The organism is Brachybacterium sp. AOP43-C2-M15, from assembly GCF_052446295.1.
GTDB lineage: Bacteria > Actinomycetota > Actinomycetes > Actinomycetales > Dermabacteraceae > Brachybacterium.
The window spans coordinates 55515-111256 of record NZ_JBQSWB010000005.1 but is presented as its reverse complement, the minus strand read 5'-3'; the positions used below and the strand labels follow the sequence as shown (position 1 = coordinate 111256).

The window sequence follows — 55742 nt, the reverse complement described above, 5'->3', positions numbered from 1 at the left end:
ACGCCGGGGCCCGGGCCGCGACGGACGTGACGGGATTCGGACTGCTGGGCCATCTGTTCAAGATGGGCCGCGCCTCCGGGGTGGGCATGGTCGTCGATCGGGCGGCGGTGCCGCTCGTGGACGGTGCCGCCGAGGCGCTGCGCGACGGGTACGTCTCCGGCGGGACCCGTCGGAACCTCGACTGGGTGCGTCCCGCGGTCGAGGCGGCTCCCGGGATCACCGAGGACGACCTGCTGCTGCTCGCCGATGCGCAGACCTCCGGCGGTCTGCTCGTGGTCGGCGAGGTGCCCGGCCACCCGGTGATCGGCGAGACCGTCACGGGCGAGGGGATCCGGGTGCGCTGACCTGCGGTGACCCGTTCTCGCCCGGCGCGCGTCCGGCGGTCGCCCGGCTCCCGTCGGTCGGGGACCGGGAGCCGCGCGGGAGGGCTCTCAGCCGGAGGTGGTGATCGAGTCGCCGGTGATCCCGGCGGCGCGACGTGCCGCGAGGCGCGCGCGCTGCGGCTCGATCACGCGGCGCGGGTCCTTCACGGACTCGAGACCCGCGTAGAGCACCCCGAACCGGGTCAGGGCCGAGGAGGTCACGAGGGCCGCGCCGCTCGCCGCCGCGATCCACCGGTTCCTCCCGCCCAGCACTGTGCCCACGCCGCCGGCGATCGCCAGGCGCTCCGCCCACGTCAGCAGCGTGCCCGCCCGTCCGGTCCGCAGCGGCTCGGCCTCGAGCGGATGCATCGACTCCTTCATGCGGTGCATGGAGACCACGTCGCCGACCACGCCCGCCGCCGCGAGCAGCCGCGCGGGCCGAGCCTCGGCCACCGGGACGGTGAGCATCGCGGCCCCGCCCGAGGCGAGGCTCGCCGAGGAGACGAAGAGGTAGGAGAGGTGCCCGCGCCCGGCCTCCCAGGTGGGCACCACGGTGTTGCCGAGCAGGGCTCCCGTGTACGAGGCGAGCAGCGGGGCCAGCACCACCTGGCCCAGCGCCGACGGTCCCTCGGCGGCGCCCAGCGCTCGGCGCAGCGGTCCCAGGGGGAGCCGCTCCCCCGTCATCCTGTCCACCTCGATCGCACCGAGCACGCCCGAGAAGCTCGCGAAGCCGCTCACCACCCAGGTCCCCAGGCTCATCGGAGAGGTGACCTTCACCGTGCGCATCATGTTCAGGAATCGCTCGGGCCGGCCGAGGTCCTCGATGAGGGCGAGGGTGCCCGCACCCACGGTGCCCAGCGCCATCAGGCGCGCACTGCGTCGCAGAGCGGGACGACCGCTGTGCTGGGCGCCGAAGGCCAGCAGGGCCGACCCCCCGGCGACGCCGCCCAGGAAGAGGTAGGCGGCGATCGGCTCCTTCCACGGCGGGGCCTTCACGACGGGACGGCCGTAGTACGAGTCGAACTCGTCGCTGCGCTCGATCTCGACGTCCTCGACGACGGCCCCCTCGCGGGAGCCGTCGCCCATCCCGATCTCGCCGAGCCCTCGACGGCGACGACGGCGCGCACCGGCCCGGCGCCTGCGCGGACGCTCCGGCGGTCGGTCCGCGTCGTACTCCGTGATGCTCATCGACGAGATCCCAGGAAGGAGAGGGCGACGGCGGCGACCATCCCGGCCGCCGCGAGTCCTGCCCGGGCATAGGTCCCCGGCAGCGACTTCGTGGGCACCTGCGGATCCGGCGGCAGGCCGTACACCTCCGGCTCGTCCAGCAGAAGGAACACCGACCCCGTGCCGCCCACGCCGTCCTCGGGATTCGCCCCGTAGAGGCGCGCCTCGGTCATGCCGCGATCATGGAGGTCGGCGACGCGCTGCCGCGCGTCGGCCGTGAGGTCCGAGTGGTCGCCGAAGCGGATCGACTGCGTGGGGCAGGTCGCCGAGCAGGCGGGCTCCTCCCCGTCGACGAGCCGGTCGTAGCACAGGGTGCACTTGCTCGCCGTGCCCATGCGATCGATCGTCTCGTCCCGGTTCGCGTACGGGGAGACGGTGCCGTCGTCGCGGCGCTGGATGACCCCGAAGGGGCAGGCGCTCACGCACGTGCCGCAGCCGTTGCACACGTCCTCCTGGACCACGACGGAGCCGTGCTCGGAGCGGAAGATCGCCCCGGTCGGGCACACGTCCAGGCACCCCGCGTTGGTGCAGTGCTTGCACACGTCGGAGGACATGAGCCACCGGAACTCGGGGGTGTCCGGCGGGGTGCGGTCCGCGCCGGCGAGGTCCCCGGCGGGCAGCGCGCCGCGCGGCCCCGAGGACTTCGGGCCGATCCCGGGCATGCCGAGGCTGACCAGCTTCCGCCCCGACTCCCGGGCCTCCTCGATCCGCTCCCGGCCCTGCTCGACGAAGGCGACGTGGCGCCAGGTGTTCGCGCTGAGCTCGCCGGTGTTGTCGTAGCTCGAGCCGAGGATCTCCAGATCGCCGTCGATCGGGTTGCGGTTCCACTCCTTGCACGCCACCTCACAGGCCTTGCAGCCGATGCAGATCGAGGTGTCGGTGAAGAAGCCCTTGCGCTCGTGGTCATGGCCCCAGCCGGAGTCGGCGGCGGGTCCTTCCGGTCCGGCGAGCAGGCTCATCGGTTGTCCATCTCCTTCATCGAGCGTTCACCGCTGGGCACCGCGGAGGCCTCCTCCGGGCCCCGCACGCCCCCCGCGGTGCTGGTGTCGGCGGGTCCGAAGCCCGGGGCGCCCTCGGCGCCGTCGACCGCGGGGTGCTCGGACGGGATCAGTCCCGCACGTCGACGGTACGCCTCCACCAGCTCTCCGCGCTCCGCACCGCGGGGGCGGCGCCCCGGGACGATCGTGCACGAGTTGTTCTTGCTGTTCTGGATCTGCGTGTTGGCGTCCAGGTTCATGCCGATGAGGTCGTTGGCGCCGTCGCCCTGGACGATCGCCTCCGTGCCACGGCCCCAGTGGAAGGGCAGGCCGATCTGGTGGATGGTCCGCTCACCGACCCGCAGCGGGGTCATGCGCTCGGTGACGAGCACCTTCGCCTCGATCGCGCCGCGCGCCGAGACGATGGTGGCCCAGCCGTAGGGCTCGAGGCCGACCTCGTCGGCGAGCTCGGGCGAGACCTCGCAGTACATCTCCGGCTGCAGCTCCGAGAGGTAGGGCAGGAAGCGGCTCATGCCGCCCGCGGTGTGATGCTCGGTGATCCGGTACGTCGTGAACACGTACGGGTACACCTCGCCGCCGCTGCCCATCGCCCCGGGGGAGCTGAGGTTGTCCTCGGCCCGGAAGGTGACCCGGGTGGGGTTGGACTGCTGCTCGTACAGCGGGTTGCGGATGGTCGACTCCGGCGACTCGTAGTGGGTCGGCAGCGGACCGTCCACCATCCCCGACGGGGCGAACAGCCATCCGCGGCCGTCGGCCTGCATGGTGAACGCGTCGGTGCCGGCCAGGGCGGCGGCCCCGCCCCGCGTGGGATCGCCCGGGTCGTCGGGCCGCTTCGTCGGCGGGAAGTCGGGGACGTCGTCACCGGTCCAGCGACCGGCCTCCTCGTCCCACCACACGAGCTTCTTGCGCTCGCTCCAGGGCCTGCCCGCGGCATCGGCCGAGGCGCGGTTGTAGAGGATGCGTCGATTGGCGGGCCAGGCCCATCCCCAGTCCGCGGCGATCTCGTCCTGCTCCCGGCCGGGCGTGCGCCGTCGCGCCTGGTTGATCCCGTCGGCGTAGACGCCGCTGTAGATCCAGCAGCCCCCCGAGGTGGAGCCGTCCGCCCTCATCTCGCCGAAGGATGCCAAGGGCTGACCGGCCCTCTCGCCGGTGAGATGGCGGCCGTTGATCTCGGCCAGCACCGCCTCGGCGTCGGGCTCGCCGTGCTCGTTGACGGGATAGTCCCAGGTGAGCTCCAGGATCGCGCGGTCGCGCGGATCGGTGGAGTCCTTGAGCTTCTCGCGGATCCGCAGGCCGAGGTCGTACGTGAACTCGAGGTCGCTCTTCGCGTCCCCGGGCGGCTCCACGGCCTGGTCCCGCCACTGGACCATCCGCTGGGTCTGGGTGAACGAGCCCGCCTTCTCGGTGTGGTTCGCCGCCGGCAGGAAGAACATCTCGGTGCCGATCTGCTCCGGGGTCAGCTCCCCGGACTCGATCTCCGGTCCGTCCCTCCAGAAGGTCGCCGATTCGATCATGTAGAAGTCCCGCACCACCATCCACTTCAGGTGGGTCAGGCCGAGGCGCTGCATGCGGCCGTTCGCGGAGCCGACGGCGGGGTTCTGGCCGAACAGGAAGTAGCCGTCGACCCCGCCCTCGAGCATGCGCATCACGGTCTGGTAGGTGCCGTGGGCACCGGTCAGCCGGGGCAGGTGGTGGAAGCCCCAGTCGTTCTCCTCCGTGGCGTGCTCGCCCCACCACGCCTTGAGCAGGTTGATGGTGTAGACGTCGGCGTCCGCCCAGAAGCCCTTCTGCTCCTTCTTGCCGATCGCGCGGGTGAACTCGGCGAAGTCGTCCTGGCCCACCTTCGGCATCGGGAGGTAGCCGGGGAGGATGTGGTAGAGCGTGGGGATGTCCGTGGAGCCCTGGATGGTCGCGTGGCCGCGCAGCGCCATGATCCCGCCGCCGGGGCGCCCCATGTTGCCCATCAGCAGCTGCAGGACGCCCGAGGTGCGGATCATCTGCGCACCGCCCTGGTGCTGGGTCCATCCCAGCGCGTAGGCGAACATCGTGGTCCGCTCGCGGCCCGAGTTCTCCGCCACGGCACGGGCCAGGTACTCGAAGTCCGTCGGGTCGATGCCGCAGGTGTCCTGCACCATCTCGGGCGTGTACCGGGAGTAGTGGCGCTTCAGGATCTGGAAGACGCAGCGCGGATGCTGCAGGGTCTCGTCCCGCTCGGGCAGGCCGCGTGCGACCGAGGCCGGGTCCCCGGCGTACGACCAGGTGCTGTTGTCGTAGGTGGCGGTCTCGGGGTCGTAGCCGGAGAACATCCCCTCGAGGTCCTCGGGGTCCGCGAACTCCTCGGAGACGATCGTCGAGGCGTTGGTGAAGGTGCGCACGTACTCGGAGAAGTACAGCTCGTTCTCCAGCACGTACCGGATCACACCGCCGAGCAGCACGATGTCCGTGCCGGTGCGGATCGGGATGTGCCGATCAGCGTTGGCGGAGGTGCGGGTGAAGCGCGGATCGACATGGATCACCCGGGCGCCGCGCTTCCGGGCCTCGACCACCCACTGGAAGGCCACAGGATGGGCCTCCGCCATGTTCGAGCCCTCGATGACGATGAGATCCGCGTTGGCGAAGTCCTGCACGGACTGGGTGGCGCCGCCACGGCCGAACGAGGCTCCCAGACCGGGAACCGTGGCGGAGTGTCATATGCGGGCCTGGTTCTCGATCTGGATCGCGCCCGCGGCGGTGAAGAACTTCTTGATCAGATAGTTCTCCTCGTTGTCGATGGTCGCGCCGCCGAGGCTCGCGATGCCCATCGTCCGCCTCAGCGGACGCCCCTTCTCGTCCGCGTCCTCCCAGTGCCGACGCCGCGCCTCGATGAAGCGGTCGGCGATCATGTCCATCGCGACGTCGAGGTCGAGGTCCTCCCACTCGGTCCCGTACGGGCGGCGGTAGCGCACCGTCGTCTGCCGCAGGTAGGAGTTCGCGAGCTGCTCGCTGGCCGCGCCCTTGGGGCACAGGCGACCGCGGGAGACCGGGGAGGCCGGGTTGCCCTCGATCTGGATGACCCGTCCGTCCTTGTGGAACACGCGCTGGGAGCAGCCGACCGCGCAGTAGGGGCACACGCTGTCCACCACTCCGTCGGCCGCCTCGGTGCGCGAGGCGGTGGCGCGGGTCCTCGCCGAGGTGACCGACGTGCCGCGTCCCGTGGGATCGTCCCCGCGCAGCTGCCGGATCACCGGCCAGTCGAGGAAGGTGCGTCGTGGCATGGCCCCATGCTACCAGCGGCGATCTCCGCGGGACGGCTCCCCGTGCTTCTCCTCCTCCGGTGTGATCCCCTCTCCCACCAGCATCGTCATCGCTGTCGGTGGAGCATGGGCGCGGTCGTCCCCGCCGCCCCCGGCGCCGTGCCGGCACCTGCGAGGGGACCGACCGACGGGCAGCCGGCCCGCTCAGATCCGGACGACGTCCGGGCGCGGCAGCGGCTCCGGCAGCGGCCAGGGGTCCGGCGTCGGCAGGGGCATCGGCAGCGGCTGCGGCAACGGCCACGGGTCCGGCAACGGGGTGGTGTCGATCGGCGGCGGCACAGGGATCGTCGGCGGGGTCAGCGGCGGGATCAGCGGCGGCCATTCGATCCGCGGACGGCGCGGGAACGGATCCCAGTCGCCCGGAGCACAGATGATCGGCGGTTCGCCGGAACCGACACCGATGTCACCGGGCTTCAGGAGCGGGCCCGGGAAGAACGGCCCGCCCGGGAGGCAGTCACCGATGATCCCCTGCCCGGTGGACATCGGCGCGCCCTGTGGGACCGGGAAGCAGTCGGTCCGCCAGGTCGGCAGTCCGATGAGGAGGTCGTCCGGATCGATCCTCGGCAGCGGGACGTCCGGCAGTCCGATCCTCGGCAGCCGCGGGAGCGGGAGAGTGGGCAGTCCCGGGATCGAGATGCCGCCGCCTTCCCCTCCGGAGGCGCCGTCCTGCTCCTCCGCGTGGCGGTCCAGCTCGACCCCGCCGGCGCGCAGATCCTGCGCGACCTGCTCGAGGCGCGGTCCGACGTCCCCGCTCCACCGCTGTCGGAACGCCTCGGCGTCCGGCCCCACCCACTCGACGCCGTCGATCAGTGCCGTGCACGTCGCCAGCAGGGACTCCACCGTCCCCGCCGCCGCGGTGCAGGCCGACGCCTGCCGGCGCACCCCCTCGGTCTCGGCTCCCCAGAACCCGCTCATCGTCATCTCCCCCGGTGTCGTCATGGACTGTCTGCGACGACGCTACGGGAGCTCGACGAGGGGCGTCGATGGGGAGCACTGCCCATGCGACAGGGTCGGAGCACGGGGGCCGTGACGGCGACCTCACCCGCTCGCTCCCGGGCTCAGTGCTGCCCGGGGACCTCGTCGCGGATCCGCTCGTGATGGCGGATCACCTCGTTGACGATGAACCGCAGGAAGGCCTCGGCGAAGGTCGGGTCCAGGCCCGCCTGGTCGGCCAGGTCCCGCAGGTGGGCGATCTGCTCCTGCTCCCGGGCCGGATCCGCGGGCGGCAGCCCGTGCGCGGCCTTGAGCACGCCGACGCGCTGGGTGTGGGCGAACCGCTCGGCCAGCAGGTGGACGAGGGCGGCGTCGATGTTGTCGATGCTGCGCCGCTCCTCGAGCAGCAGCTCTCGCGCTCGCTCGGTGTCGGGAGCGCCCTCGCCCGCTCCCGGGACCGCGCTCATGCGGAGCGCTCCTCGCGCGAGGCATCCGCGTCCCGGTCCGCGTCCTTGCCCGTGAGCATCAGCGGGGCCCGGCCCTCGGTGACGACACCCTCGGTGATGACGACCTTGACCACGTCGTCCCGGGACGGGACCTCGAACATCACCGGCTGGAGGGACTCCTCGAGGATGGCCCGCAGTCCGCGGGCGCCGGTCTCCCGCTCGATCGCCTTGTCCGCGATCGCCTCCAGGGCGCTGCGCTCGAAGTCGAGCTCAACGCCGTCCAGCGAGAACATCTTCTGGAACTGCCGCACCAGAGCGTTGCGGGGCTCGGTGAGGATGGTGATCAGGGCGTCCCGATCCAGGTTCGACACGCTCGTGATGACCGGGAGGCGCCCGATGAACTCGGGGATCAGGCCGAACTTGAGCAGGTCCTCGGGCAGCAGCTTGCCGTAGAGGGCCTCCTGCTGGAGCGGGGAGTGGAGAGCGGAGCCGAAGCCGATGCCGCGCTTGCCGATCCGGGAGCCGATGATGTCCTCGATGCCGGCGAAGGCGCCCGCGACGATGAACAGCACGTTGGTGGTGTCGATCTGGATGAACTCCTGGTGGGGGTGCTTGCGCCCTCCCTGCGGCGGGACCGCCGCGACGGTGCCCTCGAGGATCTTCAGCAGCGCCTGCTGCACGCCCTCCCCGGACACGTCACGGGTGATCGAGGGGTTCTCCGACTTGCGCCCGATCTTGTCGACCTCGTCGATGTAGATGATGCCGCGCTCGGCCTTCTTGACGTCGTAGTCAGCGGCCTGCAGCAGTTTGAGCAGGATGTTCTCGACGTCCTCGCCGACGTATCCGGCCTCGGTCAGGGCCGTCGCGTCCGCCATCGCGAAGGGGACGTCGAGCATGCGGGCGAGGGTCTGGGCGAGGTAGGTCTTGCCGCAGCCGGTGGGACCCACAAGCATCACGTTGGACTTGGCGACCTCGATCTCGTCCTGCTCGCCGTCGGCCTCCTCGGCGAGGCTCGCCGCGGCGCTCCTGGCCGGCGACGCGGACGTCGCGGCATCCTGCGCTCGCACCCGCTTGTAATGGTTGTAGACCGCGACGGACAGGGCGCGCTTGGCGGGCTCCTGGCCGACCACGTACTCCTCGAGGAAGTCGAAGATCTCCCGCGGCGCGGGCAGCGGCGTGTCCTTCTCCGGGGCGGGCTGCGCGGCCTGGATCTCCTCGGCGATGATCTCGTTGCACAGCTCGATGCACTCCTCGCAGATGTACACCCCCGGCCCGGAGATCAGCCGTTCGACCTGCTTCTGCGACTTCCCGCAGAAGGAGCATTTGAACACGTCGGACCCATCGCTCGTGCGCGCCATGTCCGTGTCCTTTCGTCAGGCCGTCAGCAGTGCGTTCCACAGCTCCCGCGGGCTCTCGGCCCGGGAGCCGCGGACCATCACCACGGTACCGTGCGCGACGCCCCCGACACGGGAGGCACCGCTGCCGGGATGCCGACTCCCGCGCGGGCGCCGGCCGTCGACGACGCTGGTGAGCGCACGGTCCCGCTGCGGGGCCCGAGCGCGCCGCCCCGATCCGGCGACGGCCGGGTCGGGGCGGCCCTGCGTCACTGGGAGACCTGCGGGCGGAGCTCCTTGCGCGACTCGAGCACCTGGTCGACCAGGCCGTACTCGAGGGCGCCCTGGGCGGTGAGGATCTTGTCGCGCTCGATGTCGGTGCTGATCTGCTCCTTGGTGCGACCCGAGTGGTGCGCCAGGGTCTCCTCCAGCCATTCGCGCATGCGCATGATCTCGTTGGCCTGGATCTCGAGGTCGGAGGCCTGCCCGCCACCGCCCTCGCCGCCCATGGCCGGCTGGTGGATGAGGATGCGGGCGTTGGGCAGGGCCAGGCGCTTGCCCGGGGAGCCGGCGGCCAGCAGCACTGCGGCGGCGGAGGCCGCCTGGCCCAGGCACACGGTCGTGACCTCGGGCTTGATGTACTGCATCGTGTCGTAGATGGCGGTCAGCGCGGTGAACGAGCCGCCGGGGCTGTTGATGTACAGGGTGATGTCACGGTCCGGGTCCTGGGACTCCAGGACCAGCAGCTGCGCCATCACGTCATCGGCGGAGGCATCGTCGACCTGGACGCCCAGGAAGATGATGCGGTCCTCGAAGAGCTTGGTGTACGGGTCCTGACGCTTGAAGCCGTAGGCGGTGCGCTCCTCGTACTGCGGCAGGACGTAGCGCGAGGTCGGCATGGGGTGCAGCGGGGCGCGTCCGCTCTCGAAGCCGGCCTGGGCCGAGGGCATCGCGCCGATGGTGCGGGGATCGAAGGTCACGGGTTCTCCTCGTTGAAGCGGTGTCTGTGGGGTGCCTGGGGGCGCGGTCAGTCGTCGGTGCCGCCGCCGCCCGTGACGTCACCCGAGCCGGTGACGATCTTGTCGATGAACCCGTACTCGAGGGCCTCCGACGCGGTGAACCAGTGGTCACGGTCCGAGTCGTCCGTGATCTGCTCGATGCTCTTGCCGGTCTGCTCCGCGATCAGCTCGGCGAGCTGACGCTTCATGGACAGGATCAGATCGGCCTGGATCCGGATGTCGGTGGCGGTGCCGCCGAGTCCCCCCAGGGGCTGATGCATGAGCACCCGGGTGTGCGGGGTCGCGTAGCGCTTGCCCTTGGCCCCGGAGGAGAGCAGGAACTGCCCCATCGAGGCGGCCATGCCCATGCCCACGGTGACGACGTCCGGCTTGACGAACTGCATCGTGTCGTAGATGGCCATGCCCGCCGTGATCGAACCGCCGGGGCTGTTGATGTAGAGGTAGATGTCCTTGTCCGGGTCCTCGGCGGCCAGCAGCAGGATCTTGGCGCAGATCGCATTGGCGTTCTCGTCGCGGACCTCGGACCCCAGCCAGACGATGCGCTCGCGCAGCAGGCGCTGGTAGACGTTGTCGTCCAGGCCCATCAGGGAGTCGCCGGCCGCGTTGCGGGGCGGGGAGGTCTGGGTGCTCTGCGAGGTCACGGTGTCTCCTTCGTGGCGGAATTCTCGATGAGTCGACTCTAGGCGCTGGGCGGGGCCCGCGCTGACCCTGTTCGCCGCAGGCGCATCGCGGTCGGCCGTCGTGGGCCCGACGACGGGGACGCCGGCGGCGGCACCGGGGCGGCTCCCGGGGAGCGGATGTGCTCCAGGCCTCCCCGGATCGTCAAGCCGTGGCGTGATCGGGTCACGAGACCCTACGGGTGCGTAAAAACCGCGCCAAGACATCGGTCCGGCTCTGCCAAGCCCCCTGACCTCGTCGCCTTCCGCTCCTACGGTGATCCCATCGCCTCGACAACGGTGGTCCCCACAGCTTGCAGCACAGCCCCGGCACCCCGGCCGGGAACCGGAAGGAACGAACCGCACATCATGGCTCTGAACAACACGCACCGCACTCCCGGCCGCGCCCAGCTCCCGACCCGCGACGCGCAGCGCGCCGCCCGCGGCCTCGGTGGAGCAGCCGTCCTCGGCACCGTCGTCCTCGGCACCGCGTTCGCCGGCGGCGCCGCGGCGCAGGCGGCCCCTGCGGCTCCCGCCGCGCCGGCCCAGAGCGCCCCGGTGGCGCAGGCGGCTCCGGCCGCCCCGTCGGTCGCCCCCTCCGCCAAGCTCAACTCCACCGACAAGCTCCGTTGGGGCTCCCGCGGCGGTGCCGTGAAGGACCTGCAGTCCGCGCTCAACGACAGCGGCGCGAACCTGGCCGTCGACGGCGTCTTCGGCAAGCGCACCCATGCCGCGGTGAAGGACTACCAGTCCTCCAACGGCCTCCAGGTCGACGGCGTGGTCGGCCCGCAGACCCGCGGCGCGCTCAACGGCGGCGGCGTCTCCACCGGCGGCGCCTCGGCCCCGAGCTCCGGCTCGAGCTCCTCCACCAGCTCGATCGTCGACGCCGCCCGCTCGGCCGTCGGCACCCCGTACTCCTACGGCGGCTCCTCGCTCAGCGGCATGGACTGCTCCGGCCTGGTGAGCTTCGCCTACAAGAACTCCGGCATCTCGGTGCCGCGCACCTCGAGCCAGATCGCCAACTCGGGACGCTCGATCTCCCAGTCGCAGGCCCAGGCCGGCGACATCGCCGTGTGGCCCGGCCACGTCGCGATCTACGCCGGCAACGGCAAGATCATCGACGCCTCCGGCTCCCAGCAGCGCGTCGTCGAGCGCTCCATCTGGGGCAACCCGAGCTTCGTCACCTTCCGCTGATCGGCAGTCGCCGACGCGACCACGGCCCGGCTCCCCTCTCGTGGGGGAGCCGGGCCGCTGTCATCCCCGGGCCGGTGCAGGACGCCGGGGTCGCAGGATCCTGCCGGCGCCCAGCTCCGCTCCGGGGATCGGGCCCACGACCTCCCAGTCGATGCGCCGCCCTCCCGGAACGTCGTAGGCCCGTGTCCCGTCCCCCAGCAGGACGGGGGCGGAGAACACCTGGAGCTCGTCGATCAGATCGTGCTCGAGCGCCTGGCGGGCGATGTCGGCGCTGATGATCTGGACATCCCTCGGCCCAGCGATCTCCCGCGCGCGGCGCACCGCCTCTGTCACGTCGACGTCCAGGGCTGTGACCGCGGAGTCGTCGGCGAGCTCCTCGGGCCGGTGGGTCAGCACGATCTCCACGCCGCTCCACGCTCCCCCGTAGGCCTCGGCGGTCAGCTCGCCCCGCTGCGCCGCCTGGGCGAGCGCGGCGTCGTAGCCGCGCCTCCCCGAGATGATCACGCCCACCGGCTCGGCGAGGCGCGCGACGATCTCCGGATCCATCGGAGGGCACGCCTCGAGCCAGGCCATGTCGTGCTCCGGTCCGGTGATGAAGCCGTCCAGGGAGGCGGTGAAGCCCCAGGTGACCTTGCCTCCCGGGGTGTCCTCGCGTGCTCCGTCGCCTCGCGTTCCGTCCCTGCCCGCAACTGACATCACGTCCTCCTGACGATGGGTGCCTCGCCGTGCCGCGCGAGGCCGCCGAGTCTCGCACCGACGAGGACGGGCCGCCACCCCTGAGGGTGACGGCCCGTCCTCGAGCGCCCTCAGGGGGCGCCGCGGGTCACTCGCCGGTCGTCTCGGAGGACTCGTCCTTCGCGGCGGCCTTCTTGGCAGGAGCCTTCTTCGCCGGAGCCTTCTTCGCCGGAGCCTTCTTGGCAGGAGCCTTCTTCGCCGCCGGCTTCTCCTCGGCGTCGTCGGCCGTCGCCTCCGCAGCGGGGGCCTCGTCCTTCGCGGCGGCCTTCTTGGCAGGAGCCTTCTTCGCCGGGGCCTTCTTCGCCGGAGCCTTCTTGGCGGGAGCCTTCTTCGCCGCCGGCTTCTCCTCGGCGCCGTCTGCCTCCTCGCCCTCGGACTCCTCACCCTCGGACTCCGCGTCCTCGGCGGCGAGGCCCAGGTCGAGCACCTCGCCGGAGGCGCTCTTCACGGTGATGTCCGCGAGCACGACGTCGAGCGCCTTGGAGCGCTGGACCTCGGCGAAGATCTGCTCGAGCTGGCCGGACTGGGCGAGCATCTGCAGCAGCTGGTTGGACTCGATGCCGTACTGCGCCGAGAGCTGCGTCATGTAGCTCATGAGGTCGTTCTGATCGACCTGGACCTCACGGGTGCCGTTGATCTCGTCGAGCAGGAACTGCGCGCGGACGGCCTTCTCGGTGTCCTCGCGGATCTCCTCGCCGTGCGGGTCGCCGGCCTCCTTGCCCTCGTTCTCCAGGTGGGAGTCGATCTCGTCCTGGACCAGCTGATCGGGCACCGGGATCTCGAGCTCCTCGAGGAGCTTCTCGAGCAGGGCGTTGCGGGCGAGCGCGACGCGGTTGCCCTCGGCGTCGGCGGCGGCCTGCGTGCGCAGGTCCTCCTTGAGCTCGTCGATGGTGTCGAACTCGGAGGCCATCTCGGCGAACTCGTCGTCGGCCTCGGGCAGCTCGCGCACCTTCACGGACTGCGCGGTGACCTTGACCTGAGCCTCCTCCCCGGCGCGGTCGCCGCCGGCGAGCTGGGAGACGAAGGTGGTGGTCTCCTCGGCGGAGAGGCCGATGAGGGCCTCGTCCAGACCGTCGAGCATGTTGCCCTCGCCGATCTGGTAGGAGACGCCCTCGACGGACTCGATCTCCTCGTCGTCGATGGTCGCGACCATGTCAAGGGAGACGAAGTCGCCGTCCTCGGCGGGCCGGTCCACGCCCACGAGAGTGCCGAAGCGCTCACGCAGCTCGTCCAGGCGCACCTCGACGGCGTCCTCGTCGACGGCGGGCTCCTCGATCTCGACCTCGTAGGAGGAGAAGTCGGGCAGCGCGATCTCGGGGCGCACGTCCTGCTCGACGGTGAAGAGGAGGTGGCCCTCCTCGGAGCCGTCCAGGCCCGGCACCTCGGCCACCTCGACCTCGGGACGGCCGACGGGCTTGATCTCCGCCTCGGCGGCGGCCTGCTGGTAGAAGTCGGGGAGGGCGTCGTTGACGGCCTCCTGCATGATCGCGGGGCGGCCGAAGCGCTGCTCGACGAGCCGGGTGGGGACCTTGCCCTTGCGGAAGCCGGGGATCTGCACCTGATCGGCGATCTTCTTGGTGGCGGTCTCGACGGCAGGCTTGAGCTCGTCGAAGGGCACCTCGACGGTGAGCTTCACCCGGGTGGGGCTGAGCTTCTCGGACTCGGTCTTCACTGGTCAGGTCTCCCTGTGGATGGACTGTAGGTGGACGTTCCTGATGGCGCCCCGGAGCACGCGCGGCGGCGACCCGGTGGCGGAGTCGGGGTGACAGGATTTGAACCTGCGACTTCCCGCTCCCAAAGCGGGTGCTCTACCAAGCTGAGCTACACCCCGGAGGGCAACCCAGGGGATATTACCCGTTCCGCCTGCGCGACGCCCGAGCGGGAGGGCGACCCTGTGAGCAGATGCATGTCGCCTCGGCCACTGCCGATGTGCTCCCGCGCCGCTGATCTGGTTCAATGGTGCGGCACGCGGGCGTAGCTCAATGGTAGAGCCTCAGTCTTCCAAACTGATTACGCGGGTTCGATTCCCGTCGCCCGCTCCAGCGTCGCCGGGCCGCGGCACCTCCGGGTGCCGCGGCCCGGTCCGTCCCCGGCCCGGCCGGCGGGACTCATCCCAGCAGGCCCTCGCGCAGCGCGCGCAGCACGGCATTGGTGCGGTCGCGCGCCCCGGTCTTCTGCAGGATCACCGACAGGTGGTTCTTCACCGTGCCCTCGGCCAGGTGCAGCACCCCGGCGATCTCCCGGTTGCTGTACCCCTCGGCGACCAGGCGCAGCACGTCGGTCTCCCGCTCCGTGAGGGGCTGCAGCGGGACCTCGGGATCGGCAGCGGACGGCGAGCCGCTGCGGATGGCGCGCAGCAGGCCCTCCGTGATGGACGGCGAGATCAGGGTGCCTCCCTCGGCCAGGGCATGCACAGCACGGGCGAGGCGCTCGATCGTGACGTCCTTGAGCAGGTAGCCGCGGGCTCCCGCCTGGAGTGCCTGCAGCACCAGCTGATCGTCGTCGAAGGTGGTCAGCACGAGCACCGGCACCTCGCTCCCCTGCTCTCGCAACTGCTCGAGCGCCCAGAGGCCGTCCCGCTTCGGCATGCGCAGATCCATCAGCACCACCTCGGGCGCATGCTCCTGGATCGCGCTCAGCGCCTCGGCGCCGTCGCCCGCCTCCGCGACCACCTCGATCCCGGCCACCTGCAGCAGGGTGCGGATGCCCTCCCGCACGAGCGCCTGGTCGTCGACCACGATCACGCGGGTCATGGGCCGGCCAGCCGTCCGCGCACCGAGAAGCCCCGCCGGGACTCGACGGTCACCTCGCCGCCCAGCTGCTCGAAACGCTCGCGCAGCCCGCGCAGGCCGTTGCCGGGCTGCGGGGAGCGGGCGCCGAGGCCGTCGTCGCGCGCCACCAGGGTCACGCCCTCGGGCCCCTGCGTGACCTCGATCCGCAGCCGCGACGCCTCGGCGTGGCGGATCGTGTTCGTGACCGCCTCCTGGGCGAGGCGGATGAAGGCCGTGCGCTGGACCTCACCGAGCCGCAGGTCGGGGTCGACGGCGATGGAGACCTCGAGGCCCGGCACGCCCTCGACCATGCTGCGCAGTGCGGCGTCGAGATCCGTCGGACCGGCGCGCATCTCCCCGACGGTGGCGCGGACGTCGCCGAGCAGGTCCCGGGCGACCTGATCAGCCCGGTCGACGTGCCGTCGGGCCTCGTCCCCCTCGAGGTGCCGTGCGGCCTCGAGGTTCAGGGTCAGCACCGTGAGCTGATGGCCGATGAGGTCGTGCAGCTCCCGCGAGATCCGCAGCCTCTCCGCCGTGCGGACCGAATCCTCCAGCAGCACCCCGGCGGCCCGCAGGTCCACCTGGGTGCGCGCGAGCTCGGTCCGCATGCGCTTCTCCCGCAGCAGGGTGGTGGTGCTGAAGACCGTGGCGAGCTGGATCAGCAGATAGAAGCCGCTGAGCAGCAGGACCTCGACCCATCCCGCGGTGACCAGCGACGTGGCCAGGGCGACCACCCCGGTGTTCAGCACCGCCAGGGCGAGGCTCACCGGCAGGGTCACCACGTAGGTGCTGATCGCCGCGGTGACCACGACGATGATCAGCAGCAGACCCATGCCGGGGACGGTCAGCACGAGCACCCAGGAGAGCACCACGGCGAGCGCGAGCGCCGCCCGACGGGCCCGGTCCCCCGTCGGCGCGCCGGTGGCGAGCACCGCGAGGACGTAGCCGGCCAGCGCGAGCGCCCAGAGCGGCCGCGGGATCAGCGGATCGGCCAGGCCCAGCAGTGCGGGCAGGGCGACGGCGACGGCGATGACCAGCATCGCCACCCCGGCCCAGCCCTCCGTGCCCAGTCGTCCCATACGCCCAGACTAGGACCGGAGCAGGTGCCGCGACCCGTGCCGATGGTCATGGGGGACCCCCGCGCGGTCGATGACCGACGGCACGCGCGCCCGCGCAGCGGTCTCCGTAGCGTCGGAGCATGACGACGAACAGCTCGCAGCAGCAGGACGGCACGGCACCCGCGGTGCAGGTCACAGGGCTCACCAAGGCGTACCGGGGCAGGACCGCGGTCGACCGCCTCGATCTCGCCGTGGGCCGCGGGGAGACGCTGGGCATCCTGGGCACCAACGGCGCCGGGAAGACCACCACGGTCGAGATGATCGCCGGACTCCGCCGACCCGACGCCGGCCGCGTCCGGGTGATGGGCCTGGACCCCTTCCAGGACGAGGCGCGGCTGCGCCAGGTGCTGGGGGTGCAGCTGCAGGAGGGATACCTCCACGGCGCGTTGACCGTCACCGAGCTGCTGGACCTCTACGCCAGCTTCTATCCCGATCCCCGGCCGCATGTCGAGCTGCTGGACCTGGTCGAGCTCGAGGGCAAGGCCGGCGACCGCTTCGAGAAGCTCTCGGGCGGTCAGCAGCAGCGGGTCTCGGTCGCACTGGCCCTGATCGGCCGGCCCCGGGTGCTGATCCTCGACGAGCTCACCACCGGGCTCGATCCCGCGGCGCGCCGGAGGATGTGGCGCACCATCGAGCAGCTGCGCGACGAGGGCGTGAGCATCCTCCTGGTCAGCCACGCGATGGACGAGGTGGAGCGCCTGTGCGACCGCCTGGTCCTGCTCGAGGCCGGCCGCATCCTGACCGCCGGCACCCCCGCCGAGGTCATCGCCGCCGCCGGCGCCGACTCCCTCGAGGACGCCTTCGTCGCCCTCACCGGGAGCGCGCCGCACGAGAAGGAGAGCATCTGATGAGCACCGCCGACCGGACACCGACGGCCCTCACCCCGTCGGTGCGCGCCCATCGACCGGGCCTGCGCTCGCTGCTGATCATGGTCCGTTCCGAGACGAAGATGGTCTGCCGCGACGTCGCCGGGCTCATCACCCCGCTCGGACTCCCGCTGCTGATCCTGCTGACCAGCGCCTCGGCCGCGAGCCAGGAGGTCATCGTCGACGGGCGCACCGCCCTGGACCTCTTCGTGATGCCGCTGGTGGTGGTGATGGTGCTGGCGATCATCGGCGTCCTGAACATGCCGAGCTTCCTGGCCTACTACCGCAGGTCGGGAATCCTGCGGCGTCTGGCCGTCACCCCTGCCTCGCCGATGATGGTGCTGGTCGCGCAGACCATCGTCTCCGTCCTGCAGTCCGTGATCGGGATCGGCGTCGCGGCAGGAGTCGCAGTGGTGGCGTTCGGGGCGAACCCGCCGATCCACGGCGCCGCGGCGCTGGGCGCGGTGGCGCTGACCGCCGCCGCGATGTACGCGGTGGGGATGATCGTCGCCGCCGTCGCCCCCAGCCCGTCCTCCGCAGTGGCGATCGGGCTGGTCGGGTTCCTCGGCCTGGGGGCCCTCGGCGGCATGTTCGGCGGGCGGGACGCGCTGCCGGAGCCGGTCGCGGAGATCGGTGCGCTCCTGCCCTTCGGGGCCGGGGTCGACGCCTTGTCCGCGGCGTGGGCGGGGCAGGCCATCGAGGCGAGCTCGCTCCTCGCTCTCGCCGTCACGATCGTCGTGGGCGCGGCGGTGGCCGCCCTGCTGTTCCGCTGGGAGTGAGGGGAGCGCCCGGGCGGGCGTCCGGAACCCCGCCGGCCTCAGGCCGGGGCCTGCTGGATGCGGATCATGTTCCCGGCAGGATCCCGCACGGCGCAGTCGCGGATCCCGTAGTCCTGGTCGACCGGCTCCTGCACGATCTCGGCGCCGGCGGCCTCGAGGGCGGCGTACGCGGCGTCCAGATCCGCGGCGGCGAGGTTCACGCCGAAGTAGGCGCCCTTGTCGATCACGGACTGCAGGGCGGCGTGCTCCTCGGCGGTCAGCCCGTTCCCCTCGAGCAGGGGGTGCAGCACGATCGCGGTGTCGGGCTGACCGGTCGGCCCCACGGTGATCCAGCGCATCCTGCCGCCGCCGACATCGAGGCGCACCTCGAAGCCGAGCACGTCGCGGTAGAACGCGAGGGACGCCTCAGGGTCGCTGTGGGGCAGGAAGCTGGAGTGGATGCTCAGGGCGGGCCGGGGTGCGGTGGTCATGGTCGGAACGCTAGGCGCTCCCCGCTCCGGGCGCTTCTCGATTCCTGATCGGTCTGGTGACCTTCCGGGCGATGCAGGGCGGCAGGGAGTCCAGCACCTCGGCCCCGCGCGCCCGGTACGCGCTCGGTGAGACGCCCACCAGCTCCTTGAAGCGGGTGCTGAAGGTGCCCGACGAGGAGAATCCGACGTCCATGCCGATCTCGGTGACGGAGCGGTCGGTGCGGCGCAGCAGGGTCATGGCCCGCTCGATCCGGCGAGTCATCAGGTAGGCATAGGGGGACTCCCCGTACTCCTCGCGGAAGCGCCGACTGAGATGGCCGGCGGAGAGGTGGACGCCCGCGGCGAGCGCCTCGACGTCCAGCGGCCGGTCGTGCTCGCGATCCATCCGGTCGCGCACCCGGCGCAGCAGCACCAGGTCCGATGCCACCGGACGCGCCGCGGGACGAGAGGAAGCGGACCGAGGCGGTGACGACCGCCGGGCCGGGGGCACGGGCGACTCCGGGCGCGCACGCACTCTCAGCACCGCGGTGCCGTCGTCGTCGCCGAGCACCTGGTCCACACGGTCCAGTCGCCCGTCGGCCCGGGCGAGGGAGCGCGCGGTGCGGGCCTGCTCCCGGTGCATCTCCAGCAGCATCACCCCGTCGGGGGCGAGGTGATCCGCGGCGCGGGCCAGGAGCCGACGGACGTGGTCCATCCCGTCCTCGCCGCCGAGGAGCGCAGCGCGCGGCTCGTGGTCGCGGGCCTCGCGGGGCATCAGCGCGAGCTGGCCGGAGGGGACGTAGGGCGGTACCGCCGCGATGACGTCGAACCCGTCGCCGTGCTGCGCGGACAGCGCCTCCCAGCCGTCGCCGCGATGCAGGCGAGCGCTGTCGGGCAGGTTCGCCCGGGCCATGGCCAGGGCCCGTTCGTCGGCCTCGGCGACGTGCACGATCGCCCCCGGGACACGGCGCGCGACGAGTGCGGCGACCGGTGCCGCGCCCGCGTACATCTCGAGCACGCGGGGGCGGGATCGGGATCGGGCCGCGCGGAGGGTCTCGCGGATCAGCAGCGCGGTGCGCCGGCGCGGGACGAACACCCCGGGGCCGACGCGCAGCCGCTCCCCCATCAGCTCCACCCGGCCGAGGACCTGCTCGAGGAACTCCCCGGCGGTGCGGCGCACGACCCAGCGCTCGAGCTCGTCGGTGTCACGGGCGGCCGACACCAGCTCCCGCGCCTCGTCCTCGGCGAAGACGCAGCCGGCGGCGCGCAGCCTCGCGACGAGGTCCGAAACGCCGAGGTCGTCCATCGCCCCAGTCTCCCCCGTCCCCGTCGTCCTCGCCAGCCATCCGCCGACCGCCTCCGCCCCGTCCTCGGGGTCGACCGTGGCCGCCCTCGGCCGCCGGGCTCGGCCGCGCTGTCCGTTTTCCGCTGGTGCCGCTGGCCGGAGAGAGGTTCACTGGGTGCATGGCACAGATGACCGATGACGAGCGGTACGCGGCGATCCGCGCTCGGGACACCCGTTTCGACGGGATGTTCTTCACCTGCGTGCGCTCCACCGGGATCTTCTGCCGCCCCTCCTGCCCCGCCCGCACCCCGCAGCGGGGCGGGGTCGAGTTCGTCCCCTCCGCCGCGGCCGCCCTCGCCGCCGGATATCGCGCCTGCAAGCGCTGCGGGCCCACCGCACCTCCGGGCAGCCCCGACGACGATCCCGCGGGCTCGCTGGCCGGCCGCGCCCTGCGCCTGATCGACGAGGGCGCGCTCGACGAGGGCACGGTCCCCGCTCTCTCCGCTCGCCTCGCCGTCTCCGAGCGCACCCTGCACCGTGCTCTCGTGCAGGTCACCGGCGCGGGAGCACTCGCCCATGCCCGGATGCGCCGCGCCCGACGCGCGCATGAGCTCGTGGTCGGCTCGACGCAGCCGCTCGCGCAGGTCGCGCACGCGGCGGGCTTCGGCAGCGAGCGTCAGTTCCACGAGACCTTCTCGCAGATCTTCGGCCACGCGCCCCGGTCGTGCGCGAGAGGGCGCGGCACCGCCGCGCCGTGACGGCTGATCCCGGGAGGGACGGCGCCTCGGTGCTCACCGCGCAGCTGACCGTGCGGCGTCCCTTCGATGCAGCGGGACTGGCCGCCTGGTTCGCGCACCGTGCGGTGGCAGGAGTGGAGGAGATCACCGGTCTGCACTGGACCCGCGCGGTGCGGCTGCCGCACGGCCCCGGCGTGCTGCAGGTCGACCTCGGTGCCGAGGGGCCGCTCCCCCTGACGCTCCATCTGGCCGACCTGCGGGACCACGCCGTCGCGATCGCCCTGACCCGGCGGCTGCTGGACCTGGACGCGGATCCCCTCGGCATCGACGAGGGCCTGCGCCGAGCGCTCCCCATGCTCACGCCGCTGCTGCGAGAGCGGCCGGGCGTGCGCCTGCCGGGGTCGCCGCAGCTCGCCGAGGCGCTGCTGTGGGCGGTCACCGGCCAGCAGATCACCACCGCGCAGGCCCGCGCGCAGATCACGCGGGCGACGGACCTGCTCGCCGACGAGCTGCCTCCGGCCCTGCACGTCGGCGGGGTCCGTCGACTTCCCGTGGATCCGCGGCGGGCGGCGGAGCGGGCCGAGGAATGGTTCCGCGGTCCCGGTCAGCGCCGGCGGACGCTGTCGGCGACGGTCCCGACGGTCGCCGCGGGCAGCACGGGCAGCACGGGCAGCACGGGCAGCACGGTGAGCACGGAGGACGACGCCCGCCCCTTCGATCCGTCCCTCCCGGTCGACACGCTGCGCGAGCGCCTGCTCGCCCTCCAGGGCATCGGCCCCTGGACCGCGGACTACACGCTGCTGCGCGGGGTGCGGGCCATCGATGCGGCCCCGGCCCGGGACGCCGCCCAGCTCGCCGCGGCCCGCGACATCGGCCTGGCCGAGGACCACGCCGCGCTGCACCGGTCCCTCGCCGTCGCCTCCCCCTGGCGCTCCTACGCCGCCATGCACCTGTGGCACCACCAGGCCGCCCTGCGCACGGAGGGCGGGTCCTAGCGAGCTCGGCCGCCCCGCCGTCGCCGCACCGCCCGACGTCCCACCCCGACCCACGATCCCGGAAGGATCTCTCATGACCGACTCGCACACCTCCGCGGCCGCGGCGCGGCACCGCCGTGTCACCACCCCGCTCGGTCAGTACCTGCTGGCCGCCGACGGGGAGGCGCTGACCGGGATCTGGCGGAAGGGCCAGTCCCGGTCCCCGGGCCCCGAGCGCCTCGGCGCCGAGGCGCCCGAGGACGATCCCCTGCTCCGCGAGGCCGAGGCGCAGCTGCTCGACTACCTGGCCGGGCAGCGCTCCGACTTCGATCTGCCCCTGGCACCGCGCGGCACGGAGTTCCAGCGCGCCGTCTGGGACCTGCTGCGCGCGATCCCGCGCGGGGACACCACCACCTACGGGAGCATCGCCCGGGAGCTGGGTCGACCCCGGGCGGCCCAGGCGGTGGGCGCGGCCGTCGGCTCCAACCCGCTCTCGATCGTCGTCCCCTGCCACCGCGTCGTCGGCGCCGACGGGACCCCGACCGGGTACGCCGGCGGGATCGGGACGAAACTGGCACTGCTGCGCCTCGAGGGCGCCGCCTCGCGTGACACCATGGGCGGATGACCGTCCCCGAGCCCACCGCGCCCTTCCGCTTCCCCGTCGCCGCACGCTACGCGGGGATGGAGTCCTCCCCGCTGAAGGACATCTTCGCGCTCGCCGCCCGTGAGGACGTGGTCTCCTTCGCCGGCGGGATCCCGGACCCGGACCTGTTCGCTCTCGACGAGGTCGCGGCCTGCTACGACTGGGTGCTCTCGCACCAGGGGCACCGCGCCCTGCAGTACGGGGTGAGCGAGGGCGAGCTCGAGCTGCGGGAGCAGGCGGCGCGGCGTCTGTCCCGGGACATCCCCACCGACGCCTCCCAGATCCGGGTCACCTCGGGCTCGCAGGAGGGCCTGTTCGTGGTCGCCCAGGCGCTGCTCGAGCCCGGTGACGCGGTGCTCGTGGAATCCCCCACCTATCTCGCCGCGGTGCAGGCCTTCTCGGTCCACGGCGCCCGCATGATCGGGGTGGAGACCGACGACGACGGGGTGATCGCCGAGGCCCTCGAGGAGGCGATCCGCACTCATCATCCGCGGATGGTGTACCTCATCCCCACCTTCCAGAACCCCACCGGGCGCACCATGCCCCTCGCCCGTCGACAGGCGGTGGCCGAGGTGCTGCGACGCACCGGCGTGCCGCTCGTCGAGGACGACCCCTACGGAGCGCTGAGCTTCACCGGCGGCACCTGGGCACCGATCGCCGCCCTGCCCGGGATGGGAGAGCGCACGATCCTGCTGAACTCGATGTCCAAGCTGATGAGCCCGGGGGTGCGGATCGGCTGGATGCGGGCCGAGGGCCCCGTCCTGGACACCCTCGCGGTCGCCAAGGCGGCGATCTCGATGCAGTCCTCCGTCGTGGATCAGCTGACGGTGGCGCGCTATCTCGCCACGGCCGACCTCGACGGCCACGTGGCGCAGGTCAGCGCCGTGTACCGCGAGCGCCGCGACGCGATGGCGCGGGCGATCGCGCCGGTGCTGCCCGAGGGCGCGCACGTGACCCGCCCCGAGGGCGGGATGTTCCTGTGGGCTGCGCTCGGGGAGGGGTACGACGCCCAGGTGATGCTGGCCGAGGCGGTCGCGGCGGGGGTGGCCTATCTGCCCGGATGGTCGTTCTTCGCCGACCACCCCGATCGCTCGACGATGCGGCTGAGCTTCGTCACCCACACCCCCGCGGTCATCGAGGAGGCGGTCGGGAGGCTCGGCGAGGTCATCGCCGCCCACCCGCGGGCGTGACCTCGGGCGGCCGCTGCCAGCGCATCGTCACCCGGAACCCCTCGCGGCGTCTGATGGCGGCCCCGGGGAGGATCTCCGCCGCTCGCTCCCGCAGCTCCTGGATCGACCAGGCCGGCTCCCGCACCGGGATCGCTCGCGTCTCCTCCGGCTCGCGCTGGGGCCGCGGATGCTTCACGAACCCGATGAGAGGGTTCGTCAGCGCATCGCCCACGTCCCAGAGGTGATCGACGGGGCTGACCGGGAGCGTGAGGGTGACGACGAGCAGCCTCCCGCCGGGCCGCAGCAGGGCCCGCGCCTCGCGCAGGGCGTCCCCGAGGTCCATGTGGTGCAGGGAGGCGACCATGGTGATCGCGTCGTAGTCGCCGTCCCCCTCCCCGCTGCGCGCCGCACGGGCGTGCTCGCCCAGGGTGCGGCGGAGGACCTGGACGTGCGGATCCTCCCGGAAGCGGGTGGCGGCGGTGCGGGCCATCTCCGCGTCCGGGTCGATCCCCTCGACACGGTCGGCGCGCCCCGAGAGCGCGGCCAGCAGATCTCCGCGGCCGCAGCCGACGTCCAGGACCCGGGCGGTCCCCGGGGGCAGCGATCGCAGGATCCAGGGATGGAAGTGGTGGTTGTGGCTCCACGGATGGCGCGCGTTGAGCTGGTGGAGCCGTCGTCCCGCCCAGCGGATCAGCGGGTTCGGCGTGGTGCGGATGGTCCTCGCGGGCTCCGTCGCTGACACGGTCCTCTCGCGCTCCTGTCCCGTCCTCGGTCGTCGTCTCATGCGCGCAGGGCACGCAGTCGTCCGCGGGCCAGCAGCACCGTCACGGTGAACAGTACGGCACCGATGCCCAGCAGCCAGGACGGTCCCAGCGGGACCGCGAGGAGCAGGGCGGCGGCGGTCAGGGTCACCATGAGCGGGGCGTCGGACTGCCACAGCAGCATCAGCACCACGGACATGTCCCCCTGCGGGGTGGGCATGGGGGTGCTCAGCGCGAGGGGCATCGGCCCCTTCGCCGCGTCCCACGCGCGGCCGGCGACGTGCATCGCGGCCAGGATCGCCGGCAGCAGCGCCCCCGCCGGCTCGAACCGGCCCGTGAGGATCCCGACGCCGCTCCCCGCCAGGGCGGCGAGGGCGACGAGCAGCAGCAGCGGGGCGGTGGCGTGCAGCAGCACCTGGGTGCCCGCGGCCTGCCCGAACAGACGGGGCGCGCCGAGGGTGTGCACGCCGTGGCGCAGGCCGTCGACGAGGGTCCCGCTCGCGCCCCACAGTGCCAGAGCGCCCACCAGCAGGGCGGCTCCCGCGAGGGGCCCGGTGAGCAGGACGGCGCCGCCGACCGCGGCCGCCCCCAGCACCGCGCCGACCGCTCCGACCGCGAGGCGCTCGGGACTGCGCAGCCAGGCGACAGCGTCCCGTCGCGCGTAGAGCACGGCGAGAGGTCCCGGACCGATCGCCCGCAGCCCTCGGCCGGCCGTGGGCGGCGGGCGCAGCGCCCCGGCGGCCCCGGACATGTCCATGGTGGCGGCGACCGTGGTGGCGGCCTCCCAGCGGGACGCCTGCTCGACGAGCACCGAGCCGCGCAGGCGGTCCAGCAGCGGCACCGCGATGCCCACGGCGATGCACCCGGCGATCAGCAGCACGGCGGCCCAGATGCCGGCCTCTCCCCCACGGCCGGGATAGGCCCCGCCGATCCCCACGCCCTCCGGGAGCAGCATCGCGACGGTCGCTCCCGCGCCCAGCACGAGCGCGAGGGTCCGCCTCGGGGCAGTTCGCAGCATCTGCCCGGCGAGCCATGCGATGCCGAGCAGGAGCCCGCTGCCGAGCGCTGCGAGGAGGAAGACCACGAGCTCCCCGACGTCGGCGTGCCCTGCCGTCAGGAGCGTCGCCGCCACCAGACCGGCCGGCACCGCGGTCGCGAGCGCGGTGACCAGCAGGGCGCGGGCGAGAGGTCGCCACAGCACGGTGCGTCGTCGGATCCCGCTGGAGGCGAGGGTCCCGGTGAAGAACGGCGAGAGCAGGGCCGGGCCCCGGACCGCACCCAGCAGGACGAGGGTGAGCGCACCGGCGAGGACGATCGCCGTGCTGAGCTGCGGAGCGCTCCCGAGGAGCAGAACGGGCATCACGTCGGGGCGGGCGAGAGCCCTTCCGGCCCACTGCAGGGCCGGGAGACCGACGATCAGCAGGCTGAGCACCGCGACGTACACGAGGTAGAGCACATCGGTGCGGGAGCGCGCCCCGGCACGCTGCGCCCACACCTCGCGGACGGAGGAGAGGGATCCGCTCACCCCGGCCCCTCGAGCGCGAGCCGCACGTCGGCGAGCTCCTCGAGCAGTCGCGGGCTGTGGCTGGCGAGCACCACCGCGGTCCCGCCCCGGGCGCGGGCCCGGATCGTCTCGATCACCAGCGCCAGCCGCTCGGCGTCCAAGCGCTGCTCGGGCTCGTCCAGCAGGAGGACCCGAGAGGGGCGGGCGAGGGTGAGCGCGAGCGAGACCAGCTGGGACTGGCCGCTCGAGAGCTCATGGGGGAACCTCTCCGCGAGGGCGTCGATCCGCAGCTCCTCGAGCAGCTGCCGTCCCTGCTCCCGGGCGGGGCGGGCCGGGGTGCCCCAGGTGGCCGCGATGAACTGGAGGTGCTCGAGCACGGTGAGGTCTCGTGCGGTCTGCGGAGGCCCGATCAGCGCCGCCAGCGCCGTGCGGAAGCCGCGATCGCGGTCGTCGGGGCGCCGCCCGAGCACCTGCACGGTCCCCGCGGTCGGCTCGAGCACGCCGGCGAGGACGCGCAGCAGCGTGGTCTTCCCGCTGCCGTTGGCGCCGGTGACCGCGAGCACCTCTCCCGCCCGCACGCTGCCGGAGGCCTCGAGCAGCAGCACGTTCCCGTCGGAGACGACCCCGATGTCCTCGAAGCGGACGGCGGCGCGCCCGGAGGCGTCGCGACCGGTGTCGGAGGGCAGGGGACGTGCGGGCATGGGTCCATGAAACCGCATCGACGCCGACCTTCGCCCCCGACGACGGTCTCGACCCGGGCACCGGCGTGGGCGACCCGGTGCCCGGTGTGATCCAGGTGGAGACGTCACGCTCTGGAACTGTTGTCAGATCCGTGAGATGATGGGCTGGCGCCGTCGTAGGTGCCGCCGCCCTGTTCCTGCAGGCCGAGCGGCACTCGAGCCGTTCCGATCCCCCATTCGCACCGAGCCCTGACCGGGCGTCGACGATGCTGGGCGCGGCCGCCTCGACCCCTCCAGGGCCGCGGTACCGCCGGCGCGCAGGTCCACCGAGGAGGAATCCCTTGTCCGTTGCCACTGCATCCGTCGACGCCGCCGCCCCGACTCCCGGTGAGGTGCTCACCCATCCCGTCCACGGACCGGTGCGCATCGTCTCCACGTGCACGCGCACCGTGCGCGGCACCGAGCGGGCCTACGTCGATCTCGAGGTCATCGGGGACGAGATGCGGATCTCCGTGCCCGCCGACGGCAAGGACGTCGTGGGACTGCGCCCGCTGCTCGAGGAGACCGAGATCGTCGAGCTGATCGACCAGCTCGCCGCACCGATCGAAGCCCTGGAGAAGAAGGCCTCCTGGGCCCACCGGATCAAGTCGCTGCAGATGCAGCTCCAGACGGGACGCCTCAGCGACCGCGTCGAGGTCATCCGCGCCATCCTGCGCGACTCCGGCGGCACCCCGTCGAGCCTCGCCGAGCGCAATCTCCTCAAGCAGGCCATCGACCCGCTGGCCTCCGAGATCGCGATCGCCCGCGCCGTCCCCCGGGACGAGGCCCAGGAGCTGCTGCAGAGCACCGCCGCGGCCGCGCTGGAGGGCCAGGCCGCCTGAGCTCGCCGCTCCCGTCGCCGCACCTGCTCCCCCTGCCCCGCCTCACCGTCGCCGGACGCCACCGGACGGGGTGAGGCGGGGCAGGACGCGTGTCAGCCAGATCCCGCCCGCGACGCACACCGCGCCCGTCGCCGCTCCGGCCACGGCCACCGGGGCGACCAGGGTGATGCCGGTGACCACCAGCGGGGCCGCGAGGCGTCCCGCCCCCAGCATGGTGTTCCACCACGCGAGGTAGGTGGTGCGGCCGTGCACCGGCGAGACGTCGATGCCCAGGGTCATCACGATCCCCGACCCCAGCCCGTTGCCCAGGCCGATCAGCAGCGAGGGCACCAGCAGCGCGAGCAGCGCGGCGAGCGGACCCTGCCCCGCCAGCACCGTGCCGAGCACCGCCAGCAGCAGGAACCCGCTGCCCATCAGCAGTGCGCAGGGAACCGCCACGGCCGCGCGACCGAAGCGGTCCATCAGTGTGCCGGCGGGGATCACCAGCAGGATCTCGAGCGCCGCGCTGACGCCGAACACGATCGAGATCCACACCGGGTCCAGGCCCAGGGCGTCGCCGAGCAGCGGCACGATCACGGGGCGGTTCACGCGCGCCATCATCACCGGTGCGATGCCGAGGCCCACCGCGACCATCCGCCCCAGGACGGCGCGGTCCAGGCGCACGCGGGCCGCAGTGCGCGGCGCGCGCGCACCGCGCCGGACGGATCGGTCGGGGCCGCTCTCCCCCGGCGGCAGGAACACCGCGATCATGACCGTCCCCGCGGCTGCGGCGAGGGCGAACAGCAGGAACACCCCGGCCATCGAGGCGAGCGCCATCACCATCGCGCCGAGCAGGGGGCCGATCACCTCGCCGATGCGGATCGTCCCGCCGAACAGGGTCATCCCCCGCGCCCGCATCGACGCCGGCAGCGCGGTGCCCAGGTAGGACTGCCGTCCCAGATGCCAGACCTGCATGGCCACCGCGATCACCAGCAGCAGCGCCACCAGCACGATCCGGTGCTCCAGATCGCCCCCGCCCCCGAGGGCCGGGCCGATGGTCACGAAGGCGACGAGGTTGGAGACCACCAGCAGCGCGCCGGTGATCAGCAGGGCGAGTCGGGCCCCGACGCGGGAGATGAACCGCCCGGCGGGGATGGGGCCGAGGAACGAGGTGATCCCGAAGACGGTCGTGATCGCGGCGGCCTGCGGCACGCTGAACCCGAGATCGCGGGCCAGCAGGGGGACCACCGGCATCAGGGCGGACAGCCCCACGAACTCCAGCAGGGTCGGTGCGTACACGGAGGGGACCAGCGAGCGCATCACCTGCCCCGGGGTGCGCGGGTCCCGCGAGGGAGGACGCGGCGCAGAGGTGGTCACTGCGCGAGTCTGTCACCCGGTAGTGAGCCGAGGCAAAGAGTTCCAGGGGTCGGACCGCTCACGTCTCCGACCGCCCTCTCCCCGCATCCGGGAGCCCTCTCACCGCCCTGTGACGCCGCGCGCGGTCCACGCTTCGCCCCGACGTGCGACCTCCTCGTCGACCCCGGCGGCGATGGCCTCCGCCGCCCAGCGCACGGACCAGGCGCGCACGTAGGCCGTGCCCTCGGGGCTCCGCAGCCACGCGGAGGTCGGGTCCGGCACCTCGTCCAGGCAGCTGGCGCGCCATCCGTCGGTGAGCGCGGCGAGCGCGAGCAGGGCGATCTCCCAGCCGACGGCGAGGGCTCCCGGACCGGTTCGCTCGAACTCCTCGGCGTCGAGCAGCGCGGTGTGCTGCAGGCGCAGCAGCGTCGTGCCGTCGTCCTCGGGGTCCAGGCTGATCAGCAGCGGGTCCTCGCCGCCGCCCTGCTCCCAGGTGAGGCTGATGCGGTGGGGCTCGTCGAGCTCGTGGACGCTCCCTCGCGCTCCTCGAGGCGCCTCGAACCGGCCGCCCTCGCGCAGCTCGCCGGTGACCGGGCCGAACCACCGCTCGAGCTCGCGAGGAGCGGTCAGCAGCGGCCACAGCTGGGCCGGGGATCGGGTGATGTTCGTGGTGAGGGTGAGGACGGCCCGCACCCGGCGGCGTCCTTCGTGGATCTGCTCGTCGATCTCGAGCTCGCGTCGCACCGCGTCCACCACGGGCAGCGACTCCGTGACAGTCATCTTCTCCTCGGAAGGTCTCAGCCGCTCCGCACCGGCGCACGCGCGCGGGTGCGGACCCCCGCAGGGTAGCCCACCTGCCGGGGTGATGCCATGGGCGGCGACCGCACGACCGCGCGCCCGGCCGGAACGGACTCCTGGCCTGGCCCCCGCTGCCCGTAGCATGTCGCCCGTGACTGCTGAGCGACTCGTCCGACCTGCCGAGTTCACGGCCCATCTCTTCGATCTCGACGGGGTCATCACCCCGACGGCCGAGGTGCACATGCGCGCCTGGGCGCGGATGTTCGAGGAGTTCCTCACCTCCCGCGGCGTGAGCGAGCCGTACACCGACGAGGACTACTTCGCCCACGTCGACGGCCGGCCCCGCTACGACGGCGTGCGCGCCGTCCTCGAGTCGCGGTCCCTCGACGTGCCCGAGGGCGAGGACGACGACCCGGCCGACCAGACCCCCGGCAGCGAGACCGTGCGCGGGCTCGGCAATCGGAAGAACGACCTGGTCCTGAACCTGATCCGCACCGAGGGAGTGGACCCCTACCCCGGCACGGTCGCCTACCTCGACGCGCTGCCCGACACGGCCCGTCTCGCGATCGTCTCCTCCTCCCGCAACGCGGAGGAGGTGCTGCGCGGTGCCGGGCTGCTGGAGCGATTCGAGCACATCGTCGACGGCAACGTCGCCGCGCGGGACGGGATCCCCGGCAAGCCCTCCCCCGACACCTTCGTGCACGCCGCCGAGCTGCTCGGCGTCGAGCTCGCGCAGACCGTGGTCTACGAGGACGCCGTCTCCGGCGTGCGGGCCGGTGCCTCCGGCGGCTTCGGAGCCGTCGTCGGCGTCGACCGCGGTGCCGGGGCCGCGGAGCTCACCGCGGCCGGCGCCACTCTCGTCGTCGCCGACCTGGAGGAGATCGCCGACCTGGAGGGGATCGCATGAGCCGCCTGCGCTCCGTGCCCGCCGACCCTGTCGACCGCGCCCACCTGCCCGTGGACGAGTGGCGTCTGGTCGAGGCGCGCCCGGGCGGCGACCTGGGCCTGAAGGAGACCCTCTTCGCGACGGCCAACGGCTATCTCGGGATGCGCGGCACGCCCGAGGAGGGGCGCGACGCGGAGAACTACGGGACCTTCCTCAACGGCTTCCACGAGACCTGGCACATCAATCACGCCGAGTCCGCCTTCGGCTTCGCCCGCACCGGCCAGACGATGGTCTCGGTCCCGGACTCCTCGGTCCTCAAGCTGTACGTGGACGACGAGCCGCTGCTGCTGTCGATCGCGGACCTCGAGGAGTACGAGCGCTGGATCGACTTCCGCGAGGGGGTGCTGCACCGCGATCTGATCTGGCGCACGCCCGCCGGGAAGCGGGTCAGGGTGAGCAGCTCGCGCATGGTCTCCTTCCCCCAGCGGCATCTGTCCCTGATGACGCTGCGGGTCGAGATGCTCGAGGGCTCCGCGCCGATCGCCATCTCCTCGCAGATCATCAACCGCCAGGACTTCCGCGACGACTTCGGCAGGGGCGTGGACGGCGGCCCGATCACCGACAAGGACGATCCGCGGCGCACCACCGACTTCACCCACAGGGTGCTCGAGCCGCTCCAGGACTGGCACAGCGAGCGGCGCATGCTGCTGGGCTATCGGGTGGCGAACTCGGGGATGACCCTCGCCGTCGGCGCGGATCATCAGGTGGAGTCCGAGGCCGAGGTCGAACGCCTCGTGGACACCACCCCCGACCTCGGCCGCCAGGTGGTGCGCGCCCATCTCGAGCAGGGCGAGTCGCTCACGGTCCGCAAGGCCGTCACGTACCACTCCTCGCGCTCGGTCCCGCACCGCGAGCTGTTCGACCGCTGCCGGCGCACCCTGGATCGGGTCCGTCGCCAGGGCTTCACGGCCCAGTTCGAGGAGCAGCGGGAGTATCTCGCCGACTTCTGGCGCAGCTCGGACGTGCAGCTGCCGGGCCAGCCCGCGGCGCAGCAGGCCACCCGCTGGTGCCTGTTCCAGCTCGCCCAGGCCGCGGCCCGCTCCGACCAGTGGGGCATCCCCGCCAAGGGGGTCACCGGCTCCGGGTACGAGGGGCACTACTTCTGGGACAGCGAGATCTACGTGGTCCCCTTCCTGACCTTCACCCAGCCGCGCTGGGCGCGCAACGCGCTGCGGTTCCGCACCAACATGCTGCCCAAGGCGCGGGAGCGCGCCCGCGAGCTGAACCAGCGCGGGGCGCTGTTCCCCTGGCGGACGATCAACGGCGACGAGGCCTCGGCCTACTACGCCGCCGGCACCGCGCAGTACCACATCGACGCCGACGTCTCCTATGCCTTCGCCCAGTACGTCGACGTCACCGGGGACCTCGACTTCCAGCACCGCGACGGGGTGCAGGTGCTCGTGGAGACCGCCCGCATGTGGTCGGATCTCGGCTTCTGGCGGCTGCGCGCGGACGGCGGCGCGAGCTTCCACATCAACGGGGTCACCGGTCCGGACGAGTACACGACCGTGGTGAACAACAACATGTTCACCAACGTCATGGCCCGCTTCAACCTGCGCCGGGCGGCGCAGGCCGTCCGCGAGCTGCGCACCGCGGACGCCACCGCGTACGAGGCGCTGCGCTCCGATCTCGATCTGGACGAGATGGAGCTCGAGCAGTGGGAGGCCTGCGCGGACGGCATGCACGTGGCCAAGGACGAGTCCCTGGGGATCCACCTGCAGGAGGACCGTTTCCTCGAGCGCGAGATCTGGGATCTCTCGAGCACCCCGGACGAGGTCTTCCCGCTGCTGCTGAACTTCCATCCGCTGGTGATCTACCGCTTCCAGGTGCTCAAGCAGGCGGACGTGGTGCTCGCCCTGTTCCTGCGCGGCAGCGAGTTCACCGCCGAGGAGAAGCGCGCGGACTTCGAGTACTACGACCCGATCACCACCGGGGACTCCTCGCTCTCCGCGGTGGTGCAGTCGATCATGGCGGCGGAGGTGGGGCACCAGGCGGCCGCCCTGGACTACTTCCGCGCGGGTCTGTTCGTGGATCTGGGCAACCTGCACCACAACACCGGGGACGGCGTGCACATCGCCTCCGCGGGCGGTGTCTGGAACGCGTTGGTGCACGGCTTCGGCGGGATGCGGCACGACGACGGGCGGATCTCCTTCGATCCGCGCCTGCCGGCCGACTGGCCCGAGCTGTCCTTCCCGCTCACCGTGCGCGGCTCCCGCTTCCGGGTGCGCCTGGTGCGGGACGAGATCTCCTTCACCCTCGAGCACGGGGACGCCACCGAGGTCACGGTGCGCGGGGAGACCGTCGCCGTGACCGCGGACGGCGCGTCGGTGCCCCTGACCGATCAGGGGCCGATGCTCGACGATGCGGTGCTGGCCAGGCCCGTCGGGCTCGGCGACGAGCGGGCGGACGGCTCGATCATGACCTCGTTCGTCCCCGGTGACCCCGAGGACCCCTGGGAGTACCCGGTCGCGAGCGACCCCGACGACATCATCGACCAGGGATGAGCAGAGCGGCGCCTCCCCGCAGCAGGGGGCGCCGGGTGGAATAGTCTGCCTCAGCGCCCGACCCGGGCGTCCAGCCCCCTCACGCCCGGAGCATCCGCACGGTGACCGCATCACGCCCCCGCCGGACGAAGCCGGTGGTCGAGCTGACTCGACCCCGGCTGAGCATCCCGCACGTCCTGAACCGGGTGCGGATGCGCCTGCTGGACATCCAGGTGTGGGACGTCGCGGGCACGATGACCTTCTACCTGCTGCTCTCGCTGTTCCCCGGCGCGGTGGCGGTGGTGTCGATGATGTCGCTGATCGGGATCGAGGCGGAGACCCTCACCGCCCTGTCCGGCATGATCACGGAGATCTTCCCGACACTGGACCCGCGGCCCTACCTGACGGCGATCCAGGCGGTCTCCTCCACCGGCGGCGGCCTGCTCGGGCTGCTGCTGGGCACCGCCGGATCGCTGCTGTCGGCCTCCAACGGCGTGGCCGCCTTCCACCGCGCGCTGCATCGGGTGTTCGACACCCGCGAGGGGCGCCCGTTCCTGTGGTTCCGCACCATCGTGTTCGGCGAGACCGTGCTGATCGTCTCGGTGGTCCTGCTCTCGATCGGGATGATCATCGTCGGCGGCGAGGCCTCGCAGCGCATCGGCGAGTTCGTGGGCATCCCCCGCATCGCGTTCGCCGCCTGGAACCTCGTGAAGTGGCCGATCCTGCTGGTCATCCTGATCATCGGGGTCTCGCTCGCCTACTACCTGTTCCCCAACGTGCGCCTGCCCCGCTACCGTCTGATGACCCTCGGCTCCACCCTGAGCGTGCTGATGCTGTTCGGCATCGCGCTGACCGCGGGGCAGCTGCTCGTCTACGCGACGCGTTTCGCGGAGATCCTCACCGCGCTGAACGGACTGATCGCGATCCTGCTGCTGATGTGGATCGCGAACATCGTGGTGATCGGCGGGGCGGCGCTGGACGCCGAGTTCCTGCGCGCCCGACAGATCGCCAGCGGTCTCGACGCCGGGAACCGCCTCGTGCTCGCTCCGCACGCCACGCACACCCTCGACTTCCTGGCCGCCGACGCCGAGGCGGCCGAGGAGCTCGGGCGGCAGGTCGCCGAGGCCGTCCGCACCGGCGATCCGCTGCGGCGCGAGCGCGGGCCGTGGGTCGTCGACGCCCGCAGCCTCCTCGCCGTCAATCCCCCGACGCGCCACCGCATCACCAGCGCCCCCGTCGAGACCACCGCGGATCCGCCTCCCCCGGCTCCCCCGGATTCCGCACCGTCCGCACGACCCGCAGATCCCACAGATCCCGCACCGCCGTCCGCGCCGGAGTCCTCCGTGCCGGACGACCACGTCGATCCCCCGAGACCAGGAGAACCCCCGGCATGACCGTCCGCCCGATCACCATCGTCGGCCATCGCGCCCTCGCCCAGCGCACCCGCAGGGTGCGAGAGGTCACCGACGAGCTCCGCACCCTGGTGGCGGACATGTTCGAGACCAACGCGGCCGCCGCCGGCGCCGGGCTCGCCGCTCCCCAGGTGGGGTCCCGCTGGCGCCTGTTCGTCTACTCCTGCGCGGACGCGAGCGGCGAACGCCGGAGCGGGGTGGTGATCAACCCCGTGCTAGAACGCTTCGGCGGCATCGAGCTCGACGAGGAGACCCTCGAGGGGTGCCTCTCCGTGCCCGGCGAGGGCTTCCCCACGGCACGCCACCGCGGAGCTCGCGTGACCGGCATCGACCTCGAGGGCGCGGAGGTCGTGGTGGAGGACGAGGGCGGAGTCCTCGCCCGCGCCCTGCAGCACGAGGTCGACCACCTCGAGGGCTCGCTGTACCTGGACCGTCTCACCCCGGCGCGTCGGCGCGAGGCGCTGGACGCGGTGCGCGACCGCGGGTGGCGGGCGGGCGGGATCCTCACCTGGGACCCGCGCGAACTCGACGCCGCCGACGTCTGATCCCTCCGCCGTCACGGCGCCGCACCGGACTCTGCACCAGCGGGCAGGTCGCCGCGGTGCACGGCGGGGCGCACCGCAGGGGCGCAGCGGGGCGCTCCGTCGACGCCGTCACACCAGCCCCTCGCCGCGCCCCCGCGGACGGGCCGCTGGCTATCCTGGAGTCATGGAACGCCCCTGCCTCTCGCGCCGTCACGCCCTCCTGCTCCCCGCCACCGCGGCCGGGCTGGGCTCTCTCGCGGCCTGCGCTCCCGAGGACCAGGGATTCGGCACCGCCGAGCCGCTGCGCGCGGACGACGGCGCGATCGCGCTCGAGGACGTCCCCGAGAACGCCAGCACGCTGGTCAACTTCGGCGGGCAGCAGCCCTTCGTGCTGCTGGTGCGCGGCGACGGCGACGAGCTGACGGGCTACTCCGGGTACTGCACCCACAACGGCTGCGCACTGCGCCAGGAGGAGACGGAGCTCGACTGCCCGTGCCACGGCTCCCGCTTCGACGCCGCGAACGGCGAGGTGCTGGTCGGCCCCGCCACCCGTCACCTGCCCCCGGTCGCGCTCGTGGTCGAGGACGGCCTCGTCCGTCGCGAGCAGTGACCCGGCGATGACCCAGCATCCCCGCCCCGGGACCGACCGCGCCCCGCAGGCCGCGCCCGGCACGACCCATCGCGACGTGGTCTCGTTCGTGCGCCGCGGCGAGCGCCTCACCCCGTCCCGGCAGAGCTCGTGGGACCGCCTCTCGGGCCAGTACGTGCTGGATCCGCCCCGCGGGGAGCGCGACACCCTCCCCGGGGACGGCGCCCGGCTGGACGTCGAGGAGGTCTTCGGCCGACGGGCGGAGCTCGTGGTCGAGGTGGGCAGCGGTCTGGGCGAGAACCTGGTCGCCGCAGCGACCGCCCATCCCGAGCGCGACCACCTGGGCGTGGAGGTCTACCTGCCCGGTCTCGCCCAGACGCTCAGCCGGGTGGAGCGGGCCGACCGGCCCCGGAACCTCCGGCTGCTGCCGCTGGACGCGCAGCGGGCCCTGCCCGCGATGCTGCCCGAGGCCTCCATCTCCCAGCTGTGGGTGTACTTCGCCGATCCCTGGCCGAAGGCGCGCCACCACAAGCGCCGCCTGATCAACCCGCCGTTCCTCGATGCCGTGCTGCCGCTGCTCGCCGACGGCGCCGTGCTCCGCCTGGCCACCGACTGGGCGCAGTACGCCCATCACATGCGGCGTCTGCTCGACGCACGGCCCGAGCTCGCCCTGCTCCACCCCTCCGGGACGCGGCCCGAGGGCGAGTCCTCGGACCGGGTCCCGGAGGGTCTGGCCCTCACCGGCTGGGCACCACGATTCGAGGGTCGTGTGAAGACCAGCTTCGAGAACAAGGGACGGGCCGCGGGCCGTCTAATATGGGATCTCGCGTACACGCGGGTGCCCCGGCATCCGGTACCGGACGGCGCCTCCAGCAGCGGAGCGCCCGCACACGCCTGACCGCTTCGTGCGGCACCGCCTGAGAGGGAACCCATGAACGAGCCCGCAGACCTCGACCTCCCCGCGGACTGGGAGGACGACGATCAGCCCGATGACAGCCCCCGCCGGGGCCGCCGCGCCGCCCTGATCGCCCTCGGCCTGGTGGCCGTGCTCGTGCTCGGCGTGGGCCTGGTGATCGTGAACTACCTCAACGGCCTGAGTAACTCCTACGAGAAGCGCACGGTCGTGGAGATCACGCGCGACGCCGACGCCGGCGAGCGGCCCGAGGACGGCGCAGGCCGCAACTTCCTGCTGCTGGGCTCGGACAAGCGCTCCGAGGAGGACGCCGCCTCCGAGGGAGTCAGCGGCCAGCGCTCCGACGTGATGATGCTCGTGCACGTCTCCGACGACGACGAGAGCGTCTACATCACCTCGTTCCCGCGCGACCTCTACGTGGACATCCCCGGGCACGGCAAGGACCGCATCAACTCGGCCCTCGCCTTCGGCGGCGTGGGGCTCGCGGTGACCACCGTCGAGAACTACACGGGCGTGCCCATCGACAACGTCGCCCTCATCGACTTCGACGGCATCGAGGGGCTCGTGGACACCCTGGGCGGGATCGATGTGCAGATCCCGACCACCTTCGAGGCCGGCGGGCACGAGTTCACCGAGGGCGTCCAGACGCTGAACGGCGAGGAGGCGCTGACCTTCGTGCGCGAGCGCAAGCAGTTCTCCGACGGTGACTTCCAGCGCAACCGCAACCAGCAGGCGGTGCTCAAGGGCATCGCCGACAAGCTCATCAGCGCCGACACCCTCAGCGACCCCCGCAAGCTGGGCGACACCATCGAGTCCGTGTCCCCGTTCCTGACCACGGACGACGGGCTGAGCGGCACCGCGATGCTCGAGCTGGGCCTGTCGCTGCGCTCGGTCCGCAGCGGCGACCTGTACTTCCTCGCCGCGCCGCACGCGGGGCCCACCACGACCAGCGGCGGTGCGAGCGTCGTCGCCACGGACGAGGAGGGGATGGACGTCCTGCGGGAGGCATTGCGCACGGATGACATGGGAACCTATTACGCTCAGCACGCAGGGACCTACTGAGCCCCCGCACCATCGCTCCGGCGGCTCCGCCGGACCACCCGACGCCTGGAGGAAAACGTGGCCAATCCGCTCGTGAGCATCGCCGTCCCCGTGGCCGGAGTCATCGCGGCCACTCTCGGCAACAAGGCCGCCTCGGCCGGCTGGGGTGCCGTCTTCGGCGAGGACGCGCCCACCGTGAAGACCCAGAAGGCCGCGAAGAAGGATGTCGCCCAGCGTCGCAAACAGGCCAAGAAGGACGGCCTGCCGTCGTCCGAGATCGAGGCCATCAGGGATCCCGAGGACGATCAGCCGCTGTGGAAGATCCTGCTGTGGGCGACGATCTCCGGCGTGGTGCTGCAGGGCCTGCGGGTGGCGGCCCGGCGCGGTGCGAAGGTCGGGGCCGAGCGGCTCACCGCGCGCCGCCCGCGTCCGAACCGCGGCTGAGCGCAGCCGATCGCGGCGGGCCCGGTGCTCTCGCACCGGGCCCGCCGCGCGCTCTGCGGTGCGGGGCTCAGAACTCCTGGACGTCCACGCCCTCGCTGAGGGTGTCCAGGGAATCGCCCGTGACCAGGAAGCCGACACGACGCACCAGCGAGACGGCGTGGTCCCCGATCCGCTCGTAGAAGCGGATCAGCAGGGTGAGGTCGATGACCTGGGCGTTGGTGTAGGTGTCCTCCCCGCCGGCGGAGATCTCGCGCGAGATCTCGAGCATCAGCCGGTCCAGCTCGTCGTCCTGCTTCTCGACCTGCGCCGCGAGCCCCAGATCGCGGTTCTCGATCACCTCGGCCGCTCCCCTCAGCGCTGTCCGGCCCAGCTCGGACATCCGTGCCACCTGCTCGCGGTGCTGCGTGGGCACCGCGAGGTCGGGATGCGCGCGACGGGCGATCAGCGCGACGTGCGCGGCCAGGTCGCCCATGCGCTCGAGCGAGGAGCTCATGCGCAACGTCGCGACCAGCAGACGCAGGTCCGTGGCCACCGGGGACTGCCGTGCGAGGAGCTCGACCGCCTTCGCGTCCAGCTCGACCTGGCGCGCGTCGAGATGCGGATCGGCGGTGACGACCCGCTCCGCCAGGGCGAGGTCGCCCTCGAGCAGGGCCGTGGTCGCGCCCTCGAGGGCCGTCCCGACCAGCTCGGCCATGTCGACCAGGTCGTCGACGATGTGCCGCAGGTCGCTCTGGTACGCCTCGCGCATGGTGCTGTCTCCTCTGTCCGGTGGAACCTTCGCCGCCGATCCTCGCAATGCCGGGTGAACGACGTGCTGTGGTCGGTGAACTCGAAGCGTAGTCCGTGTGAACACCTGGCCACCGCGACGCCCTCGATGCCACGACGAACCTGGTGAGGGCCCTCGGGGGCCTAGGCTGTACGGGTGCCCCTGTCTGCGCTCCTCGTGCTCGCCGGCGCGATCGGTCTGGTGATCGGCGTCGCCGCGACGCTCGCGCTCGCCCGCACGGAGCGTGCCCGCTCCGACGCGCCGAGCACGACGGACCGCGCGGTGCCCGACGCCGCGGCGGAGGTGCTGGCGATCCTGTCCTCGGCCTATGTGGTGCTGGATGCGAGCGGTGACGTGCTGCGCGCCTCTCCCCTGGCCTACTCCTACGGGATCGTGCGCGCGGCCGAGGGCGACTACCCCCGCCTGGCCAACGGCGAGCTGATGGAGCTGGCCGCCGACGTGGGCCGCAACGGCGGCTTCCGCGACGAGCGCCTCACGCTGCGCCGCACCAGCCAAGGGGACCCGGACGCCGTCATCGACGTGCGGGTCGGCGCCCTCGGGGAGCACGGGGCGCTGCTGCTGGCCGACGATCTCACCCGTGCGGTGCGCGTCGAGGAGACCCGGCGGGACTTCGTGGCCAACGTGTCCCACGAGCTGAAGACCCCGGTCGGCGCGATCACGCTGCTGGCCGAGACCATGGAGGACGCCGCGGAGGATCCCGATGCGGTGCGCCGCTTCGCCGGGCGCATGCAGAGCGAGACCCACCGGCTCTCCCACCTGGTCCAGGAGATCATCGAGCTCTCCCGCGTCCAGGGCAGCTCGGCCCTGCCCGACGCGACGCCGGTCGAGATCGACGAGGTGGTCGAGGAGGCCGTCGGCCTGAACCGCAACTACGCGCTGGGCTCCCGGATCGACCTCGGCGTGGGCGGCGCGAGCGGGCTGCAGGTGTTCGGCTCCGCCGCGATGCTCACGACCGCGCTGTCCAACCTGATCGCCAACGCGATCACCTACTCGGAGTCCGGGACGAAGGTCGGGGTCTCGGTGCGCCGCGACGGCGGGATGGTCGAGATCTCGGTCAAGGACCAGGGCATCGGCATCTCCAAGGAGCACCTGGAGAGGGTCTTCGAGCGCTTCTTCCGCGTGGACCGGGCCCGCTCGCGCACCACCGGCGGCACCGGGCTGGGGCTCGCGATCGTCAAGCACATCGCGAACGACCACGGCGGCGAGGTCACGGCCTGGTCGCTGCCCTCCCAGGGCTCCACCTTCACCCTCCGGCTGCCCGAGATGGGCCGCACGGGGACCATCACGGCGGGCGAGCGGACCCCCGGCACGGCCGGCTCCGCGCACCCCCGCGGCGACCACCGCACCATCGCCACCGACCACGGGTCGGGAAAGGGACACTGATATGACGCGCATCCTGATCGTGGAGGACGAGGAGTCGTTCTCGGACCCCCTCTCGTACAGCCTGCGGAAGGAGGGGTACGAGGTAGCCGTCGCCGACACCGGCACCGACGGGCTGCGGATCTTCTCCGCGCACGGCGCCGATCTGGTGCTGCTGGACCTCATGCTGCCCGGGCTGAGCGGGACCGAGGTGTGCCGCGAGATCCGCCGCACCTCCTCCGTGCCGGTCATCATGCTCACCGCGAAGGACGACGAGTTCGACAAGGTGCTCGGGCTCGAGCTGGGGGCCGACGACTACGTCACCAAGCCCTACTCCTCCCGCGAGCTGCTGGCCCGGATCAAGGCCGTGCTGCGCAGAGGGCAGGAGAGCGCGGAGTCGGACGAGGACACCACCCTGACCGCGGGGAGCATCATGATGGACGTCGAGCGCCACGTGGTGGAGGTGCGCGGGGAGGAGATCGCCCTGCCGCTGAAGGAGTTCGAACTGCTGGAGATGCTGCTGCGCAACGTCGACCGGGTGCTCACCCGCGGGCAGCTCATCGACCGGGTGTGGGGCGCCAACTACGTCGGCGACACCAAGACCCTCGACGTGCACGTGAAGCGGCTGCGGGCCAAGATCGAGGAGGATCCCAAGGAGCCCGTCCACCTGGTCACCGTGCGAGGACTCGGGTACAAGTTCGACTCCGGGCGCTGAGCCTCCCGCGGCGGCGCCGGCCTCCCCCGCCGGCAGTCCACGGCGGCCTCCCCTGCCGGCCCTCCGCCGGCAGTCCACGGCGGTCCCGCACGCCGGGCTCGCCGTGGACTCCGGGTTCACCGTGGACGCCGGGCTCACCGTGGAAGCAGAGCCGCCCCGCGGCCGGGATCGGCTGCGGGGCGGCTCTCTGCTCGGACTGCTCGGCTCGGAGCTCTCGGCTCGGGGCGGCGGGGCTCAGCCCTCGGCCGGCTGCCCGAACTCGAGGTGGCTGAAGGAGGTCTCGAGCGTGGGCAGGGAGACCGTGGTCTCCTCGCCGCCGGCGGTGACCTTCAGGTCCAGGATGGTTCCGGGCAGGACGTCCACCTCACCGACCGGGACCAGCTGCTGGCCCTCGCCCGGCCCCATCTCGACGGTGCTCCGCGCGGGCACCTCGACCTGCGCGGAGAAGACACCCTGACCTTCCGAGAGGCCCTCGAGATCCACGGTGACGGACTCGTCGGAGTAGTTCACGGCGGTGCCGGAGAACACCGCGCTGCCGTCCTCGCCGAACACCAGCACGGCGTTGCGCACTCCCGCGTAGAACGCACCGTCCATCTCGAGGTTCGCGTTCGTGCCGTCGCCGGCCTGGTAGAAATCGTGGGTCTGCACCGGGGACAGGTACGTGCAGCCGGTGGCCGCGAGCGCCAGGCCCAGGGCGGCGGCGGAGAGCACGAGACGGCGGGAACGACGCACGGAGGACTCCTGTTCGATGCCGCGGGGCGGCGGGTGACGTACGGGGACAGCTCTGACAGGTTACCCCACGGCGGGCACCTCAGGACGCCGTCGACGCGGGGCGTGACCAGGTCGATGCGCGCTCCCGCGAGGCGTCCGGAGGGCCCCGGGAGCACGGGGCGGGCGCCCCCTCGGGCCACGGACGGGAGACGCCGCGGGGCGACGGGACGGTGAGGACGGGACGGTGTGAGCGGGACGGCGAGCACGAGACCGTGAGGACGATCCGCGGGCGGGGCGCTGACGAGGAGCTGACGGAGAGCCGGGCGACGCCGCGGCCGCAGGCTCGAGATCCTCTCCTCACCAGGAGCTCGAGCAGGTCGGCGCGCATTTTACCATGACCCCTCGGTGCTAGACTCATCCGCGGAAAGGGGACCCACCACATGAATTTTGCCGTCGGCGAGACCGTCGTCTACCCGCACCACGGTGCTGCACTCATCGAAGAGGTCAAGACCCGCACCATCAAGGGCGAGGACCGCACCTACCTCAAGCTGAAGGTCGCCCAGGGCGATCTGACCATCGAGGTCCCCGCTGACAACGTCGACCTCGTCGGGGTCCGGGACGTCGTGGACAAGGAGGGCCTCGACGAGGTCTTCGAGGTCCTGCGCCAGCCCTACACGGAGGAGCCCACCAACTGGTCCCGACGCTACAAGGCGAACGTCGAGAAGCTGGCCTCCGGCGATGTCAAGAAGGTCGCCGAGGTCGTGCGCGACCTGTGGCGCCGCGACCAGGACCGCGGCCTCTCCGCCGGGGAGAAGCGGATGCTGGCCAAGGCGCGCCAGATCCTGGTCTCCGAGCTCGCGCTCGCGGAGAAGACCGACGAGGCGAACGCCGAGTCCATCCTCGACGAGGTCCTCGCCTCCTGAGCCGGACCGTCCCGTGACCCCCGCTCCGATCGCGGCCGCCGTGAGGCCGGTCGTCCTCGCGCTCGCACCACCCGCCCCCGGGGTGTCGCGCGGGACCGCGACGCCCAGCCTCGAGCGCCTCGGAGGCTCCCGCCTCGTCGAGCGGCTCCTCGGCACGCTGCGGGCGGTCGGCCTCCCGGCCCCGCTCGTGATCACCGGGCGCGACGCCGCGCCGCAGCTCCGTGCGGCGCTGGGACCCGGGCTGTCCGTGCTCGCGGTCGACGGCGGTCGTCGCCCCGCGCTGCGAGCCGCCCTCGAGCGCTCGCAGGAGGAGCTGCTCCTGCTCCACGACGCGGAACGCGCCCTCACCCCGGGCGAGATCGTGGCCTCCGTGCTCTCCGCGATGCACGAGGGGGTCGACGCGGTCGTTCCCGTGGTGGCGCTGACGGACTCGGTCAAGGAAGTGCGACCCGACGGGCTGCGCAACATCGACCGCGCCACGCTGGCGGGACTGCAGAGCCCGCGGCTGCTGCGGCGGGGCCTGCTCACCGCCGCGCTCGCGCAGGACGGGCAGGCGCAGGACGGTCATCGGCAGGAGGGCCGTGGGCTGGATGCTCCTGCGCGCGAGGAGGTCGAGCCCTTCGACGAGATCCGAGCCGCGCTCGAGAGCGGCGCCCGGGTGCGCACGGTCCACGGCTCCCACGCCGGGTTCGCGGTGCTGGACCGGCTCAGCATGTGGCAGGCCCAGATCTCGCTGGGGCTGGCCCGCGACACCTCGCACCGCCACGGGCTGGCGCGCCGCGGCTGAGGACCGGCGGGGTCAGCGACCTCGCCGGCTCCTCCACACGGTCCGGAACTCCTCGGCCATCCGGCCGGGCTTGGACAGGGTGCGCACGGGCAGGCTGGAGGCGAGCTCCCCGGGATCCCGGCGCAGTCGCCGCATCAGTCGGCGCGGCTTGCTGGAGATGCGCTGGCGCAGATCGGGCAGATACGCCTCCGAGACGTCGAGCCGCGTCACGGCACCGCATCCCGTGCACTGGATCTGGGACACGAAGCGGCCCGCGTAGACGACCACGTGCTCCGCCTCCTGGTCACAGGCGGTGCAGCGCAGGAAGCTCTCCTCGACGCTCATCGTCTCCTCCTCACCCGGACCTCAAACCTAGCGCGCTGACCACGTCCTGGGCCAGGAGCAGGTCCTGCGCATAGGTGATCTTGAAGTTGGTCTCCTCGCCGCGCACCCACGCGACCGGGATGTCGGTGTACTCCTCGGCGCAGGAGGCCGTGTCCGTGCCCACGAAGCCGTCGCGGGCCGCCGCCTCGTAGGCGTCCAGGATGGTGGCCGCGTGGAATCCCTGCGGGGTCTGCACCCTGACCAGCGCACCGCGGTGCTGCGCAGAGCCGACGGCGAGGCCATCGCCCGTGCCGGCGGTGACGATGTCGGCGGCGGGGATGCCCGGGACGGCGCCGCCGGTCTCGCGGGCGGCGTGGAGGACCGCCGAGGCCAGTCCGTGGGAGACCAGGGGGCGGGCGGCGTCATGGATCAGCACGGTGTCGATCGCGCCGCTGTCGATCCGATCGGCGAGATGACGCAGCGCCGCCAGCTCGGACTCCTGGCGGGTCTCGCCGCCGGTGATGATCTCCAGCGGGCCGTCGGTCTCGCGGGAGTCGACGAACCGGGCGTGCTCGAGGTCGTCGGGGCGGACCACGAACACGAGGATCCCGACGCCCTCGACCGAGGCGAGGGTGTTCAGTCCCCAGCCGGCGATGCTGCGCCCCGCCAGCGGGAGGAAGGCCTTGTTGATCCCGGCGCCCACCCGGGTGCCCGATCCCCCGGCGAGCACCACGCCGGCGGCCCGGCCATGGGGGCGCGGAGCACGGAGTCGGCGGGGCTGGTTCACGCGGGCAATCGTAGACGGCCCCGAAGGTCCCGTGGATCGCCCAGGGAGGACGTGACAGAATCGACCTCCGCCGGTGGCCCGTCGTCCGGGCCTCCCCCAGGACCTCGGGCAGCAGGTCGCCGCCCTTCCCCACCATCGTCCAGGAGTTCGAATGCTCACCATCGCCATCGTGTGCGGCGCCGGGATCGCCACCTCAGCGCTCATCGCGGAGCAGGTGCGCGATCACCTCGCCTCCGGAGGCCGCGAGGTCCATGTCGTGCAGGCCACCGTCATGGACCTCCTCTCCGCCGATTTCCAGGCCGACCTCGTCGTCAGCACCGTCGACCTCCCTGACGCCCTCGGCATCCCGCGGGTCTCGGGGATGCCGCTGCTGCTGGGCACCAATCCGCAGGTGACCTATGACGACATCGACCGCCTGCTGGCGCGGATCGACGCCCGCCCGGACGGCACCGGCCCGGCCGCCGAGGGCGCGGGTCGATGACCGGCTCCGCTTCGACTCCTCTCCCCCGGGTGGGGATCGGCGTGGACGTGCACGCCTTCGCCCCGGCGGACGCCGGGCGTGAGCTGTGGGTGGCCGGGCTGCGCTGGGAGGGCGAGCCGGGGCTGGCCGGCCACTCGGACGCCGACGTCGCCTGCCACGCCGCCTGCGACGCCCTGTTCTCGGCGGCGGGGACCGGCGATCTCGGTACCCACTTCGGCGTGGACCGCCCCGAGTGGGCGGGCGCCTCGGGGACGCGCCTGCTGCGCGAGGCGGCACGTCGGGTGCGCGCGGCGGGATTCGAGATCGGCAACATCTCGGTGCAGGTGATCGGCAACCGCCCGCGCCTGGCGCGTCGGCGAGAGGAGGCCTGCGCCGAGATGAGCCGGGCGGCGGATGCCGCGGTGACGGTCTCCGGCAGCACCACCGATGCCCTCGGCCTCACCGGCCGTGGCGAGGGCGTGGCGGCGATGGCGACGGCGCTCGTCGTGGAGGCGGCGGGCACCGGGGAGGGGGACGCGGGATGACGGAGACGACACCCGGCACGACCGCCGGAACCGCCGACACGGGCTCGGGCGCGCTGCCGGTGCGCGCTCCGGAGGTCGAGGACGCGGCGGCCCGCCTCGCCCCCGTGCTGCGCCGCACCCCTCTCGAGCACAGCGAGCGGCTCTCCGAGCTCGCCGGGGCGCCGGTCTGGCTCAAGCGCGAGGACCTCCAGTCGGTGCGCTCCTACAAGCTGCGCGGGGCGCACCTCTTCCTGGACTCCCTCGGCCACGAGGCGCGGGAGGCGGGAGTGGTGGCGGCGAGCGCCGGCAACCATGCCCAGGGCGTCGCCCAGGCCTGCTCCGCCCTCGGCGTCCACGGACGCATCTACGTACCCGGCACCACGCCCCGGCAGAAGCGCGAGCGGATCACCTCGATCGGCGGCGAGCTGGTCGAGCTGGTGCTGATCGGCGACACCTTCGACGACGCCGCCGAGGCCGCCGCGGACGACGCCGAGCGCACCGGCGCGACCCAGGTGCCGCCCTTCGACCATCCGGTGATCATGGCCGGACAGGGGACCGTCGCACTCGAGGCCGCCGATCAGCTGCGCAGCGAGCACGGCCGGGAGCTGGGCACCATGGTGCTCCCCGTCGGCGGCGGCGGGCTGCTGGGAGGCTGCGGCGCCTGGCTGCGCGAGCGGAGCCCCTCGACCCGGATCGTGGGCGTCGAGCCGGCGGGCGCGGTCTCGATGGCGGCCGCGGTGCGCGCCGGGCGGCCGGTCACCCTCCACGAGATGGACCGCTTCGTCGACGGCGCCGCGGTGCGCCGCGTCGGCGCCGGCCCCCTGCGGATGGTTCAGGCGATCGGCCCCGAGCTGGTGGCGGTCGACGAGGGGGCCGTGTGCACCCAGATGCTCGCGCTCTACCAGGTCGAGGGCATCATCGCCGAGCCCGCCGGAGCGCTGGCCGCGACCGCCGTGGCGAACGGGACCATCGACCGGCTGGGGCGGGCGGGGCACGGCGCGGGCGACGCCGCGGAGTCGACCGGGGACATCGTGGTGGTGGTCTCCGGGGGCAACAACGACGTCTCGCGGTACAACGAGATCGTGGAGCGCTCCCTCGTGCACGAGGGGCTCAAGCACTACTTCCTGGTGACGTTCCCGCAGGAGCCGGGGGCGCTGCGCCGCTTCCTGGACCGGGTCCTGGGGCCGAATGACGACATCGTGCTGTTCGACTACATCAAGCGCAACAACCGCGAGGCGGGGCCCGCCCTGGTGGGCCTCGAGATCGGCGACCGTGAGGACCTCGAACCGCTGATGGCGCGGATGGCCGCCTCGAACATGGAGATCGAGCGGGTCGATCCGGAGGACCCGATCTACCGCTACCTCACCTGAGCTCCCGCGGCCGCACCGGCGCAGGGCGCACCCGAGCGGGGCCGACCGCCTCAGCGCTCGGGGTACGCCTCGACATCGGGGGTGAATGCGGCCGTCCGGGCCTCGACGGCGGAGCGGACGATGTCGTCCAGCCCGTGCTCGGACTTCCAGCCCAGCGACTGGGCGATGCGGTCCCCGGAGCAGATCAGACGGGCGGGATCGCCGGCGCGCCGCGGACCGATCTCGGGGCTGATCTCGATGCCCTTCGCGCGGCCGATCGCGTCGATGACCTCGAGCACGCTGGAGCCCTCCCCGGTGCCGACGTTGAAGGTCCGGTGCGGGCGCTCCTCGCCGCGCAGGTAGTCCAGCGCCGCGATGTGGGCGTGGGCCAGGTCGAGCACGTGGACGTAGTCGCGGATGCAGGTGCCGTCGGGGGTGTCGTAGTCGTCTCCGAACACCACCGGGGACTTCCCGTTCTCGAGGCGGTCCAGCACGATCGGCACCAGGTTCATCACGGCGGTGTCGGCGAGCTCGGGCCAGCCCGCCCCGGCGACGTTGAAGTAGCGCAGGGCGACGGTGCGCATGCCGTGGGCGCGCTCCGAGTCGGCCAGCATCCACTCCCCCACGTACTTGGTCGCCCCGTAGGGGTTGATGGGCTGCGGGTCGAGGTCCTCGGTGACCAGGTCGACGTCCGGCATGCCGTACACCGCCGCCGACGAGGAGAAGACCACGTCGCGGACCTCGGCGCTCGCGCAGGCGGCGAGCACGTTGGCGAGCCCGCCGATGTTGTCGTGCCAGTACATCTCCGGATGGGCGACCGACTCACCGACCTGCTTGTGGGCGGCGAAGTGGATCACCGAATCGGCCCCGGAGGCCCGCATCCGGAAGGCGAGCTTCTCGCGGGCGTCGGGGAGCGTCACGTCGAGCTCGAACAGCTCGGCCCCTTCCGTGCGCTCGCGCAGACCGGTGGAGAGGTCGTCGACCACCACCACCTGCTTCCCCTGCTCGAGGAGGAGTCGCACCACGTGCGATCCGATGTACCCGGCGCCACCGATCACGAGAGTCGTCATGACGTCAGCCTACCGGGAGCAGAGGCGGTGCTCAGCTCCAGGAGCTGGCGACCGGGCGGCCCTCCGCGTACCCGGCGGCGCCCTGCAGGCCGATCACCGCGCGGTCGCGGAACTCGGCGGCGGTGGCGGCGCCGGCGTAGGTGAAGGAGGAGCGCACGCCCGCGGTGATCTCGTCGAGCAGGTCCTCCACCCCGCCGTGCCCCTCGGGCAGGTACATGCGCGAGGTGGAGATGCCCTCCTCGAACAGACCCTTGCGGGCGCGGGCGAAGGCGTCCTCGTGGGCGGTGCGATGGGACACGGCGCGCTTGGAGGCCATGCCGAAGGATTCCTTGTAGCGGCGGCCGCTCTCGTCGGTGCGCATCTGGCCCGGGGACTCGTAGGTGCCGGCGAACCAGGAGCCGATCATGACGTTCGAGGCACCGGCGGCGAGCGCGAGCGCGACGTCGCGCGGGTGCCGGACCCCGCCGTCGGCCCAGACCCGGCCGCCCAGGCGACGCGCCTCGGCGGCGCACTCCAGGACGGCGGAGAACTGGGGGCGGCCGACGCCGGTCATCATGCGGGTGGTGCACATGGCGCCGGGGCCCACGCCGACCTTCACGATGTCGGCTCCCGCCTCGATCAGCTCCCGGGTGCCCTCGGCGGTGACGATGTTGCCGGCGACCAGGCGCACTGCGGTTCCCTCCCGGGGTCCGAGCACCTCCCGTGCGACGTGCAGGGCCTCGATCATCTTGTCCTGGTGCCCGTGGGCGGTGTCGAGCACGATCACGTCGGCGCCGACCGCGGTGAGCTCGCGGACCCGGGTGGCGACGTCGGCGTTGACACCCACGGCGACCGCGATCCGCAGCCGGCCCTCGGCGTCGGTGGCGGGCTGGTAGATGGTCGAGCGCAGCACGCCGGTCGCGGTCAGGACGCCGCGCAGCACCCCCTCCTCGTCCACGACGATCGCAGCGTCGTGGTGGGTCGCGGCGATCCGCGCATGCAGCTGCGCGGGCGCGGCCTCGAGGTCCGCGGGGCGCAGGACGGGCACGTCCTCGCTGAGCACGCTGCCGACCTCGGCGAAGGTGTCGCGACCCGCGATCTCCTCCGCGGAGACGGTGCCGAGAGGTCGGCGCTGCCCGTCGATCACCACGACGATCCCGTGCGGCCTCTTGGGCAGCAGGTCCGCCGCCTGGCCGAGGGTGCCGGTGACGGTGAGGGTCAGCGGATGGTCCACCTGCAGATCGCGGGACTTCACGGAGCGGACGATCGAGTCGATCCGCTCCGGGGAGAGGTCCTGGGGCAGCACGGCGAGGCCGCCGCGCCGCGCCATCACCTCGGCCATCCGCCGCCCTGTGACCGCCGTCATGTTGGCGGCGATCAGCGGGATCGTGGTTCCCGAGCCGTCGTCGCTGCCGAGGTCGACGTCGAAGCGGGAAGTGACCGCGGACCGGCGCGGAAGGAAGAAGCAGTCGTCGTAGGTGAGATCGGTCGACGGGGTGTGGATCAGGCGCATGCGACCAGGATACGGAAGCTCACGCGCATCACCTCCACGACCCCCTCACAGGCTCCTGAATGAAGATCGGCGACCGTGATCCTAGGATGGAGCGCATGACGGACCCTTCCTCGGCCTCTCGGCGCAGGCGCCGTCGGTCCGGCAGACACCAGCAGCCGCACCGGCGCCCGCAGTCGACGCCCCTCCCCCCGGAGGAGGCGCGCCGCAACCGTGACGCGGCCTTCGGGTCCCCGAACCCCAAGCGCACCTGGATCGGATCTGCCTCCGACAGCGCCCCCTCCGCGCCGAGCCCCGTCCCCTCCTCGGCAGAGCCGAGCGCCTCTCCGGCCGCGCCGAGCGCCCCCTCGGCAGAGCCGAGCGCCTCCCCGGCGGAGCCGGCCGGCGCCGTGCCGGCGACCGAGCAGCGCGCGGTCCGGTCGGCCCCACCGGGGTCCTCTGCGGCGCGGAGGACTGCGACCGGGGCCGACGCCTCCGGGTCCGACGCACCCGGGTCCGAACCGCCCACCGCGCACCTGTCGCCGGTCGAGGACGGCCGGGGCACACCGTCGTCCGCTCCTCGGCGCCCCCGGGGGCGCCGTGCCGCCTTCCCCCTCGAGGAGCTCGGCTCCGCCGGGACGCAGGGCGCCGCGGGCGCCGCGGACGCGGTCACGGCATCCCCCGCCTCGGGGGCCGCGGCCTCCGGTCCCCCTGCGGAACCTCGCACCTCGGAGCCCGCGGGACGCCGTCGCGCCCGACCCTCCGCCGAACCGTCCACCGAGCAGGATCTCTGGGCGACCGGAGCCGGGTCCGCGAGCGCGCAGGACCGCGATGCGTCCCGGACGCCGACCGACGACTGGACGGTCCGCGAGGACGCGGACGCGCCGCAGCGCGGCGCGGAGCCGCTGGCTCCCCCGGTCACCGCCGCCGGCGACGCCTCCGCGGACAGGAAGGACCCCACCGACCCGCGGGCCGCGGCGGGGCCGACCGTGGTCCCCGGCCGCACGACGTCCGTCTCGGGCGCCTCCGGCCCGCCCGAAGGCTCCGGCCCACCGGACGGCACCGGCCCGACCGATCATGCCGGCGGCTCCGGCCCGTCCGACGGAGCCGGAGACGGTGGCGCCTCCGGCCCGGACGACGGCTCCGGCGGCGACGCCGCGTCCCGAGGCCGCTCCTCCGGGGCCGGGGACGAGGAGGGCTCCCTGCCCAAGGTCGCCTTCTGGACCGTGCTGACCTCGCTGCTGCCCGGCTCCGGCCTGGTCACCACGAGGATGCGCCGGATCGGCTGGGCGCTGCTGGTGGTGATGTCCCTCGTGATCATCGCGGCAGCGGTGTTCCTCCTGGTCGGCGACCCGTTCCGCACGGGGGTCATGCTCGCGACCAAACGCGGCGTGCTGATCGCGGCGATGCTCGCCGTCGCCGTCGTCGGCCTCGTCTGGGCTCTGCAGATCGTCGCGGCGAACCTCGCGCACACCACCCGGCAGCGGCTCGAGGGTTCGAAGCGGTACCTGGCCCTGGCGCTCGCGGCGCTGATGGTCGTCGGCGTCGCCGTGCCCTTCGGCCGCGGCGTCCAGTCCCTGTGGGCCCTGCAGGGCCTGATGGGCTCCGAGTCCGTGTTCGGCGGCGGCGAGGGCCGTGATCATCCCTTCACCTCGGGCAAGGACCCGTGGGAGAACACCGAGCGGCTCAACATCATGCTGCTGGGACAGGACGCGGGAGACGACCGCACGGGCACCCGGCCGGACACCATCATGGTCGCGTCGATCGACACCGCGTCCGGGCAGACGGCGCTGTTCTCCATCCCCCGCAACCTCGAGAACGTCGAGTTCCCCGAGGGCACCCCGGCGGCCGAGGAGTTCCCGAACGGCTTCGACTACTTCGGCACCAATCAGAACCTCATCAACGCCGTCTGGACCTGGGCGGACGACCGACCGGACCTCTTCCCGAACGATCCCGAGCCGGGGCTGACCGCGACCCGCTGGGCCGTCGAGGAGACCCTCGGGCTCGAGATGGACTACTACGCGATGGTCAACCTGCAGGGCTTCGAGGACCTGGTCAACGCCCTCGGCGGCGTGGAGCTCGTCGTCGAGCGGCGCATACCGATCGGCGGCGGAGCGGCGGACGTCGAGGGATACATCGAGCCGGGCGAGCAGAAGCTCGACGGCTTCGACGCCCTCTGGTACGCCCGCTCCCGCGAGGGATCCAACGACTTCAACCGCATGTGCCGCCAGCAGCGCATCGTGCGCGCGGTCGCGGAGGAGGCGGACCCCACCTCCCTCGCGCTCTCGATCCCCGGTCTGGTCAACGCCACCGAGGAGAACATCCAGACGGACATCCCGGTCTCCAACGTCGACGCCTTCGTCGATCTCGCGCTGAGGGTGAAGGACGGGGGCTTCACCTCGTACCCGATCACGCAGGACGTCACCTACTCCGGCAACCCGGACTTCGAGTACCTCGAGGAATGGGTCGCCGCTTCCATCGAGGACTCGATGGAGCAGGACGAGACGGAGTCCGTGCTCGGCGAGACGGAGCCCGGCTCGACGGAGCCCGCGGACACCGGCGCCCCTCCGGAGGGCGAGGAGGACGGCTCCGAGGAGGGCACGGACACCGAGGAGGAGCCCCCGACGGACGAGGAGACCACGGACGAGGAAGGGGCCGAGGACGAGGACGAGACCTCGGCGCCCGAGATCGAGAAGGACCCGCTGAAGTCCTGCCTCCCCGGCTACGACGAGTGAGCGTCGGTGCGCGGCGGCTCCCCGCTGCGCACCCCGAGCACTCGACGGCCCTCGGCCACCGCTCCCCGGCGGGCCGGGGGCCGTGCTGTCGCGCGGGCTGCTCTCACACCAGCTTCAGCAGGGCGTTCTCGATCAGCTCGGGCATGGCCGGATGGATCCAGTACTGCGAGGCGGCGATGTCGCGGGCGGTCTGCCCGGTGCTCATGGCCTGGATGAGCAGCTGGACGAGCGTCGTGGCCTCCGGGCCGATCAGGTGGGCGCCGAGGATCTCGGTGGTCTCGGCGTCGGCGATGATCTTGACGAAGCCGGTGGTGTCCTCGAGCGCCCAGCCGTAGGCGATCGAGGCGTACTCCTGGACGGCGACCCGGACCGGCCGTCCGCTGCGTCGCGCCTCCTCCTCGTCGATCCCCACCCACGCCACCTGGGGATGGGTGAACACCCCGCTGGGCACCGGCATCGTGTCCGAGCGGCGCAGCTGATGCGGATGCAGGATGTTGTGCCGCACGATCCGCTGCTCGTGGTTGGCGACGTGCTTGAGCTGATGCGGGCTGGAGAGGTCCCCGAGCGCCCACAGCCCCTCGAGCACCTGACCGTCCCCGAGCACGCGCTGGTGCTCGTCGACCAGCACGCGGCCGTCCTCCGCGGTGTCGATCCCGGCAGCGGTGACGTCGAGCAGATCCGAGTTCGGGCGGCGGCCGACGGCGACCAGCAGCTCCTCGGCCCGGATCAGGACCTCGGCGCCGTCCCGCTCGCCGCGCAGCTCGACGCCCTCGGCGGTGCGGTGGACTGCGGTCGTGGTCAGGTCCGTCTCCAGGCGCAGCCGCTCGCCGAGGATCTCGGTGAGCCGCGCGGAGACGTCCGCGTCGGCCGCGCGCAGCACCTCGGCGGAGCGGGCGATGAGGGTGACCTCGACCCCGAAGGAGGCGAAGACGTGCGCCATCTCGACGGCGATCACCCCGGAGCCGAGGATCGCGAGCGAGCTCGGCAGCCGCTCGAGGCGCATGATCGTGTCCGAGGTGTGGGGACGCGCCTCGGCGAGTCCGTCGATCGGGGGGAGCACGGGGCGGGAGCCGGCGCCCAGCACGACGGTGTCGGCGCTGACGGTCCGCTCGGCGCCGTCGTCGCCCGTCACCCGGAGGGTGCGGCGGTCGAGGAAGCGGGCGGTGCCGCGCAGCAGGGTGAGGTTCTGGTTGTCCTCGTGGTCGCGGCGGTACTCCTCGCCGCCCGCGGTGATCGGGTCGATGCGCCCGAAGATGCGGTCACGGATCGCGGGCCAGTCCACGTGCCGCAGCTCTTCGGTGAGGCCGAAGCGACCGGCCTCCGCGGGGGTGCGGGCGAGGTCCGCGGTGTGCACGAACATCTTGGTCGGGATGCATCCGAGGTTCAGACACGTCCCGCCGAAGACCTGCTGCGGGCCCACCCCGCGGTCGATCTGCACGATGCGGCGATCGGCGAGCTCGGGGCCCGGGAAGGAGTTCGCGGAGCCGGAGCCGATCAGGGCGATGTCGTAGTGCGTCACGTCGTTCACCGTCCCAGGCTAGCCCGCGGCGGGGCCCCGGGCCGACGCCGACGCCGACGCGTCTCCCGCGAGCGGCACGGGACGGCGGACTACGATCGACCGGTGCAGGCCCGGACCGCCGCACGGTCCGTGACCGCGTGATCTCCCCTCGACCTCGGAGGCCCCGATGCCCGCTCCCGACGCTCCCCGCCACCCCGCCGATGCCCACGACCTGATCCGTGTGCGCGGGGCCCGCGAGAACAACCTGCGCGACCTCTCCCTCGATCTGCCCAAGCGGCGTCTGACGGTGTTCACCGGCGTCTCCGGCTCGGGCAAGAGCTCGCTGGTGTTCGGCACCATCGCCGCGGAGTCGCAGCGGATGATCGACGAGACCTACCCCGCCTTCGTGCAGGGCTTCATGCCCTCCCTGGCCCGTCCCGAGGTGGACGACCTGCAGGGCCTGACCACCGCCATCATCGTGGACCAGGAGCGGATGGGGGCCAACGTCCGCTCCACCGTCGGCACCGTCACCGACGCCGGCGCCCACCTGCGCAGCCTCTTCGCGCTCCTCGCCGAGCCCGCTGTGGGAGGGCCCGGCGCGTTCTCCTTCAACGTCCCCAGCGTCACCGCCTCGGGGGCGATGACCGTGCAGAAGGGCGAGAGTACCGTCGCCGAGAGGACCACCTTCTCGCGGGTGGGCGGCATGTGCCCGCGCTGCGAGGGCATGGGGCGGATCTCCGACGTGGACCTCGCCGAGCTGTACGACGAGGAGAAGTCCCTCGACGACGGCCCCTTCACGATCCCGAACTACGCCGCGGGCGGCTGGTACGTGAAGCAGTTCGCGGGCTCGGGCTTCTTCCCCTCGGACGCGCCGATCAAGTCCTTCACGAAGCGTCAGATGCACGACTTCCTCTACAAGGAGCCCACGAAGATCGAGATCGACGGGATGAACCTCACCTACGAGGGACTTATCCCGAAGATCCGGAAGTCGATGCTGAGCAAGGACCGCGAATCGATGCAGCCGCACGTGCGCGCCTTCGTCGACCGGGCCGTCAAGTTCGTGGTCTGCCCGGACTGCGAGGGCACCCGCCTGGCGGAGCACGCGCGCAGCTCGCGCATCGACGGGGTCTCGATCGCCGAGGCGAGCGCCCTGCAGATCACCGAGCTCGCGCAATGGGTGGCATCCCTGCAGGCAGGACACAGCGGACCCACCGTCGCCCCGCTGCTGACCAACCTCTCCGCGCTGCTGGACTCCTTCGTGCGGATAGGGCTGGGGTACCTCTCCCTGGACCGTCCCTCCGGAACGCTGTCCGGCGGAGAGTCCCAGCGCACCCGCATGATCCGTCACCTCGGCTCCGCCCTGACCGACGTCACCTACGTCTTCGACGAGCCGTCGATCGGTCTGCATCCCCATGACATCGCGACGATGAACGAGCTGCTGCTGGCGCTGCGGGACAAGGGCAACACGGTGCTCGTCGTCGAGCACAAGCCCGAGACGATCGCGATCGCCGATCACGTCGTCGACCTCGGACCGCGCGCCGGGGCCCACGGAGGGGAGCTGCAGTACGAGGGCGACGTGGCCGGGCTGCGCGCCTCCGGCACGCTCACCGGGCGCCACCTCGACCGGCGCGTCACCCTCAAGGAGCAGGTGCGCGAGCGCAGCGGGGCGATCGAGGTCCGGGGCGCCGATCACCACAACCTCCAGGACGTCGACGTCGACATCCCGCTCGGGGTGCTGTGCGTGATCACCGGCGTCGCGGGCTCCGGCAAGAGCTCGCTGGTGCACGGCTCCCTGCCCCGCGGCGCGGACGTCACCGTGGTGGACCAGACCGCGATCCGCGGCTCCCGACGCTCGAACCCCGCCACCTACACGGGGCTGCTGGACCCCGTCCGCAAGGCCTTCGCGAAGGCCAACGGCGTCAAGCCCTCCCTGTTCTCCCCGAACTCCGAGGGCGCCTGCCCCGTCTGCAAGGGCGCCGGGCAGATCTTCACCGAGCTGGGCTTCATGGAGACGGTCACCACCCCCTGCGAGGAGTGCGAGGGCACGAGGTTCCAGGCCGCCGTGCTCGAGCACACCCTGGGCGGGAAGGACATCTCCGAGGTGCTGCTGATGTCCGTGGACGAGGCGCTCGCGCACTTCTCCTCCGCCGAGGCGAAGGTGCCGGCCGCGGCCCGGCTGCTGGGGCGCATGGACGAGGTGGGGCTCGGGTATCTCACCATCGGCCAGCCGCTGACCTCCCTCTCCGGCGGTGAGCGGCAGCGCCTCAAGCTCGCCACCCACCTGGGCGACGAGGGCGGGACCTTCGTGCTCGACGAACCCACCACAGGACTGCACCTGGCCGACGTCGAGCAGCTGCTGGGACTGCTGGACCGGCTGGTGGACTCCGGACGCTCGGTGATCGTCATCGAGCACCACCAGGCCGTGATGGCCCGTGCGGACTGGATCATCGACCTCGGGCCCGGGGCCGGGGCCGACGGCGGGCGGCTCGTCTTCGAGGGCACCCCGACGCAGCTGGTCCGGGCCGCCTCGACGCTCACGGGGACGCACCTGCGGGAGTACATCGGCCGGTGAGGAACCGGCGACTGCTAGATTGACACAGCTGGACGAAACGGGCACCGCACCTCGTCACGACCGGCATCCCCGATTCCCTCGGCGCCCGTCCTGCGGCGTCGACCGCACCGAAGAGGCTGTTCATGACCGACTCCCCGCTCACCGGCCAGTGGACCATCGATCCCGGGCACTCCCGCATCGGATTCTCGGCCCGCCACGCGATGGTGACCAAGGTCCGAGGAGCCTTCAACGACGTCACCGGCGAGGCGAGCTTCGACGAGGCCGATCCCGGATCCGCGCGGGTGCAGGTGGTGGTGCGCACGGAGAGCGTCGACACCCGCAACCCGCAGCGCGACGAGCACCTGCGCAGCGCGGACTTCCTGGACGTGGAGAGCCATCCGGAGATGACCTTCACC

At 72.5% G+C, this 55742-nt stretch carries 53 protein-coding genes and 2 tRNA genes (2 of these 55 cut by a window edge); 28 read left to right on the top strand and 27 right to left on the bottom strand.

The window, feature by feature from the left end; all coding sequences use genetic code 11:
* Window positions 1-344, top strand: partial view of a selenide, water dikinase SelD gene (selD, locus tag ACT3SP_RS07060; RefSeq protein ID WP_444586555.1) — the final stretch only. It extends 676 nt beyond the left edge of the window; only the last 344 of its 1020 coding nucleotides appear in the window; its start codon lies beyond the left edge, outside the window; it ends in the stop codon at window positions 342-344.
* Between the two features lie 87 nt (window positions 345-431).
* Here selD and nrfD read toward each other — a convergent pair whose 3' ends face one another.
* The 8 genes from nrfD to ACT3SP_RS07020 form a co-directional block, all read right to left on the bottom strand.
* Entirely contained in the window at window positions 432-1550 is a 1119-nt protein-coding gene (gene nrfD, locus ACT3SP_RS07055) for an NrfD/PsrC family molybdoenzyme membrane anchor subunit (RefSeq protein ID WP_444586554.1), read from the bottom strand.
* Entirely contained in the window at window positions 1547-2548 is a 1002-nt protein-coding gene (locus ACT3SP_RS07050) for a 4Fe-4S dicluster domain-containing protein (RefSeq protein ID WP_444586553.1), read from the bottom strand. Before ACT3SP_RS07050 ends, nrfD begins: the two co-directional genes overlap by 4 nt.
* Window positions 2545-5841, bottom strand: a complete 3297-nt coding sequence (gene fdnG, locus ACT3SP_RS07045; RefSeq protein WP_444586552.1) for a formate dehydrogenase-N subunit alpha — start codon at window positions 5839-5841, stop codon at window positions 2545-2547. The genes ACT3SP_RS07050 and fdnG overlap by 4 nt, the downstream gene beginning before the upstream one ends.
* A 183-nt stretch (window positions 5842-6024) precedes the next feature.
* Window positions 6025-6795, bottom strand: coding sequence for a WXG100 family type VII secretion target (locus tag ACT3SP_RS07040; protein ID WP_444586551.1), 771 nt, complete (start codon window positions 6793-6795; stop codon window positions 6025-6027).
* 143 nt (window positions 6796-6938) lie between these two features.
* A complete protein-coding gene (locus ACT3SP_RS07035; RefSeq protein ID WP_444586550.1) occupies window positions 6939-7280 on the bottom strand; it encodes a chorismate mutase in 342 nt (113 codons plus the stop codon).
* Window positions 7277-8617: an ATP-dependent Clp protease ATP-binding subunit ClpX gene (gene clpX, locus ACT3SP_RS07030; RefSeq protein WP_444586549.1), complete on the bottom strand. Its 1341-nt coding sequence runs from the start codon at window positions 8615-8617 to the stop codon at window positions 7277-7279. The genes ACT3SP_RS07035 and clpX overlap by 4 nt, the downstream gene beginning before the upstream one ends.
* A gap of 245 nt (window positions 8618-8862) precedes the next feature.
* Window positions 8863-9543 carry an ATP-dependent Clp protease proteolytic subunit gene (locus ACT3SP_RS07025; protein ID WP_444586697.1) on the bottom strand — a complete coding sequence of 227 codons (681 nt, stop codon included), beginning with the start codon at window positions 9541-9543 and terminating at the stop codon, window positions 8863-8865.
* Between the two features lie 77 nt (window positions 9544-9620).
* Window positions 9621-10196 (bottom strand): ATP-dependent Clp protease proteolytic subunit, encoded by a 576-nt coding sequence (locus tag ACT3SP_RS07020; RefSeq protein ID WP_444586696.1) that lies wholly within the window; start codon window positions 10194-10196, stop codon window positions 9621-9623.
* 441 nt (window positions 10197-10637) lie between these two features.
* On the opposite strand from ACT3SP_RS07020, the gene ACT3SP_RS07015 reads away from it, so the two are divergent.
* A complete protein-coding gene (locus ACT3SP_RS07015; RefSeq protein WP_444586548.1) occupies window positions 10638-11462 on the top strand; it encodes a C40 family peptidase in 825 nt (274 codons plus the stop codon).
* A 60-nt stretch (window positions 11463-11522) separates the two neighbouring features.
* Here the strand turns inward: ACT3SP_RS07015 and ACT3SP_RS07010 are convergent, their stop codons facing one another.
* The 3 genes from ACT3SP_RS07010 to ACT3SP_RS07000 form a co-directional block, all read right to left on the bottom strand.
* A complete protein-coding gene (locus ACT3SP_RS07010; RefSeq protein WP_444586547.1) occupies window positions 11523-12158 on the bottom strand; it encodes a dihydrofolate reductase family protein in 636 nt (211 codons plus the stop codon).
* Window positions 12159-12285: 127 nt separating this feature from the next.
* Entirely contained in the window at window positions 12286-13869 is a 1584-nt protein-coding gene (gene tig, locus ACT3SP_RS07005; protein WP_444586546.1) for a trigger factor, read from the bottom strand.
* An 85-nt stretch (window positions 13870-13954) separates the two neighbouring features.
* Window positions 13955-14028, bottom strand: a tRNA-Pro gene (locus ACT3SP_RS07000).
* Window positions 14029-14165: 137 nt separating this feature from the next.
* On the opposite strand from ACT3SP_RS07000, the gene ACT3SP_RS06995 reads away from it, so the two are divergent.
* Window positions 14166-14239 (top strand) — tRNA-Gly (locus ACT3SP_RS06995).
* A 66-nt stretch (window positions 14240-14305) separates the two neighbouring features.
* Here ACT3SP_RS06995 and ACT3SP_RS06990 read toward each other — a convergent pair.
* Entirely contained in the window at window positions 14306-14950 is a 645-nt protein-coding gene (locus tag ACT3SP_RS06990) for a response regulator (protein WP_444586545.1), read from the bottom strand.
* Window positions 14947-16047, bottom strand: a complete 1101-nt coding sequence (locus ACT3SP_RS06985) for a sensor histidine kinase (protein ID WP_444586544.1) — start codon at window positions 16045-16047, stop codon at window positions 14947-14949. The genes ACT3SP_RS06990 and ACT3SP_RS06985 overlap by 4 nt, the downstream gene beginning before the upstream one ends.
* Before the next feature lie 119 nt (window positions 16048-16166).
* On the opposite strand from ACT3SP_RS06985, the gene ACT3SP_RS06980 reads away from it, so the two are divergent.
* Window positions 16167-16934: an ABC transporter ATP-binding protein gene (locus tag ACT3SP_RS06980; protein WP_444586543.1), complete on the top strand. Its 768-nt coding sequence runs from the start codon at window positions 16167-16169 to the stop codon at window positions 16932-16934.
* Window positions 16934-17731 (top strand): ABC transporter permease, encoded by a 798-nt coding sequence (locus ACT3SP_RS06975; protein WP_444586542.1) that lies wholly within the window; start codon window positions 16934-16936, stop codon window positions 17729-17731. The genes ACT3SP_RS06980 and ACT3SP_RS06975 overlap by 1 nt, the downstream gene beginning before the upstream one ends.
* A 38-nt stretch (window positions 17732-17769) precedes the next feature.
* On the opposite strand, the gene ACT3SP_RS06970 is transcribed toward ACT3SP_RS06975, so the two are convergent.
* Together ACT3SP_RS06970 and ACT3SP_RS06965 are read right to left on the bottom strand one after the other, a co-directional pair.
* Entirely contained in the window at window positions 17770-18201 is a 432-nt protein-coding gene (locus ACT3SP_RS06970) for a VOC family protein (RefSeq protein ID WP_444586541.1), read from the bottom strand.
* Window positions 18202-18211: 10 nt separating this feature from the next.
* Window positions 18212-18628, bottom strand: coding sequence for a helix-turn-helix transcriptional regulator (locus ACT3SP_RS06965; protein ID WP_444586695.1), 417 nt, complete (start codon window positions 18626-18628; stop codon window positions 18212-18214).
* Between the two features lie 1016 nt (window positions 18629-19644).
* Between ACT3SP_RS06965 and ACT3SP_RS06960 the strand changes: the two genes are divergently transcribed.
* The 4 genes from ACT3SP_RS06960 to ACT3SP_RS06945 all read left to right on the top strand — a co-directional run bounded on the left by ACT3SP_RS06960 (window position 19645) and on the right by ACT3SP_RS06945 (window position 23009).
* Window positions 19645-20223 carry an Ada metal-binding domain-containing protein gene (locus ACT3SP_RS06960; RefSeq protein WP_444586540.1) on the top strand — a complete coding sequence of 193 codons (579 nt, stop codon included), beginning with the start codon at window positions 19645-19647 and terminating at the stop codon, window positions 20221-20223.
* A complete protein-coding gene (locus ACT3SP_RS06955; RefSeq protein ID WP_444586539.1) occupies window positions 20220-21197 on the top strand; it encodes a DNA-3-methyladenine glycosylase family protein in 978 nt (325 codons plus the stop codon). Before ACT3SP_RS06960 ends, ACT3SP_RS06955 begins: the two co-directional genes overlap by 4 nt.
* A gap of 73 nt (window positions 21198-21270) precedes the next feature.
* The gene (locus tag ACT3SP_RS06950; RefSeq protein WP_444586538.1) at window positions 21271-21801 is read left to right on the top strand and encodes a methylated-DNA--[protein]-cysteine S-methyltransferase; all 531 of its coding nucleotides are present in this window, start codon (window positions 21271-21273) and stop codon (window positions 21799-21801) included.
* The gene (locus ACT3SP_RS06945; protein ID WP_444586537.1) at window positions 21798-23009 is read left to right on the top strand and encodes an aminotransferase-like domain-containing protein; all 1212 of its coding nucleotides are present in this window, start codon (window positions 21798-21800) and stop codon (window positions 23007-23009) included. Before ACT3SP_RS06950 ends, ACT3SP_RS06945 begins: the two co-directional genes overlap by 4 nt.
* On the opposite strand, the gene ACT3SP_RS06940 is transcribed toward ACT3SP_RS06945, so the two are convergent.
* The 3 genes from ACT3SP_RS06940 to ACT3SP_RS06930 are packed head-to-tail and all read right to left on the bottom strand — an operon-like array spanning window position 22984 to window position 25954.
* The gene (locus tag ACT3SP_RS06940; protein WP_444586536.1) at window positions 22984-23730 is read right to left on the bottom strand and encodes a class I SAM-dependent methyltransferase; all 747 of its coding nucleotides are present in this window, start codon (window positions 23728-23730) and stop codon (window positions 22984-22986) included. The genes ACT3SP_RS06945 and ACT3SP_RS06940 overlap by 26 nt on opposite strands.
* A 38-nt stretch (window positions 23731-23768) precedes the next feature.
* A complete protein-coding gene (locus tag ACT3SP_RS06935; protein WP_444586535.1) occupies window positions 23769-25274 on the bottom strand; it encodes a hypothetical protein in 1506 nt (501 codons plus the stop codon).
* Window positions 25271-25954: an ABC transporter ATP-binding protein gene (locus tag ACT3SP_RS06930; RefSeq protein ID WP_444586534.1), complete on the bottom strand. Its 684-nt coding sequence runs from the start codon at window positions 25952-25954 to the stop codon at window positions 25271-25273. The genes ACT3SP_RS06935 and ACT3SP_RS06930 overlap by 4 nt, the downstream gene beginning before the upstream one ends.
* Window positions 25955-26274: 320 nt before the next feature.
* Between ACT3SP_RS06930 and ACT3SP_RS06925 the strand changes: the two genes are divergently transcribed.
* Window positions 26275-26814: a CarD family transcriptional regulator gene (locus tag ACT3SP_RS06925; RefSeq protein WP_444586533.1), complete on the top strand. Its 540-nt coding sequence runs from the start codon at window positions 26275-26277 to the stop codon at window positions 26812-26814.
* A gap of 42 nt (window positions 26815-26856) precedes the next feature.
* Here ACT3SP_RS06925 and ACT3SP_RS06920 read toward each other — a convergent pair whose 3' ends face one another.
* Entirely contained in the window at window positions 26857-28170 is a 1314-nt protein-coding gene (locus ACT3SP_RS06920) for an MFS transporter (RefSeq protein WP_444586532.1), read from the bottom strand.
* A 99-nt stretch (window positions 28171-28269) separates the two neighbouring features.
* Window positions 28270-28929 (bottom strand): SRPBCC domain-containing protein, encoded by a 660-nt coding sequence (locus ACT3SP_RS06915; RefSeq protein ID WP_444586531.1) that lies wholly within the window; start codon window positions 28927-28929, stop codon window positions 28270-28272.
* Window positions 28930-29089: 160 nt separating this feature from the next.
* On the opposite strand from ACT3SP_RS06915, the gene ACT3SP_RS06910 reads away from it, so the two are divergent.
* The 8 genes from ACT3SP_RS06910 to ACT3SP_RS06875 all read left to right on the top strand — a co-directional run bounded on the left by ACT3SP_RS06910 (window position 29090) and on the right by ACT3SP_RS06875 (window position 37299).
* The gene (locus tag ACT3SP_RS06910) at window positions 29090-29854 is read left to right on the top strand and encodes an HAD family hydrolase (protein WP_444586530.1); all 765 of its coding nucleotides are present in this window, start codon (window positions 29090-29092) and stop codon (window positions 29852-29854) included.
* On the top strand, window positions 29851-32397 hold the full coding sequence (locus ACT3SP_RS06905) for a glycoside hydrolase family 65 protein (protein WP_444586529.1): 2547 nt from the start codon (window positions 29851-29853) through the stop codon (window positions 32395-32397). The genes ACT3SP_RS06910 and ACT3SP_RS06905 overlap by 4 nt, the downstream gene beginning before the upstream one ends.
* Window positions 32398-32498: 101 nt before the next feature.
* Window positions 32499-33770, top strand: a complete 1272-nt coding sequence (locus ACT3SP_RS06900; protein ID WP_444586528.1) for a YihY/virulence factor BrkB family protein — start codon at window positions 32499-32501, stop codon at window positions 33768-33770.
* Window positions 33767-34333, top strand: coding sequence for a peptide deformylase (def, locus tag ACT3SP_RS06895; protein WP_444586527.1), 567 nt, complete (start codon window positions 33767-33769; stop codon window positions 34331-34333). The genes ACT3SP_RS06900 and def overlap by 4 nt, the downstream gene beginning before the upstream one ends.
* 163 nt (window positions 34334-34496) lie before the next feature.
* Entirely contained in the window at window positions 34497-34922 is a 426-nt protein-coding gene (locus tag ACT3SP_RS06890) for a QcrA and Rieske domain-containing protein (protein ID WP_444586526.1), read from the top strand.
* Between the two features lie 7 nt (window positions 34923-34929).
* Window positions 34930-35799, top strand: a complete 870-nt coding sequence (gene trmB / locus ACT3SP_RS06885; protein ID WP_444586525.1) for a tRNA (guanosine(46)-N7)-methyltransferase TrmB — start codon at window positions 34930-34932, stop codon at window positions 35797-35799.
* A gap of 33 nt (window positions 35800-35832) precedes the next feature.
* Complete coding sequence (locus ACT3SP_RS06880) at window positions 35833-36876, top strand: LCP family protein (protein ID WP_444586524.1); 1044 nt, start codon at window positions 35833-35835, stop codon at window positions 36874-36876.
* A gap of 57 nt (window positions 36877-36933) precedes the next feature.
* The gene (locus ACT3SP_RS06875; RefSeq protein ID WP_444586523.1) at window positions 36934-37299 is read left to right on the top strand and encodes a DUF4235 domain-containing protein; all 366 of its coding nucleotides are present in this window, start codon (window positions 36934-36936) and stop codon (window positions 37297-37299) included.
* 67 nt (window positions 37300-37366) lie between these two features.
* Here ACT3SP_RS06875 and phoU read toward each other — a convergent pair whose 3' ends face one another.
* Window positions 37367-38047 (bottom strand): phosphate signaling complex protein PhoU, encoded by a 681-nt coding sequence (gene phoU / locus ACT3SP_RS06870; protein ID WP_444586522.1) that lies wholly within the window; start codon window positions 38045-38047, stop codon window positions 37367-37369.
* A 174-nt stretch (window positions 38048-38221) separates the two neighbouring features.
* Between phoU and ACT3SP_RS06865 the strand changes: the two genes are divergently transcribed.
* The gene (locus ACT3SP_RS06865; RefSeq protein WP_444586521.1) at window positions 38222-39469 is read left to right on the top strand and encodes a sensor histidine kinase; all 1248 of its coding nucleotides are present in this window, start codon (window positions 38222-38224) and stop codon (window positions 39467-39469) included.
* Window position 39470: 1 nt separating this feature from the next.
* On the top strand, window positions 39471-40160 hold the full coding sequence (locus ACT3SP_RS06860; RefSeq protein WP_444586520.1) for a response regulator: 690 nt from the start codon (window positions 39471-39473) through the stop codon (window positions 40158-40160).
* A 234-nt stretch (window positions 40161-40394) separates the two neighbouring features.
* On the opposite strand, the gene ACT3SP_RS06855 is transcribed toward ACT3SP_RS06860, so the two are convergent.
* Window positions 40395-40892: a hypothetical protein gene (locus tag ACT3SP_RS06855; RefSeq protein WP_444586519.1), complete on the bottom strand. Its 498-nt coding sequence runs from the start codon at window positions 40890-40892 to the stop codon at window positions 40395-40397.
* Window positions 40893-41311: 419 nt separating this feature from the next.
* Between ACT3SP_RS06855 and ACT3SP_RS06850 the strand changes: the two genes are divergently transcribed.
* Window positions 41312-41794 carry a CarD family transcriptional regulator gene (locus tag ACT3SP_RS06850; RefSeq protein WP_096163974.1) on the top strand — a complete coding sequence of 161 codons (483 nt, stop codon included), beginning with the start codon at window positions 41312-41314 and terminating at the stop codon, window positions 41792-41794.
* Between the two features lie 13 nt (window positions 41795-41807).
* Window positions 41808-42581: an IspD/TarI family cytidylyltransferase gene (locus tag ACT3SP_RS06845; protein WP_444586518.1), complete on the top strand. Its 774-nt coding sequence runs from the start codon at window positions 41808-41810 to the stop codon at window positions 42579-42581.
* A gap of 12 nt (window positions 42582-42593) precedes the next feature.
* Here the strand turns inward: ACT3SP_RS06845 and ACT3SP_RS06840 are convergent, their stop codons facing one another.
* Together ACT3SP_RS06840 and ACT3SP_RS06835 are read right to left on the bottom strand one after the other, a co-directional pair.
* On the bottom strand, window positions 42594-42905 hold the full coding sequence (locus tag ACT3SP_RS06840; RefSeq protein WP_444586517.1) for a hypothetical protein: 312 nt from the start codon (window positions 42903-42905) through the stop codon (window positions 42594-42596).
* A gap of 10 nt (window positions 42906-42915) precedes the next feature.
* Window positions 42916-43671, bottom strand: a complete 756-nt coding sequence (locus ACT3SP_RS06835) for an IspD/TarI family cytidylyltransferase (protein ID WP_444586516.1) — start codon at window positions 43669-43671, stop codon at window positions 42916-42918.
* Window positions 43672-43822: 151 nt separating this feature from the next.
* On the opposite strand from ACT3SP_RS06835, the gene ACT3SP_RS06830 reads away from it, so the two are divergent.
* From ACT3SP_RS06830 to ilvA, 3 genes are read left to right on the top strand one after another with little or no spacing between them, the layout of a single operon-like run.
* Entirely contained in the window at window positions 43823-44152 is a 330-nt protein-coding gene (locus ACT3SP_RS06830) for a PTS sugar transporter subunit IIB (RefSeq protein ID WP_444586515.1), read from the top strand.
* A complete protein-coding gene (gene ispF / locus ACT3SP_RS06825; protein WP_444586514.1) occupies window positions 44149-44676 on the top strand; it encodes a 2-C-methyl-D-erythritol 2,4-cyclodiphosphate synthase in 528 nt (175 codons plus the stop codon). The genes ACT3SP_RS06830 and ispF overlap by 4 nt, the downstream gene beginning before the upstream one ends.
* Window positions 44673-46025, top strand: a complete 1353-nt coding sequence (ilvA, locus tag ACT3SP_RS06820; protein ID WP_444586513.1) for a threonine ammonia-lyase IlvA — start codon at window positions 44673-44675, stop codon at window positions 46023-46025. Before ispF ends, ilvA begins: the two co-directional genes overlap by 4 nt.
* Before the next feature lie 50 nt (window positions 46026-46075).
* On the opposite strand, the gene galE is transcribed toward ilvA, so the two are convergent.
* Both galE and ACT3SP_RS06810 read right to left on the bottom strand, forming a co-directional pair.
* The gene (galE, locus tag ACT3SP_RS06815) at window positions 46076-47074 is read right to left on the bottom strand and encodes a UDP-glucose 4-epimerase GalE (RefSeq protein WP_444586512.1); all 999 of its coding nucleotides are present in this window, start codon (window positions 47072-47074) and stop codon (window positions 46076-46078) included.
* Between the two features lie 31 nt (window positions 47075-47105).
* On the bottom strand, window positions 47106-48566 hold the full coding sequence (locus ACT3SP_RS06810; protein WP_444586511.1) for a GuaB1 family IMP dehydrogenase-related protein: 1461 nt from the start codon (window positions 48564-48566) through the stop codon (window positions 47106-47108).
* Window positions 48567-48661: 95 nt separating this feature from the next.
* Between ACT3SP_RS06810 and ACT3SP_RS06805 the strand changes: the two genes are divergently transcribed.
* Window positions 48662-51277 (top strand): LCP family glycopolymer transferase, encoded by a 2616-nt coding sequence (locus tag ACT3SP_RS06805; protein WP_444586510.1) that lies wholly within the window; start codon window positions 48662-48664, stop codon window positions 51275-51277.
* Window positions 51278-51380: 103 nt separating this feature from the next.
* On the opposite strand, the gene ACT3SP_RS06800 is transcribed toward ACT3SP_RS06805, so the two are convergent.
* Window positions 51381-52805, bottom strand: coding sequence for a mycothione reductase (locus ACT3SP_RS06800; RefSeq protein WP_444586509.1), 1425 nt, complete (start codon window positions 52803-52805; stop codon window positions 51381-51383).
* 157 nt (window positions 52806-52962) lie between these two features.
* On the opposite strand from ACT3SP_RS06800, the gene ACT3SP_RS06795 reads away from it, so the two are divergent.
* Entirely contained in the window at window positions 52963-55347 is a 2385-nt protein-coding gene (locus ACT3SP_RS06795; RefSeq protein ID WP_444586508.1) for an excinuclease ABC subunit UvrA, read from the top strand.
* 122 nt (window positions 55348-55469) lie between these two features.
* Window positions 55470-55742, top strand: the 5' portion of a protein-coding gene (locus ACT3SP_RS06790) for a YceI family protein (protein ID WP_444586507.1). The gene runs 273 nt beyond the window's last position; only the first 273 of its 546 coding nucleotides appear in the window; it begins with the start codon at window positions 55470-55472; the stop codon falls past the right edge of the window.

Bases quoted from the DNA above. Each gene is read 5' to 3' on its own strand.
- ACT3SP_RS07010 (WP_444586547.1), bottom strand. From the start codon at position 12,158: ATGTCAGTTGCGGGCAGGGACGGAACGCGAGGCGACGGAGCACGCGAG.
- trmB (WP_444586525.1), top strand. From the start codon at position 34,930: ATGACCCAGCATCCCCGCCCCGGGACCGACCGCGCCCCGCAGGCCGCG.
- ACT3SP_RS07035 (WP_444586550.1), bottom strand. From the start codon at position 7,280: ATGAGCGCGGTCCCGGGAGCGGGCGAGGGCGCTCCCGACACCGAGCGA.
- ACT3SP_RS06915 (WP_444586531.1), bottom strand. From the start codon at position 28,929: ATGACTGTCACGGAGTCGCTGCCCGTGGTGGACGCGGTGCGACGCGAG.
- ACT3SP_RS06860 (WP_444586520.1), top strand. From the start codon at position 39,471: ATGACGCGCATCCTGATCGTGGAGGACGAGGAGTCGTTCTCGGACCCC.
- def (WP_444586527.1), top strand. From the start codon at position 33,767: ATGACCGTCCGCCCGATCACCATCGTCGGCCATCGCGCCCTCGCCCAG.
- ACT3SP_RS06910 (WP_444586530.1), top strand. From the start codon at position 29,090: ATGTCGCCCGTGACTGCTGAGCGACTCGTCCGACCTGCCGAGTTCACG.
- ACT3SP_RS06805 (WP_444586510.1), top strand. From the start codon at position 48,662: ATGACGGACCCTTCCTCGGCCTCTCGGCGCAGGCGCCGTCGGTCCGGC.
- ACT3SP_RS06945 (WP_444586537.1), top strand. From the start codon at position 21,798: ATGACCGTCCCCGAGCCCACCGCGCCCTTCCGCTTCCCCGTCGCCGCA.
- ACT3SP_RS06930 (WP_444586534.1), bottom strand. From the start codon at position 25,954: ATGCCCGCACGTCCCCTGCCCTCCGACACCGGTCGCGACGCCTCCGGG.
- ACT3SP_RS06840 (WP_444586517.1), bottom strand. From the start codon at position 42,905: ATGAGCGTCGAGGAGAGCTTCCTGCGCTGCACCGCCTGTGACCAGGAG.
- ACT3SP_RS07015 (WP_444586548.1), top strand. From the start codon at position 10,638: ATGGCTCTGAACAACACGCACCGCACTCCCGGCCGCGCCCAGCTCCCG.
- ACT3SP_RS07050 (WP_444586553.1), bottom strand. From the start codon at position 2,548: ATGAGCCTGCTCGCCGGACCGGAAGGACCCGCCGCCGACTCCGGCTGG.
- galE (WP_444586512.1), bottom strand. From the start codon at position 47,074: ATGACGACTCTCGTGATCGGTGGCGCCGGGTACATCGGATCGCACGTG.
- ACT3SP_RS06830 (WP_444586515.1), top strand. From the start codon at position 43,823: ATGCTCACCATCGCCATCGTGTGCGGCGCCGGGATCGCCACCTCAGCG.
- ACT3SP_RS06985 (WP_444586544.1), bottom strand. From the start codon at position 16,047: ATGGGACGACTGGGCACGGAGGGCTGGGCCGGGGTGGCGATGCTGGTC.
- ACT3SP_RS06850 (WP_096163974.1), top strand. From the start codon at position 41,312: ATGAATTTTGCCGTCGGCGAGACCGTCGTCTACCCGCACCACGGTGCT.
- ispF (WP_444586514.1), top strand. From the start codon at position 44,149: ATGACCGGCTCCGCTTCGACTCCTCTCCCCCGGGTGGGGATCGGCGTG.
- ACT3SP_RS07020 (WP_444586696.1), bottom strand. From the start codon at position 10,196: ATGGGCCTGGACGACAACGTCTACCAGCGCCTGCTGCGCGAGCGCATC.
- phoU (WP_444586522.1), bottom strand. From the start codon at position 38,047: ATGCGCGAGGCGTACCAGAGCGACCTGCGGCACATCGTCGACGACCTG.
- ACT3SP_RS06975 (WP_444586542.1), top strand. From the start codon at position 16,934: ATGAGCACCGCCGACCGGACACCGACGGCCCTCACCCCGTCGGTGCGC.
- ACT3SP_RS06810 (WP_444586511.1), bottom strand. From the start codon at position 48,566: ATGCGCCTGATCCACACCCCGTCGACCGATCTCACCTACGACGACTGC.
- ACT3SP_RS06905 (WP_444586529.1), top strand. From the start codon at position 29,851: ATGAGCCGCCTGCGCTCCGTGCCCGCCGACCCTGTCGACCGCGCCCAC.
- ilvA (WP_444586513.1), top strand. From the start codon at position 44,673: ATGACGGAGACGACACCCGGCACGACCGCCGGAACCGCCGACACGGGC.
- ACT3SP_RS06970 (WP_444586541.1), bottom strand. From the start codon at position 18,201: ATGACCACCGCACCCCGGCCCGCCCTGAGCATCCACTCCAGCTTCCTG.
- nrfD (WP_444586554.1), bottom strand. From the start codon at position 1,550: ATGAGCATCACGGAGTACGACGCGGACCGACCGCCGGAGCGTCCGCGC.
- ACT3SP_RS06990 (WP_444586545.1), bottom strand. From the start codon at position 14,950: ATGACCCGCGTGATCGTGGTCGACGACCAGGCGCTCGTGCGGGAGGGC.
- ACT3SP_RS07040 (WP_444586551.1), bottom strand. From the start codon at position 6,795: ATGAGCGGGTTCTGGGGAGCCGAGACCGAGGGGGTGCGCCGGCAGGCG.
- ACT3SP_RS06980 (WP_444586543.1), top strand. From the start codon at position 16,167: ATGACGACGAACAGCTCGCAGCAGCAGGACGGCACGGCACCCGCGGTG.
- ACT3SP_RS06960 (WP_444586540.1), top strand. From the start codon at position 19,645: ATGGCACAGATGACCGATGACGAGCGGTACGCGGCGATCCGCGCTCGG.
- ACT3SP_RS07025 (WP_444586697.1), bottom strand. From the start codon at position 9,543: ATGCCCTCGGCCCAGGCCGGCTTCGAGAGCGGACGCGCCCCGCTGCAC.
- ACT3SP_RS06795 (WP_444586508.1), top strand. From the start codon at position 52,963: ATGCCCGCTCCCGACGCTCCCCGCCACCCCGCCGATGCCCACGACCTG.
- ACT3SP_RS06950 (WP_444586538.1), top strand. From the start codon at position 21,271: ATGACCGACTCGCACACCTCCGCGGCCGCGGCGCGGCACCGCCGTGTC.
- clpX (WP_444586549.1), bottom strand. From the start codon at position 8,617: ATGGCGCGCACGAGCGATGGGTCCGACGTGTTCAAATGCTCCTTCTGC.
- ACT3SP_RS06880 (WP_444586524.1), top strand. From the start codon at position 35,833: ATGAACGAGCCCGCAGACCTCGACCTCCCCGCGGACTGGGAGGACGAC.
- ACT3SP_RS06890 (WP_444586526.1), top strand. From the start codon at position 34,497: ATGGAACGCCCCTGCCTCTCGCGCCGTCACGCCCTCCTGCTCCCCGCC.